This is a genomic window from Chryseobacterium sp. S90, from assembly GCF_047444895.1.
Classification (GTDB): Bacteria; Bacteroidota; Bacteroidia; order Flavobacteriales; family Weeksellaceae; genus Chryseobacterium.
Genome location: NZ_JBLGCX010000005.1, coordinates 115,344 through 173,014, shown reverse-complemented (window position 1 = coordinate 173,014; position 57,671 = coordinate 115,344). Strand labels below are relative to the sequence as shown.

Below are 57,671 nucleotides of genomic sequence, written 5' to 3'. Positions count from 1 at the left end.
AGAATTATTTTTCCATTTTTAAGGATTTCCTGTGAGTCTACCTTTTTGCCGACTGCATTGGGCATAGAAAACTCCGGTATTTTATCGCCGATCTGAATACTGTTCTGTCCTATATTTTTTGTTTTTAAATCTTCAATAGAATGTCCGAATGCATCCAACATTTCTTTTGGAAGCTGTGACGAAAGTTCACAATTCAATTGCTCAATCTCCATTGCCAGTGTGTTCATTGTTTTTTATTATTTTTACAAAGATGTAAAAGCCTTTAATAATAGGCAATACCGCATATTTTTCACCCATAGGGATAAAAAAGTCAATTTTATGGAAACAAAGGAGAGAGCTGAAGAAAATAAAATTTGCCCGTTGGAAGTCGCAGTGAATACCATCAGCGGAAAATGGAAAATCCCTATCGTTTGGCAAATTAATGAAGGGAAAAAACGTCCGAGTGAATTTCTGCGTGGTATCGCTAAAGTTGACCGGAGAGTTTTGAATCAACAATTGTCTGAAATGGTAGATGACGGTATTTTAACGAAAAAGTCATTTAATGAGCTTCCTCCAAGAGTTGAATATACTTTAACACCACTAGGTGATCAGCTGGTAAAAATTCTTTGGCAGCTGAATGATTGGGGTAAATTACTGATTCCTGAAAAAGAAAAAGCCTAAAACAAAAGTTAAATATTGCAGATTTTCAGAACTTTATTTGTTGGTACGTGGAAAAAAAAGATATTTGTGTTAACTAAAAACGCATGAAAAAAATCATCACGGGAATCACAGCGCTTCTTATTCTTACAAACTGTACGAAAGAAAAATTATCAGACCGCTTACTGGCTGAGCCTGATCATAATGAAAATTTAACGGCAAAAAGCTCTGCAAAGATTCATAAAGATAAAAATACCATCCGGGAAAGATTTTCTCCTCCCGAGGGATATGAATGGAATGAAGAAAAACCTGGTTCTTTCGGATATTTTATTGAAAATTTTAAGCTTAAACCTTATGAAAGTCAGATTCTGAAATATGATGGTACTCCTATTTCTACCCAGCATCTTCATGAAGCTGTTTTTGACATTGATACAGGAACTAAAGACCTTCAGCAATGCGCTGATGCTGCCATCCGTATGAGAGCAGAGTATCTTTATAAGGCGAAAAAGTTTGACGAAATCAAATTTCATTTTACGAGCGGGGATCTTCTCAGCTGGAATGACTATAAAAACGGAACAAGAGCTTTTGTCAACGGAAATTCGGTGAGCTTTAGAAAGACTGCTGCTTTTGATGATTCTTATCAGAATTTCAGAAATTATCTGGATCTAATTTTTAATTATGCAGGAACGATTTCATTAAATAAAGAAACAAAACCTGTTGTAAAAAATTCTGACTTGAAAACCGGAGATATTCTGATCACACCGGGAAGTCCGGGACATATTGTTTTTATTTCAGGTGTCTGTCGCAATAAGGAAGGGAAAAGATTGTTTTTATTGAGTGAAGGGTTTACGCCGGCACAGTCTATTCATGTGCTCTCCAATCCGTTTAACCCGTATTTTACACCATGGTATGACCTGAATACCGATGCTCAGGAAACTAAAACCGCACGATATTTTTTTAAACCTACAAACTTCAGAAGCTTTTAATAATTTATATTCAAAACTATTGGAAAGTTACTACGATAATCTGAACTTGTTTTTGTAAATTTGTGTTCGAAATTTTTTTCTTGATGAAAGAGAGTGCTGTAAAAAAAATTGCAGTTCTTACTTCAGGAGGTGACTCTCCGGGTATGAATGCGGCGTTAAGAGCGGTAGTAAGAACCGCCAATTACTATAATATCGAATGCTACGGGGTGAGAGAAGGCTACAACGGTCTTATCAACAATGATTTCCTGAAAATGGGAGCCCGTTCCGTAAAAAATATAATCAACCAGGGTGGAACAATTCTAAAGTCTGCCAGATCCGCTGAATTCAGAACAAAAGAAGGCCGTCAGAAAGCTTATGACAATTGCGTAAAGCTTGGAATAGACGGATTGGTTTGTATTGGTGGAGACGGAACTTTCACCGGTGCGAAAATCTTTAATGAAGAATTCGGAATCAGAGTAATCGGTGTTCCGGGAACAATCGACAATGATATTTTCGGAACTGATAATACCATCGGATACGACACTGCTTTGAATACTGCAATGGATGCCATTGATAAAATCCGTGACACGGCAACTTCCCACAACAGAGTTTTCTTTGTAGAGGTGATGGGGCGTGATGCCGGTTTTATTGCATTAAACAGTGGATTGGCAACTGGAGCTTTGGATATTTTAATTCCTGAGAAAAAAGACAGTATTGATGAGCTTTTCACGAAATTCAGAGATGCTGAAAAAACCGGAAAGGCATCAAGCATTGTGGTGGTTGCAGAGGGTGAAAAACTTGCCAATGTGTATGAACTTGCCGAAAAAACAAAGCAGACATTCCCTGATTATGACATTCGTGTAGCCATTTTGGGACACATGCAGAGAGGAGGTTCTCCAAGCTGTGCAGACAGGGTTTTGGCAAGCAGACTAGGCTACGGTGCCGTAACAGGATTAATGGAAGGACAAACCAATGTAATGGCAGGAATGCGTTCTAACGATCTGACGTATACGCCGATTGAAGAAGCCATTAAAAAACATAACGAAATCAATAAAGATCTTTTACTGATTTCAGAAATTTTAGCAATCTAATTATTTTTATAATCTAATAAAAACAAACTATTATGTCAACAATTAAAGTAGGTATCAACGGTTTTGGTAGAATTGGACGTCTTGTTTTCAGAGCAATGACTGAAAGAGACAACATTGAAGTTGTAGGAATCAATGACCTTATTAATGCAGAATACATGGCTTACATGTTAAAATATGACTCTGTACACGGTATTTTCCCAGGTGAAGTTTCTGTAGAAGGAAACGATCTTGTAGTAAACGGGAAAAGAATCAGAGTAACTGCTGAAAGAGATCCTAACAACCTAAAGTGGAATGAAATTGGTGCTGACTATATCGTAGAATCCACAGGTCTTTTCTTATCTAAAGATACTGCTCAGGCTCACATCAACGCTGGTGCTAAGAAAGTAATCCTTTCTGCTCCTTCTAAAGATGATACTCCAATGTTCGTAATGGGTGTAAACCACAAGGAACTTACTGATGATATCAAAATCTTATCAAACGCTTCTTGTACTACAAACTGTTTAGCTCCTTTAGCTAAAGTGATCCACGATAACTTCGGAATCGTAGAAGGTTTAATGACCACTGTACACGCTACAACAGCTACTCAAAAGACTGTTGACGGTCCTTCAGTAAAAGACTGGAGAGGTGGTAGAGCTGCTCTAAACAACATCATCCCTTCTTCTACAGGTGCTGCTAAAGCAGTAGGAAAAGTAATCCCTTCTTTGAACGGAAAACTTACAGGTATGTCTTTCAGAGTACCAACTGTTGACGTTTCTGTAGTAGACTTAACAGTAAGAATTGATAAAGCTGCTTCTTATGAAGAAATCTGTTCAGTAATCAAAGCTGCTTCTGAAGGTGAATTGAAAGGTATCCTTGGATACACTGAAGATGCAGTAGTATCTCAGGACTTCGTAGGAGATAAGAGAACTTCTATCTTCGACAAAGATGCTGGTATCATGCTTTCTCCAAACTTCGTGAAACTTGTTTCTTGGTATGACAACGAAATGGGTTACTCTAACAAGTTAGTAGATATGCTTGTACACGCGGCTTCTTTATAATAAGTAATGAGCGATAAGCAATATAAAACCTTCCCGATGGGAAGGTTTTTTCACATAATACATTTTAATTTATTTATAACTATGATCATTTTTTATCATTGTTATATAAATTGTAAGTTACTCCAAAAAACCACGCCCCTTTATAAACATTATCATATCTAATTTCAGTATCTGCTACATTTATAAATGCGTACCTATCAGAATCCATGATGGGTGATAAATTTGACGTATTTATCCTTTTCACTTTTATAAAAGAATATCCAAAAGTTGTAATTAGTCTATTTTTTTCTAAAAAGAATAAAGACAATCCACCATAAAAACCTGCACTTGCATTATCTGCTAAACTAATTCCAAAAGAAAAACCTGGTTGAACCAACCATTCTGGTTTATTATGATATACATGTATTAAACCTCCTAAAGCATTTGTAATTTTATCTGTATTACCTTTCGCTATTTCTTTATTTCCAAGAGAATTAGTATAAGAAGTATAGTTATCATTACCTATAAAACTAAGAAAATAACCGGCACTAAAATTGATTTTCCATCCCCCATAAGTAGTAAATGTAATTGGAGAATAAGAATACACAACCTCTCCTTTCTTATTTTTAAGTTGCGGAGTAATGATTGTCACATCTTCAGTTAATTGTTGAGCTGGTAAAATAATATTAAACTGTGACATTAAAATTTTTTTGTACAAAGAAATTCCATTCTTTGATTTTAAAGATATCTTATCAGTACTCGTTGAAATATTTTTATAAATTTCAGATGCTAATAAAAAGTCTTTATCATAAAAATTATCAGCATTTAGTTGTTTGGCTAAGCTAATAAATTTTTTATAATCACTAGTAAGTTTTAGATAGGATGAAGATAAGGACTCTATACTTGATTCTATTTTATTATAATCTTCAAATTTTGGTTCAAAATGAGAAAAATGAGAAAAATACAATTGCCTGGAACTTTCAATTACAGAAACCGAATCTATAAAAATGGAATCTGAAATAATAAAATTAAGTTCATCATCAAGTTGCATCAATGATCTCATTAATTGATATTTCTGAAAAAAAGATTTAAAATCATTATGTATTGTACTTCTTAAATTTTCATATTCATATTCCACTTCACTTTTTTTATTTTTTTTCTCAAGAATAGTATTTTCAACATATAAGGCATTAACATTATCAGTTGGGTTTATTGTATTTGTTGGTTTACTCTGATCTGTAAACCACTGAGGAGGTTTAAAATCTATATTTTCAACTTTAACAGTAGAAAAACCAGTAATTTTAAAAACATTCACATCTTTTAATATAAATTCAACATATGTGTTTTTCTCCAATATGCTTGGTATTTGTTTATCTTTTGATAAATCTATTCTAATTACTTTAGCATTTTTTTGGCTCAAAGCTAATCCAGCCCAAAGTAGAAACAGTAATAAAATTTTTGTTTTCATGGTTATTATTTTTCAGATTAAAGTTTTTTTGAAATGGTCATTAGTTTTATTTAAAGCTACAATACTTACCTACCACATGAAATACCACAAAAGGGTGATTTTTTTAACATAATTTTATTATTTTTAAGAAAACATTAACCAATGGAGAAAAAACATTTGACTCATGCAAAAAAACCGCATCCCCTCACCAAAGTCTGGAATGACTATCCTGAAATTTTACAGAATAATAACAGAGTCCTCCCCGTTCCCGCCATAGAACATCTTATAGGAGAAATCTTTGCGCCGGGAAAATTTTATTATTATGTTATTAATTTTGCAGACAGCACCATTTGCAATCATCATGAAGACATTTTGAAAATACATGGTCTTATTAAATATCCAGTACACCTGAAAGAAATTATAGACCTCATCCATCCCGATGACATTGAGTTTGTCATGGAAGCAGAAAGAATGTCAATAGAAAAAATAAAAGAAATTAACGGCTTTGATTACCAGCAGGAACTGAAAACCAGCTACTGTTTCAGAATGAGAACTTCAAAAGGTAATTATGAACTCTTCCATCATCAGGCCTTACACACTTATAAAGATGAAAACGGCAGGCTTTTGCAGTCTGTTAATATACACACCAATATTGAACACATCACGCACCAAAATTCTTATGTTGTATTGCTATCCGGAATCAATGGTCGGGAAGATTTTCACCAGATGCAGTGGATGGAACATGATAAACCTCATGAATCTACTCCTGTCATTTTCACCAAAAGAGAGGTCGAGATTATCAACTGTATTGCAAAAGGCTATTCCACTGGAGAAATATCCGATCTGCTAAATATTTCAGAAGAAACTGTGCGCACCCACAGAAAAAATATTTTAAGAAAATCCGATTGCAGAAACAGCTCCGAACTCATTAAAAAAACTTTTGAATGGGGATACCTATAAAATCTTTATCCTAAGCCTGACAAATCTCACCAAAGAATTTCAGCATAAAACTTGTACTTTTATGGGTAAAGGAATGAAAATGATACAACCACGATTTAAAGATGCTCCCCATTTCAGAGATTTCTGGGAGAGTGGAAACGGAAAACTGCTTATTGAATTTTCCGGAGCAGAAGTGAATTTTGAAAAATTTGAAAAATTTGCTCCTTTTTTCCATCATGTGGATGAAACCGGTGATGAGGTTGTAAGAGATGTTTATTTTACTAAAAAATTTCATGAAGCATCTAGGGAAATTGAACACTACACCAGAAATGGAGTTTCGGAAACAGATTCAGTTCCTGAAAGTGTAAAAAAGCTTTTCACCCAAACTCAGAAAGTTCCTGAATGGCTTGATTACAATTTACTCAAAAGCGGTGCTGAACTCTGCATGAGGAGCAACCTGGATTCTCTGATCTCGTTGAGGGATTATTGTCTGATCGGTGGTTATGACTACGCTTACCTCAACAAACCCCTTATTGTTACAGAGGCATTAAAAAAGGGTGCGGTAAAACGTCTTTCAGAAACATTAGATTTCTGGGTAAATGCGACACGTTACAATGCACTGGAAGTTCACGCAAAAGGATATGAATTTGCGATAAAAACCCGCCTGATCCATTCTTACGCAAGACTTTCCATAAAAAAACATTATCAAAACTGGGATACTGAAAACTGGGGTGAGCCAATCAATTCATGGGATATGATGGCAACGTATATCGGTTTCAGTCTTGTCTTTCTTCACAGTCTTCAAAAATTGGGAAATACTTTTTCCATTGAGGAAGAACAGGGAATTTTTCACCTTTGGAAATATGTAGGCTATCTTTTGGGAATTCCGGAACAGCTTCTCCCTGACAATAAAAAACAAGCTACTGAATATTTTTATTTATGGACTTCTGTTCAACCTCCGTCCGATAAAGATTCTGTTCTTCTTGCCCATTCTCTGCTGAATGAGTCTCTGGAAAATCCAATTTTAAAATTTGAACTCCAAAGGAAAAATTTAAAATATCTGCATGTCTGCTGTACCTGGTTTCTGCTGGATGATGAAGTCTGCAAAAGGCTGCAGATCCCGGAAGTTCCCAACAAAAATCTGTTTCCAAAATCAAAGATCCTTTTCAACAAAATTTATGACAGAATCGTAAGCCGCGATGCCAGAATAAAAAGAGGAAATAAGGATCAGATGAAAGTATTGGAAGATTATCTGAATATCACCAAGAATTCAAATTTTCATTAAAATACCTCTTTTAAAAATCGCAAAGGCGCAAAAAATTCCTATGCGTTACAAAAACTTTTAAGGCGCAAGAAAATGAAAGATTTTCAGCTAGAGAAATTATAAATCTTAAATAAATTTTTCTCGAAGATCAAGCTATTTACGCAGATTTTTATTAACATCTGCATAATCAGCAAAATTAGCGAGAGATAAAATAATTTTACAGTATTCAATTTTATCTTCGATAAAATCTTTGCGCCTTAAAGCATAGAATCATTAAAAAAGCTTGCGTCTTTGCGGGTCTCCAACAAACCTTACATTAATAAATAAGCATTTTTTAGTTACAAAAAAAATCTTTAAATATTCCTATACAGTTCATCCTCCATTCTTTCGTTATGAATAAAATCAGCAGCAAAATTTTATCATTTTTTAACTCTAAAAACACTTTTCAGGGACAAAAAACATTAGTTTTTGATATTTAAATTATGTATTTTTGAGAAATTATTTTAATAGCGATGAGTAACATTGATGATAAGAAAAAAGCACTTGCTTTAGTGCTTGACAAATTAGATAAAACATACGGAAAGGGAACAGTAATGACTTTAGGTGATGAATCTATAGACAATACAATAGAAGTAATTCCTTCCGGTTCTTTAGGATTAGATATCGCATTAGGTATCGGCGGATATCCAAAAGGAAGAATCATTGAAATATACGGTCCTGAATCTTCAGGTAAAACAACATTAACCCTTCATGCTATTGCTGAAGCTCAAAAAGCAGGTGGTATTGCAGCATTTATTGATGCAGAGCACGCTTTCGACAGAACGTATGCTGCGAAACTAGGAATTGATCTGGAAAACCTTATCATTTCTCAGCCGGATAATGGAGAACAGGCTTTAGAAATTGCAGATAACCTTATCCGTTCAGGAGCTATTGATATCGTTGTGATTGACTCTGTTGCTGCTCTTACGCCAAAAGCGGAGATTGAAGGTGAAATGGGAGATTCTAAAATGGGTCTTCATGCAAGATTAATGTCTCAGGCATTAAGAAAGCTTACAGCTACTATTTCAAGAACAAAATGTACAGTGATTTTCATTAACCAGTTGAGAGAAAAGATCGGGGTAATGTTCGGAAATCCTGAAACCACTACCGGAGGTAACGCTCTTAAGTTCTATGCTTCTGTAAGAATTGATATCAGAAAAGCCAGCGCACCTATCAAACAAGGTGATGAAGCTATCGGTAGCCGTGTGAAAGTGAAGATTGTGAAAAACAAAGTAGCACCTCCTTTCAAACAGGCAGAATTCGATATCATGTATGGTGAAGGAGTTTCTAAAGTAGGTGAGATTCTTGATACCGCAGTAGATATGGGAATTGTGAAGAAAAGCGGATCTTGGTTCAGCTACGAAGAGACTAAACTTGGTCAGGGACGTGATGCTGTAAAAGAAGTTTTAAAAGACAATCCGGATCTTTCTGAGGAATTGGAAAACAAGATCAAGGAAGAAATGAAAAACAAATAATTTTTCAGAAAAAATATAGAAAGGCAGTCTTAGGATTGCCTTTTTTATTTTTTGCAAACTTACCACGCAAAGGTTTCATCTGTGTACTGTAATATTTTTTAAGAGAGCAAAGGGCGGAATCAATTTTCATTGATTCGTACTAAGCAAACGCTTCATTTACCACAAAGTCCTTTAACGACAAAGTCGTAACCTTTTGGACCCTTACCATCAGCTATCGAATCACATAATTCTTTACGTTTAAATAAATAAAGGAAGGATCAGAAAATAAAAAGAGGTCATTCCATGGAACAACCTCTTTAGCTTTTATATTCTTTTAAATTATTCAGCAATTTTACCTTGCAGCTGAAGTGCTCCGGTAACTTTCATCCCTTTTACAGGAGTTTCAAATCGCATATTTTCTTTATTCACAAAAGCATCAATGGTGAAGAAATCTTCATTCTCTTCGTTGGTAATCAATTTCAGTTTCAGAATATATCCTTTAACGCTTCCCTCTTCAAGTAATTCTGTTTCTTTAAAGTCTACAACCTGTGCAATAAAATCAAAACATGCATAATTAGGAAGATCCTGGCTTGGTGCATAGGTTGTGAAGTCTTCACTCATTTTAGTTCCATCAGGTAAATCAGTGTTTGTGTGAACGTCAAGAATGAAAACAATTCCGCTGATATTTACCTTCAGATGAGGCTGAGTCATGTAAGTATTTCTATTTTCTGCATAATCTGTAGCAAAGAACCAAACTCCAAAAGTTTCTCTTGCCGGACCCGCTACAATCGCCTGCAGGTTCAATGCATTTTCCCACTCTCTGATTGACCTTGTTTCAAAATCTAAAGTATAATTAGTCTTTACCTCCGGAATTATGGTACTTAATTCATCTGTAACAATCGTTTTAAATCTTACATCTTCAAATTCTGTTTTGTTTTTATCTTCACCGGATGAATCCGTAACCGTAGACTGCATTAAAACAGTGGTAAGATATTGACCGTAATCTTTAGTCTGGAAATTTTCATGACCAAAAATACCGCTCCAGGTATTCACAAGATTATGAACATTTGATTTTCTTATGATAATTCCTGCTTCATTAGTTGTTTCAGGAGCAGCAATTCCTTCCGTATTCGGGAAATAATCCTTACCATCCACCAACTGATGATTCATGATCTCATTATTTTCTTCGTGAGAAAACTCTGCAAAACCTTTATAAGTGACATTTTGATTTTCAAATATATAAGGAAGCCCTGTTTTTGCCTTATCAGATCCTTCAAAATGATAAGAAAGTGAAATTGCTTTAAATTCTTCCTCTTTTGTTGCCGGATTATGATTAGCATTATTATCAAACTGAGAGTGATACAAAATCATATAAGATTTGATCTTACCCTCCTGAAGTTCGTTTTCAAATTTTTCTTCCATTTGTGCGATCGCCTGTTGTGGAGCAAGTGCATAAGCATCTTCTGTTACCATATAAGCAAAGCCTTCTACCTCACCATTTTCTTTTTCAAAAGCAGAAATAGGTGTATACTCCCCTCTTAGCTGAAGCGCTATAGAATAGACTATATAATCATTATAAATTTTGATTTTTTCATATTCCTTATTTACCGTCTTCGGTTCTTCCAATTGTGATGAAGGGATTTCCGGTATTGTTTCCACCACTTCTTCCGCTACTTCCTGTACTACTAATTTTTCCCCCGGCATTTCCATTTCCTGAACCAAAGTACTTACATTTTCCTGATTGTTATTTTTCTTCTTAAAAAAATCAAAGATTCCCATACTGTTATTTATAATTGGCGGTAAATATAATAAAAGTGCCCAACAGACCCATCATAAAAAAAATGCCATTGTGTCAGTTTATGTTTTGTGATATATTTTCTGAGAAGTATAAAAAAACCCGGCGGAGCCTTTGGCTCCGCCGGGTTCATATTAATTAGGCTTATCATCTGTCAGCTCAAATCCCCAATCTTTTCCTTTTTGGGTGGCCGGAATACCTTTCGTCATCCAGACCGGAGCTTTAGCACCTTTAAGATAATAATCAAAAAACTGCTGTTCACGGATTTGAATATCCTTTCTGTTCTGGCGTTTTACCAGATTGTGATCATCACCATTATAGTTCAGAAGCCATACCGGCTTTCCGAGACGGCGTAATGCAGTAAACATTTCAATTCCCTGATACCATGGCACTGCACCATCTTTATCATTACTCATAATTACTACCGGAGTCTGTACTTTATCAATAGTAAAAAGCGGTGAATTTTTAATATAAAGATCCGGTGCTTCCCATAGATTTTTTCCTAATCTGCTTTGTGATTTCTCATACTGAAACTGTCTGTTCATCCCGGAAGTCCATCGGATTCCTCCATATGCGGAAGTCATGTTGACAACAGGAGCTCCACTCCACGCGGCTGCATACATATTGGTATGAGCAATAAGATAGGCTACCTGATAACCACCCCAGCTTTGTCCCTGAATTCCGATTTTAGTACCATTTACCCAGGAATTTTGCTTTAGCTTTTCAACTCCGGAATTAATGTATTCCATTGCAGATTCTCCAGGGAAGCCGTCTGTGTAAGAAATATCAGGTGTGAAAACCAGATATCCGTTGCTCACAAAATAAGAAATATTCAATCTTGAAGGTGTAGGAGCGGGCGCAACATAGCGGTTCAGATTATCAGAAAGTTTTTCATAGAAATAGACAATCATAGGATATTTTTTATTCGGATCGAAATTTTCCGGTTTGTATAAAACTCCTGTAGAAGTATTCCCTTTTGGTGTTGTCCAGTTTACCAGTTCATCTGTACCCCAGTTATACTGGTTTTGCTGCGGATTCGTATCACTCAGCTTTTGTTGTTTTGAGAAATCAGATGTTGCAAAAATATTGGGAGAATCAGTGTATGATTCCTTTACCATAATATATTCTTCTGCATTTTTTGCTTTTTGAAGACTTCTGTATCCCCATACATTTTCCATCTGGATTTTTACCGGATCAGAATTCGACTGAATAGATGTTTTAAAAATCCCATTCGCTTTGGATGTATTATCAAATGCTGATAAATAAATGGCTGATTTTCTGTTTAAGCTTTTAATATCTTTATCTAAATCATAAGTATCAAATGTTATTTTATGCTTACGCCCAAATCCATTGGTAATATTTCTAGGCTTTTTTGAACCATTCAGGAAAAACTCCCAAAGATCGTAGCGGTCTCTGATAATCACAGATTCATCATTATCTGTCCAGGATGCAATACCATAAGAATTTGGAAAATCCGGCATATCAAATTCCTCGTCCACAAATGAAACAGGTAATCCGCTACTCAATGGAAGAGTTTGTTTGGTTTTCACATTATAGCTCAGCCATTTTCCTTTTTCTCTGTCAAAAATCACAACAAATTTTCCTAGTGGAGATACAGCCGCCGCACCGTTCAGATTCTGAATAATTTCCGTTCTTTCCCCTGTTTTATTATCAATCAGGAAATACGTTTTCTTTGTTGCCCCTTCCCATTGTGAAGAAATACGGTTGTTTAAACTTGTAATACCAAGCGCAAATTCAGCATTCCCCTCATTTACCAGTCTTAAAGTATCCAAATCTTCACCATCTATTTTTCTGAAGACATCCGGTTTTTCCGTCTGCATTACCGCGGCATAAGATTTTTTCAGATCATTTTTCAATTCCTTTAGCTGCACTGTTTGCAGATAATCATCTTTATAATTCCAGACGTCTACAACGGCATGGTCATTCGCGATCATTGCAGTATCTTTCGCGATAGGCTTTGGAGCAATACCGAAATACAACTGCTTCCCATTTTTACTGAATAACGGTAAACGGTTTTCAGAAACCACCCAGTTCTTCTTCATCTGTGCATTTTCATTGGTAATCGTTTCTTTTTTATTTCCTTTAAAATTAAAATAATACAACTGATATAATTTCACCAAATCATTTTGTGCGGAAGAAGTTCCCACATATGCCAGCTGATTTCCTTCTTCGTCAAAAGACAATTGTGAAAAATCACCTTCCATTTCTGAAATCTTATTTACAGTTCCTTTTTGCAGATCTACAACCTGTACGGTCTGAAGTGCATATTTCTTAGGTTTTGATTTATCTGTATCTTTTTTGTCCTCAGATTTCTCATCTGCGGAATCCTTTACTTCTTTTTTATCCTTTTTAGGTTTTTCTTCCGGTTTTTTAGTCACGAAAACAAGCTGCTTTCCATTTTTACTAAACTCATAACGAATTACATTATCATATTCCGTAGTTTTTCCATCCAAAAGATTTCGCACAATCAGCTGCAGAGGCTTTACATTTTTATCTTCATCTTTATTTTCGTCTCCATCTTCTTTATCGGAGGCATCATCCGAAGATTTATCTTTTGCATTCTCCAGAAGATAGGCAACATAAGAACCTGCTTTTTCCGGAATTTTAAATGATTTCACATTCGGGATTTTCTCTGTTTTATCATGTAAAAAATCAACAATCGCAAGGCTGTCTTTTGTTAATTTATTCTTCTTAAGTTTTTTATCTTTTACTGCTTTTATATCTTTATACTGCGGACGGATTTGAAAGACAGCAAACCTGGAATCATTCGTAAAATCTACTTTTGTTCCTCTTGCAAACTTTTTTGACGTTTTATTTTTAATGGAATATAAAGAAAGGTTAGAATTTCCTTCCTGAGCATCTACAGAATAGGCAACCCATTTTCCATCATTGGAGATTTTTCTCGAGCCAATATTCTGCCAACTGTCATAGACAGAATGGTCTAAAGGCTTCTTCTGCCCATATACCCAGAAGGTCATGATGAGCAGCATAAAAACTGTACATTTCAACTTCATTTTTAAAATATTTTAAGAATTAAAAGTAAGGTATTTCTTTGACAAATCTATATAACAAGACCGTTTCAGTTTGAAAAAATGACATTCTGTCACTTTCATCTTCATGGTATTTTTTTTGAGAAGTATGTTGAACAATTAAAATATAAAATATGATGACTAAAGGAAATATTAATGTATCTGTGGAAAATATTTTCCCGCTTATTAAAAAATTTCTTTACAGTGACCACGAAATATTCTTAAGAGAATTGATCTCCAATGCAACGGATGCTACTTTAAAATTAAAACATTTAACAAGCATCGGAGAAGCAAAAGTGGAATACGGAAATCCGAAACTTGAAGTAAAGATTGATAAAGACCAGAAAACTTTACGTATTATCGACCAGGGTATTGGGATGACAGGTGAAGAAGTTGAAAAATACATCAACCAGGTTGCTTTCTCAGGAGCTGAGGAGTTTTTGGAAAAATATAAAGATTCTGCGAAAGATTCAGGGATTATCGGACATTTCGGTCTTGGATTCTACTCTGCATTTATGGTGGCTGAAAAGGTAGAAATTCTTACAAAGTCTTATAAAGATGAACCAGCTGTACGTTGGATCTGCGATGGAAGCCCGGAATTCACTCTTGAAGAAACTACTGACAAAACTGATAGAGGAACTGAAATCATCCTTCATATTGCTGAAGATTCTGTAGAATTTTTAGAAGAAGGAAAAATCCGTGAACTGTTATTAAAGTATAATAAATTCATGCCTGTTCCGATCAAATTCGGGACTAAGACCCATACACTTCCTTTACCGGATGACGCTCCTGAAGATTCAGTAGCAGAAACGGAAGAGGTAGACAATATCATCAATAATCCGGTACCGGCATGGACGATCGCTCCAAGCGAACTGACCAACGAAGATTATATGAAATTCTACCACGAGCTGTATCCAATGCAGTTTGAGGAGCCTTTATTCAATATTCACCTGAACGTTGATTATCCTTTCAACCTTACGGGAGTTCTTTTCTTCCCGAAACTGAGCAACAACCTGAATATTGAGAAAGACAAAATTCAATTATATCAAAACCAGGTATTCGTAACGGACGAAGTAAAAGGAATTGTTCCGGACTTTCTGATGCTACTGAGAGGAGTTATTGATTCTCCGGATATTCCATTGAACGTTTCCCGTTCTTATCTTCAGGCTGATGGCGCTGTAAAGAAGATTTCATCTTACATCACGAAAAAAGTAGCCGACAAAATGGCCTCTTTAATCAACGAAAACCGTGAAGACTACGAGAAAAAATGGAATGACATTAAGATTGTAATCGAGTACGGAATTATTACGGAAGAAAAATTTGCTGAAAAAGCAGACAAATTCACGTTATATCCTACTACAGACGGAAAATATTTCCTTTGGGATGAACTGGTTGAGAAAATCAAACCTATCCAAACGGATAAAGACAATAAACTGGTTGTACTTTATGCTACCAATGCTGATGAACAGCACAGCTATATCCAGTCTGCAAAGGATAAAGGATATGAAGTTTTGTTATTAGATTCTCCTATCACTCCACATGTTATCCAGAAGCTGGAAACTTCAAAAGAAAATATCTCTTTTGCAAGAGTAGATGCAGATCACGTGAACAACCTGATTAAAAAAGATGAGCCGGTAATTTCAAAACTGAATGAAACTGAAAAAGAATCTTTGAAAAAGAATGTTGAAGAAGCTATACAGGATTCTAAGTTTACAGTTCAGCTTGAAGATCTTGACAGCAATGATGCTCCATTCACTATTACCCAACCTGAATTCATGAGAAGAATGAAAGAAATGCAGGCTACAGGCGGTGGTGGTATGTTTGGAATGGGAGGTTTCCCGGAGATGTACAATCTTGTGGTAAACTCCAATAGTGAGCTTTCCAATCAGATTTTAAAAACTGAAAATGCTGAAGAGAAAGAAAGCTTAATCAAATATGCCTTGGATCTTGCAAAACTTTCACAAAACTTACTGAAAGGAAAAGACCTGACAGATTTTATACAGAGAAGCTATAAGCAACTTGAAAAATAAATTACAAGAGACTGTTTCATTTTGAAGCAGTCTTTTTTTGTCTACAGAGGTTGGGAAAACGCAAAGGCGCAAGATTTTTATATACTATGCGCTTTAGGGCGCAAGGATTTTATCTCTGATAAAATTTTTTAATCCTAATAATTCTTGCTGAAAATCTTACATCGAGCGAAGTCGAAATGTTCTTGCGCCTTAAAAATATACCTAACGCATGAAAAAATCTTTGCGTCTTTGCGTTTTCTAACAATCTAAAAATCATCAACAGCTAATATAAATAATCTGAATATTATAAACCTGTTCCTTCTTTTCTCTTAATCTTCATTGCTTTACTCTACATTTTATTCGTTTTCTATTGTATAGCTTATGCTTTTTTGCCATTTTTGTATAAAATGTAGGTCATGCAAAAAGAAAAATTACGCGTCATCAGAAAGCAAAAAGGCTACACTCAACAGCAGGTAGCTGACTTTATCGCAACAGATGTATCTAATTACAGCAGAAAAGAAAGCGGTGATGTGAGGATCGTAAAAGATGAATGGGACAAACTTGCCCGTTTTCTGGATGTACCCATTGAGGACATTTATGAAGAAGAGGAAGCTACAGTAGTAATTAATAATAACCATCCTGTATTTAATGACAGATCCTCGTCTGCAGGAGTTATTAATAGTCTGAATAACTATGATAATATTCCGGGAGATATTATTGAAAACCTACAAAACTATATTGCTTTATTAAAAGAAGAAAATGAAAGACTTAAAGAAGAACTGAAAGGTCTCCCAAGCGGAAAAAAATAATACGGTTTGAAACTTTAAAAATATTGGTGTCACTCATATTCAACTATGAAGTGACATTTTTTTGTGATATGTAATATTGATGTATGAGCTTTTTGACGCAAAGTACTTAATGATTCGAATGTTTTACTTCAGGTGGCAAAGAGTTGCGACTCTGTCGCTGATGAAGCTTTGGGGCAATACGTTCGCTTAAAAAAATCAATGAAATTGATTCCCTTCTTTGCTCCCTTAAAAATAGTACAGCCTATAGATAAAAGCTTTGCGTTAAAAAAATCATCGTTTCCGAAACTTAAAATTTACAATTCAGCCAACGGATCCCAGAATAGTTTTTTGAAGTTTTTAATTCTAAGATTTTCTACAGTGATTCCCTCCGCTTCAAGCTTAGGTTGAAATTCCGGAACAGATAAAACTCCTGAGCTTGATATAACACGGTGAGCCGGAACATCTTTTGGACAACCACCCATCGCTTTCCCTACATGCCTAGAATGATTTGGATAGCCAACTGCTTTTGCTATGGCACCATATGTAGAAACTCTTCCTTTGGGAATAAGTCTTGCTACTTCGTATACCTGTTGTTTGAAAATTTCGTCCATGTCAAATTGTTATTTTTTAGCAAGCTTTCTTTTTTGCATCATTTTTGAACTCTTTCAACCTCAATGATGTTTGATTAAAAGATAAAGATATGAAAAAATCATTTTTCAGGCTGTTGAATGCCATTAATAAAAAGGTACTTCCAAAGTTGAGCAAGAAGGATCCTAATCATCTGACTAAGATTGAAAAGGGAATTTTGGCATATCGTTATTTTGTGCTGGTGAATTCTTTGGATTGATTTTTATTTTCCCACAGATCGCACAGATTTTCACAAATGTATGTTTTTGGAGAATGCAAAGACGCAAGTTCTTTGAATACAATGAACGTTAAGGCCCAAGGATTTTATCTCCGATAAAATTTTATATTGTATAATTTCTTTTACCTCATGCTGATTTTGCAAACCAGACAATCTGTGTAATTCGTGGGATCTGTGGGAATAATGTATATCACTTTAATCTATTAAGAAAAATGAAAATTGTAAGAATAATTAAGTTTCATCTTTGATGAAAAGTAAAGCATGCTGCTAAATAAAATAACTTTAGCTATTTCCCTTAATGCTCTTTACAACTTAAATAATCTTAATGGTTCAAATTGTTTTTAGTTTTCAAAACAAATCTATTTTTCAATCATAAAATAAAAAAAGCGCTCCAAATGAATTGAAGCGCTGTATTGTAATCTCTGATGAGAATTTTATGCTTAAGCGTTTTCTAAGATGTAAGAGAACATCAATGGTGCACAGATAGTTGCATCACTTTCAACGATAAATTTCGGTGTAGTGATATCAAGTTTACCCCAAGTGATTTTTTCATTTGGAACAGCACCTGAATAAGATCCGTAAGATGTTGTAGAGTCAGAAATCTGGCAGAAATAAGACCAGAAAGGAATGTCATGCATTTCCATATCCTGATATAACATTGGTACTACACAGATAGGGAAATCTCCTGCAATACCTCCACCAATCTGGAAGAATCCAACTCCTTTTCCTGCTGAATTTTTAGTATACCAGTCAGCAAGGTAAGTCATATATTCAATTCCTGATTTCATTGTAGTAGCTTTAAGCTCGCCTTTGATACAGTAAGAAGCGAAAATGTTACCCATTGTAGAATCTTCCCATCCTGGTACTACGATTGGCAAATTAGCTTCTGCAGCAGCAATCATCCAAGAGTTTTCTCTAGGAATTTCGTAATACTGCTCTAATACTCCTGAAAGAATCATTTTATACATGAATTCGTGAGGGAAATATCTTTCTCCTTTAGCTTCAGCATCTTTCCAGATCTCAACGATATGTTTTTGTAATCTTCTGAAAGCTTCTTCTTCAGGGATACAAGTATCTGTAACTCTGTTCAGACCTCTTTCTAAAAGATCCCACTCGTCCTGAGCAGTCAAATCTCTATAATGAGGAACTCTTTCATAGTGAGAGTGTGCTACAAGGTTCATTAAATCTTCTTCAAGGTTAGCCCCTGTACAAGAGATAAAATCTACTTTCCCCTGACGAATCATTTCAGCAAGAATCTTCCCTAATTCAGCAGTAGACATTGCTCCAGCCAAAGTAATCATCATTTTTCCGCCATCTTTAAGATGTGCAACATATCCTTTAGAAGCATCCACCAATGCAGCTGCGTTGAAGTGCAGGTAATACTTTTCTATGAATTCAGTTATCGGTTTGCTCATTTTTTTAATTTTTGCAAAGATAAAACTTAAAAACGGAATGCAGCCAAAGCACTTGAAGAAAGTATAACAGAGGAGTCTTTTTTTATCATTTGTTAAATAATACCAAAACTGTTTTGTTGGGAAACGCAAAGGTGCAAAAGTTTTTCATGCATTACTTATATTTTTAAGATGCAAGAACATCTCGACTTCGTTCAATATTAAATTTTCAGCAAGGGAAAACGTTTAATTTTTAGATTAAATTTTCGCGCAGATCACACAGATTACGCAGATTTTTATACTATCTGTGTAATTTGCAAAATCTGTGTGAGATAAAAAAGATACAGTACATAATTTATCGCAGATAAAATCCTTGCGCCTTGCAACATTCATTATATAAAAATTTACGCCATTGCGTTTCCAAAACAGATGAGCCAATGAAATAAAAAGCGCAACTCTATTGAGCTGCGCTTTCATTGTAATTCAACCTAATATTATTCAACAAAAGGTTATCCCTCCCAGGCTTCTACTTTCAGGATCTCAATCTTTCTTTCTCCATCCCTGAAAGGCCAGCTGATAATATCCCCCACTTTATATCCTACTACTGCAAGAGCAATATCGGATAGTATGGAATGTTTATTCTTTTTAAGTTTTGCTTTGGTAGACGGTACAAAAATATATTCGTGCTCAAAATCTAGAGTATGATCTTTTAAAGTTACTTTCCTTTCAACTGTTACGATATCAGCAGGCAAATCTCTTCTCAATACCTGTTTTGCATTTCTAAGTTCTTCCGTAAGTCTTTTTTCTTCTCCGATGCTCACTTTTTTTCTTCTGAGTGTGTCTTTTATAGCATCATAAATTCCGGTGGTTACAATAATATGATTGGACATTTTTCAATTTTTTTAAATTAAAATGCAGTTATTCCCTGACGACCCAATGTAGAATCCAGGCATACAACAGCCTTCCTCTATAGAAAACTGCAAAAAAAGCAATAAATAAAATCCGGAATAATTCCCTGTCTTGGATCCTGACAGGGCTTAATTGATAAAGTCCTTAGAACTTTTCAGAAAAGAATCTGTGTGCAGATAAAGTAATGACAGCAACAATCCTGATTGCCTGCGTTCTGCCGAGAAAGAGATTGTTGCTGCCATTATTATGAGATTATATGTAATCCTTACAAATATAGCATTTAAAAACGAAATGTAGCTGCTGCGCTCAAAGAAACTCTTGTCAGACCTTCTTTCTGGTCATCATCAAGATCAACGGTCTGTCCATTCACTTTTATTTTGCTTAAGGTTCCTGCGGTAATACCTAACTTAGGACCTATCATAAAGTTTTTTGAAACTGCATATTGATAGGCTGCCCCCAGTTCCAGACCAAGGTTGGAGCCTGTACCTTTTACAGCTGCTGTTTTTGTAGTATAGGTAATTACTCCAAGAGATACATCAGCAACAAGTTTATGGTTTGTTGGTTTGGTATAATTGGAGAACATAACGGAAGGTCCAAAGAATGTAATATTATCTTTAGTGCTTATAGAAGCTGTGACCGCCTGTCCATTCATATTGTATCCGCTCAATACTCCGCTGCTGGAAGCATTATAGTTGGAAAATTTAGCACCAATCCCAATGTTTTTCAAATTATAATAAGCAGCAATTTCAAAATGAATTCCGTTTTTCAATCCTTTAACGTAATTTTTTTCTGCCATGGAAAGCCCAGGTGCTGTTTTAGCTACTCTCCATGCATATCCTACAGCAGGTATGATGGTTATTTTTTCCTGTGCAAAAGAAAATAAAGAACTCGAAATAGTTCCCAATAGAATTAGTTTTTTTATCATGGTTTTAAAGTTTCCGGCAAAATTAAAATTTTCTTCGGGAGAAACAAGCTAAAATTTAAACCGTCTGTTCTCTTTTTTATCAGAAAGTTTTTTCTTGCCATCAAGTCTTTTTTGTTTTTGAGCTCTTGAGGGTTTTGTAGCGGTTCTTTTCTTCGGAACAATAAGGGCTTTGTTTACAATGTCTATTATTTTTTCAGTGGCTTTATTTTTATTCATCAGCTGGGTTCTGCTTTCTGAAACTGTAAGGAATAAAAAGCCTTCTGCATTGATTCTGTTTTTCAGTTTATCCTGAATCAATACTTTTTGATCCTCATTAAAAAACTCTGATGCATCTACTTTCCAAAGTACGGTAACTGCAGTTTCTACTTTGTTGACATTCTGCCCTCCTGCTCCACTGCTTCGGGAAGTTTTGAAACTGAGTTCTTTTGAAAAGTCTTTCATTTTTTTTACTAAATATTTATATTTTATACAATTCCATTCTATTTACTTTTCCATTGGGTGTGCGCGGAATTTCACTGATGAAAATAATTTCTTTGGGTTTATGGAAATTTTTCTCAAATGGTATTTCTGAAATTTTCTTTATGATCTCATCTGATTGATTTCCTTCTATAATCAGTATCAATTTCTGACCCAAACTTTCATCCGGCAAACCTATAAATACGGCTTCATTTGGTATTTCCTTTTTCACCAAGGCTTCAAGAGCTTCAGGGAAAATTTTCGCTCCTCCAGAGTTGATAACATTATCAATTCTCCCCAGGAATTTAAACTCTTTTCCGTTTCTAACATCAACTAAATCATTAGTTTGTAATTCTTCAGCATTTACATTAGGTGCATAGATTTTCAGACATCCTCTTTCATCCAGTGAAATGGATACATTTTCAAAAACGGTGAAATAATCTTCCTGTTCCGGCATCAATTGTTTTAAGCCAATATGAGAAAGCGTTTCTGACATTCCATAAGTTTCAAAAATACGGTTTGAAGAATTAAGGTTCATCTGCAGAATTTTATTTTTCAGACTTTCTGAAACTGCTGCACCCCCAATAATCAGATTTTTGATCAGATGAAGTTTCTCCAGTGAATTTTCTACCTGAAGCGGAGTCATAGCGCAAAAATCTATTTCTTCTTCCAGGTTTTCTACAGGTTTCAGAGAAGGCTCAGCAACTTTTAACTTTAATACTCTTTCTATAGAACGTACAATCATCATTTTTCCGGAGATATATTCTACAGGCAGGCATAGTAATGCAGTATCTCCTTTTTTTAATCCCAAAAACTTGCAGGTCATCACTGCAGAATTGACCATTTTCTTTTTCTCAATTTCAAAAATTTTTGGAACTCCTGTAGAGCCCGATGTTTGCACATTTACCCCTGTTTTTTCTGAAAACCATTCTCCCAGAAAAATTTTCACTTTCTTTTCAAATTCCGTATTGAACGATAATTGATTAATATTGAGATTATTGAAGTCTATCAGCATATTTTCCGTAAATAAAATCTACAGTAAATTTAAAAAAAAAATCAAAAAGTTCTTGTATGTAAAGAAAAAAGCTGTAAATTTGCACCACCAAAATAAAACAGACCTATAGTGTAACGGTAACACTCCGGTTTTTGGTACCGTCATTCGGGGTTCGAATCCCTGTGGGTCTACAAACCATCCTTTTTGAGGATGGTTTTTGTTTTTATTATTATTCAAATATTTTTCATTAAAAATTTCATCATCCTGGTTTGATTTTTTAGCAAAAAAGATTCTTCTTCTATTCCAATGAGCCTGGGATTTCAAAAAATCAAATCCTATTTTTTCTTATAAACAGCAGAAAATTGAAAGAAGATATTTGTAAATAAGAAAAAAATATATAAATTTGCAACACCAAAATAAAGCAGACCTATAGTGTAACGGTAGCACTCCGGTTTTTGGTACCGTCAGTCGGGGTTCGAATCCCTGTGGGTCTACAAACCACTCTTTTTTTAAGAGTGGTTTTTTTATTTTCGATTCAATTGATCTATTCTAATTTGGGGCAGATATATCTACCGGCTCACAGCTTTTACTTCTTTGGTATCTTGTATAATTATTAAAAAGACTGCCTCTGTGATGAAGCAGCCTGTTTATAATACTTTTTTATTCTATAAAAATTAAAAAAACCTTGTAAGAATTATTCTATAATCCAGAGCTGCGTCTCCATTATTGGTAATATTGATCACATCTGCTGAAGGCATTGTCAGTGTATAACTAAAGGCTGAACCTGTTCCTCCTGCGCAATTTGGCACACCAGACCAAACCACTGAAGTAGTGGTTCTGTTTACTTCTGTAAATACAGGCCCTTTAGAGGTTGTATCAGTATTAAGAAGCCCATCTATTCCCTTAATAGAAAAAGCATTGTTAAAAGCATTGCTGGTAACATAATATTCTGCCACGGCAGTACGTGCACAGGCATTTCCAACAGAAACTACAGCCTTATAAACCCCAGCATTTGGAATCCCCGCAATCAAAGTACCAGTAGCTCCAGCTGTTACATTCACCGTATTATTAATAACCGTTCCATATACATTACTAACAGCCTTATTCAAAACACCGTTTCCATCTGAATATATTGGGGTAACAATCGTTGCACCTGCAGCGATATCCATGGTCCTTACTCTGGTGCTTCCCGCAATGTCTAAAGTATTGGTAGGAGTATTTGTAGCAACTCCTATATTACCTAAGGTTAAATCTATTGCCAAATCATTTCCACCAGGAACGCGAGAAATAATAAATACACCATTATTTCCATTGAAATTAGGGTTTATTCCCATTACGGCCTGCTTTATTCCTGTAGTTCCTGTAGTTCTTAGAATTGATAATATAGAATTATTGGCTATGGGATTTTCTATCAGCAATCCGGTATTGGTAGCTTCACCTCCTCCGATACCTGTGGCTGTTCCCCGATTTAAGACATGGAGATTAGATAGCGGAGTAAGATTCCCAATACCAACCATTCCTGTGGAGGTTACTATAAAATCATTGGATTGCTGTACATCAGTGGGAGTACCTGTGGCAGGATTGTCTTTTGCCCCATCAACATGCAATGAACCTTGAGGGTTTGAAGTTTGTATCCCAACCTGAGCATGGGTAAAACTGGCAATGATTAACATTGATAACAGTAAAATGTTTTTCTTCATTTTATTAGTTTTTTGAAATTTAGTAATATGATGTATTTTTTGATCTTAAAATTTTATTTCAAACCATAATTCCTAAATCATTCTTGAATGTAATCCTTATAAATCTCTTTACATTGTACCATACTTCATGACACTTTAAAAACTTTATAAGAGATTATTTATCAATTGATTAAAATTAAGCAGAAAACAAACATCAAACAATATTTTTAGATAAAATATTAATAACCATATATTGTTTTAATTAAAAATACTATTCAATAAATAGTATTTTACACACTAAAAACATTCACATGTGGCTTAAATTTTAAATTATATTCATTAATAAAATCCCGGATTTTTGTGACCAAGACACAGTTTTTTCTCGTAAGGAGTTTAAGATATCATATAGGTTGATTGAATTCGAGCCAGGAAATAGTAAAAATGCTTTTAGCTATAATTTTGATGTTCAAAATAGGGTTACACTCAATTATTGAATTATCGTGAAATGGACAAGTTATTTTTTAGTCTAAAAATATTTTTTTCCACCTGGCCAGTGTATTTCTGCTGAGACCAAAATATTTAGCTGTCTGTATATTATTCAGTTTCTGTTTCTTTTGATAGTCTAAAATTTTAAAAATTGTGGACTGATCATAAGACCGGTGATTTCTTCCATTCAAGTTTTCTGAAATGTTTTCTCCAAATATGATCTTATTGAGATGTATTACCTCCAGTCTGGAAAGTTCTTTTTTATTTAATAAAGGTAAGCATTGTTCTTTTTTATCAGGAAATTTTAAGGCCAGCAAATCATTGAATATCTTTTTATAATCTGGTTTTGAACATTTCATATTATAATATTTTTCATTATCCTTATAGATCTTTGCTAATATTTTTCAAGCCATTTATACAAAGTTGATTTTGGAATATTATATTCTTCCATTACTTGTTTTTTTGTTCTTTTACCGGTACGGACAAGCTCAAGGATAAAATCAATTATTTCCTGGGTATACAGATTTTTTCTAAACTGAGGGAGAGCACTTTTTTTATCCTCTTTTTGTTTTATACTCTGTATGTTGCTTTTTTGGGGTGCAAATAGTATCAGATACTGGGAATAAACCCGAAAAAAATCATATTGTAACAGCTTGCTCCATCTTAATAATACATTAGTTGGAAGATCTTTCTGCAGATACATTACCTCTATTTCCGTTTCTGAGGACCGCATAAACTTACATATCCTTGTCATTTCAAATTCATTTTGTTCTACGTGCGAATGAATCATGCTTCCAATGTGAATATTTTTTAAATCTAATGCCATGTCTTATCTGATAAAATTTGATTTGTTTTATTATACTTTATTTAAATAAGCAGGGATTTGGAAAATCCAACAATCCCTGCCTGTCAACAACCATAAAAATAAAATATCCTCTTTTCTCTTACTATTTAATAGCTGTTGCAAAAATGGATGTCTCAGACCATGCTGCATCTCCAAATCGTGAAATGACGGTTGCGTTATTAGGATTCCCACCGGTAACTGTGGCTCCGGCAATATATCTATAGGTTTTCTCTTTGGTATCAGTATTTTCAATGATAATTGTTCCCTGAAATACATCAAACTGTTGAGGATGTCCTGCAGAAGCAGGTCCCTGTACTCTGAAACTCATTAATGAAGGGCCTTTTAAATCACCGGTTCGTGTAAGTGCAGCTCCTACAGCCACATTCCCTTCTCCGAAAGAACTTCTCACAAACATCCAGTCGTCATTATCCAGATTACCTACAGTTTGTGCCAGCTGGGTAATGGTAACCGCCCATTTTCCAGGAGGCAGAGTTATATATTGCCCTGTATACCTATAGTTTCCATCATTAGCAAAAGGAATACTGATTCCAGATCCTGCTACGGCTCCTCCTACTGCAGTTTGAGATGCTGGAATTTTCCATTCAGCAGTACCATTGGTATCAGTTGCAGTTAATACAGATCCTACAGCAACCGAACCACTTGTGGCATTCTCAAATCTCCTTGTTCCTACAATATGAAAATTAGTTTGTGGACTAGTGGTTCCAATACCTACTCTTCCATTTTTATTTAAAGTCATCAATGCATTTCCTGTATTGGGAACTCCTGCAAAAAACTGCAAAACATTTTGTGCTGCTCCAAATCCATAAAAATCATCACCTGCAGTACTGTTCCAGATGGCTAATTTTTTCCCCTGAGTTGTGCCCAAATCTAAAAGATTATTTGGTAATGCTGTACCAAGGCCAATTCTATTATTTCTTGCATCCACATTAAAAGTGGTCCCGTCTATAGTAAAATGGCTGGTTCCGGTGGTTGCAGTACTTGTAAACGCCAGATTATTACCTGCTTGTGCAACGGTTCGGTTTGCCGACAATGTTCCATTATTATTATAGATACTTGTATCAGTAATACCATCTCTCCATGTAGCAACACCATTAGCATCTGATGTTAAAACTTTATTGGCTCCCTGAGTTCCATCTACAATTTTAACAGCTCCGTTAGTTGCAGAACGTATATCCAGTTTATTGGTTGGTGCTATTGTTCCTATTCCTATATTCCCGGAAGTATTAACCACAATATCATTTACCTGCTGTGCAGCTGTGGGAGCAGAATTAATATTATTATCTCTTGCACCATCTATGTGAAACATAGCCTGAGGAGTAGCTGTTCCAAAGCTTACATTCTGATTATCAGAAATAAAAATTCCAGGTTTTGCCGGATTATAAGCATACTTTCCTGTTTGTGCAGCACCCATTGCCAAACCATCAGAGCCATAGGTATTTCCTCCTTCTGTATTTTGCCTTATATAATATCCAAAGTTTTCCGCATTTTCACTAAACAATAATGAACCTCCTGAGCCATCAGCATTTGCATTAGAATGAATTCTCAAAATAGGATTAGCAACGCTTCCAGGTTGTGAGGCCGGGCCTCCTACTCTCAATTCATCTCCAATGACCTGCAGGTTTGACTTTGGAGCATCAGTTCCTATTCCTGTTTTTCCTTCATCAGTAACGGTAAGCATTTCTTTGTTATTAGAGTTATTAATTCTCATAGCTTTTGTGGCAGAAGTACTTCCTTTACTCTGAATGTCCAAAGTAGCTCGTGGATCAGGAGTATTAATGCCCACCTGAGAATAAGCAAAATGTGTAACCATTATCACAGATAATGTTAGTATTTTTTTCATTTGTTTGTCCCTTTAAAATGTTTGATTTTTCTTTTGTGTATTTAGAATCGTACTTAAAAAAAATGACCGGTCTGAAATTTTTCTTATGCTAAATTTGATAATGCAAACTTACAACCGGCAAATAAAAAAAATTCTACACCAAAGACACTTCAAACCACAACACATTAACAAACAAACAGTTAAAATACAACCGAAGTAGCTTTGAAGTAAATATAAAAAGTGAATTATTACTATTTTCAGAGTAAAGTTGAGGGATGGAGAGGAGAATCATAAATACTTTACAAGCAAAACTTAATGGTTCTGTTATTTAAAAGCAGGGATCATAAATATCCCTGCTAATAAACACAAACACTTAGAATGAAAAAAAATTTTCGTAGTAAATGTATCAATACTATCTACCCAAAGTATTACTTCAAACATACTTCACATTATAATGAATTAAAAAACAGCATTTTGTAAAATAAACTGAGTATTTTTGACGTATATTTTCACTCTATTCTAATGTAAAAATTATCTGTAATTATTAATTTTTTTAATCATATTCATAAAAAAGTTATTTTTGCTTTAATAATTTTAAAAAATATGTTCCCTAATTTTAGAATTAAAGCACTATATCTGATTTTCTTTTCTTTCTCTCCATTTTTTGATGCTCAAGACTATTCTTTTCAGCCTGAACCAATAAAAACAACATGGGAATATAAAAGTAAAGGTGATTTCGAAGGAGCTTTAAAGTTTAATACCAAAGCTCTTACCCAATATGAAGAGAATGGTGATACCAAAGGAACTATTATGGTATACACGAATATTGGTGGCATATTATGTAATTTCAGCAGGTATAAAGAAAGTCTGGAGTATCTCGACAAAGCTAAAAAGGAACTTAAAAATTTCAGTTCTCCTTTTCTGATAGGGAATTTATATAATGAGTATGGCAAAAACTATACTCAGCTGGGATTATTAGAACAATCTAATGCTGCATTCAACAAAGCAGAATATTATATTAAAAAGCTCACTGACGAACGTCAGAAAAAAGCAATTCTATTTTATAATTATTCATGGAAGCGTACGAATTTTGTAAGGATGAAAAACCAGGATTCTTTACAGCATATAGAGAGAAAAATGCTGGCCGTTAATCCCGGCACACTTACTTATACAAGGATAGCTGATGGTTTTATAGCAAAAAAAGTTCACTTAGATTCTGCAGAATACTATATAAATAAGGCTATGCTTAAATTCAGTACTGCAAGAAGAACTGAAAAAGGAATTGCATTATTTAGTTACGGAGATCTCTATAACGTAAAAGGAGATCAAAAGAGAGCTCTAGAATATTATTTAAAAACGATTGATTTCTTCCAAAAAACAAAAAACAAAACTGCATTACTTACCGTTTATGATACCATTTCCAGTGTCTACAAATCTCTTAATGAAATTGAAAAATCAAATGATTATTTAAGACAATACACAGCTCTTAACGACAGTCTCAACAAGAATCAAAGGGAAGCTGTAAATCTTGCTGTGAATACATTAGTAGAATTAAACAAAGAAGAAAAGGAAAGAGAAAGAAAAATATTTTATCTTATAGCTTTGGCTATTATAGTCATATTTTTAATATTATTTTATTTTATACGAAAAATCTATATTAAAAAGGAACTCAAAAAAGATAAAATTATTGAGAAAAAGATCCAGGAAACGGATGTCCTTAAATTAAAAGTAAATGATTCCTTTGAAGAAATCATCCAATTAATGGAAAGCAGAAGCCCATTATTTCTGATCCGTTTCAAAGAAGTATATTCTGAATTCTACGAAAAGCTGACTGCACATACTCCGGAACTTACAGAGCATGATATAAAATTCAGTGCTTACATCAGATTAAATCTTACCAATAAAGAAATCTGCCAATATGAAAACATCAGTTTACGGGGAATAGAGACCAAGAGATACAGGCTCAAGAAAAAGCTGAAACTTTCCTCAAGTACTGACCTTCAGAAATGGATTCTGGAACTGTAAAATAGGTCATTATTTTTTCAGATCATCAATCTCTTCCTGTATAGATTTGATTCTATCTCTTAGTTCCTGGCTAACTTTTCCAGGAATTTTTTTAATTTTCCTTAAATCCAGAGCCAGCATAATGGAAGCTATTCCCATAAAAATAAAAGAAACCCCTGTAAGCGTAACTAATGAAATTCCTGTAAACACCGGATTAAAAATCAACAACAGAGAAAATATAATTCCTCCGACACTGGCCAGCGCTACATTTCCCCAGCTCATTATTCTCATACTTCTTAGATCGAATGCAAAACCTAATAGCTGAAAGGAACGAAATAGTAACGTGAATCCGATCACAAACGGCAGCACAGTCATTGAAATCTGAGGATTTGCGATGAGATAAACTCCTATTGCAGTAGTTAATAATCCACTTACAAGAAACCAACCCCAACCCTGCAGGGATTTACTGTTCTGTAAAGAAAAGAATATTTCCGTAATTCCAGAGAATAAGAATGAAACACTAAAAAAAATAGAAAGTGTAACATACGTTGCAAGGGGCACACTGAATACATAAAAACCACAGATTAGGAATATAATTCCGAAGATTAATGGAATGTACCAGTGTTTTACAGTATTGGTAAGGGTTTGAAATAAATTGGCCATAGGTGTCTTCTTTTGGTCCTGCCTACTTTTTGTAACGGTTTTCGGCTTATCCGCAGGTATTTCAAACAGATTAAAATTTCACCTGGATTTGAAATATAACCTCTTACCAATATACGAAAATAACCTTAGAAAATAAATCACTTCATTCTTTAAATTTATCTTGCCGAAGCTCCCGCAGGCTGCTGTTGGGTAACACAATGCACCATTCCTCCATTTTCATATAGATTTCTTACATCTATTCCTATAACTTTTCGATCCGGATACTGCTCCTGAATAATCTTATTGGCAGTTTTATCATTAGGGTCTCCATAATTAGGAACAAGTACTACTGTATTGGCAACGTAATAATTGACATAAGAGCCTTTTTCTTCCAGCTGTTTCCCATAGGCTGTTTTCACTTTGTTCATGGTTGCAGGCAAGTAAACTTTTTTGTATTCTTTTCCATTTACATTAGTTGCTGTATAAAGTGTATTGACATCTTTTTCCGAAAGCCCGAGCTCCAGAAGATCATCTTCTTTCATAGTAATCATGGTATTATGATTAATGAATTTCATGAAACCATCAATATGCATATCGGTAACATCCAGTCCTGTTATGCCATCCAGCCAGATCACTTTTGAAATACCATAATAGGTTTCAAACATTTCTTCAGCTTCTTGCTGAGTGATATCTTTGTTTCTGGTAGCTCCTTTTTTCTGACTGATTACTGAGCTTTTACAAGCCATTAAAACCCCGTTTCCATCAGTTTCCACAGAACCGCCTTCATTTACCATTTCTTCATTCAGATTGATTACTTTTATTCCCAGGTCTGCACCTATCTTTTGTGGAATTTCATCACAGTTTTCAAAATCAAATTTCTCACCCCAACCGTTAAATCCCCAATCTTCAATGAGAATATTTCCTTTGTCATCTTTTACGAAAATTGGCCCGTTATCTCTGATCCATACATCATCAGTGGGATACACTTTGAAATCAACATTCTTCATAGGAACTTTATTTTCTTCCAAAAGACTGGTAATTCTGTTTTTTTCTTCCGCATTATAAGCAATAATGTGAACTTTCTCGCCTGACTGAAGAGCTTTCGTCATATCTATCCAGGTCTTCTCTACCCTTTTACGGTACGTCATTCCGTGCTGATAATGATGGGGCCATTGCAGCCATGTTCCTTCATGTTTTGAAGATTCTTCGGGAAAATGATAGTCTGTCTGTGCCATAATTACTATAAAGCTCAATACTAAAGTGAGTGTGAATAATTTTTTCATATCATTAAATTTCTTTGACTTTACACAAAAAGGAAGATGAGAAGAAATACATTTTTCATTCTATTCGTTTTTTTGAAGTTTTACATTGTAAATTCATTGTTGTGATGATTTACAGGTGCAAAATTACATCCTTCAAAAAGACAAATCTTGTCCTAAATTGACATTCTTTCCAAACAGCTAAAAACATCCAGCTAGTTAAAATGATAGAAATAGAGATATATTTTGAAAATATGCCCCACTACCAATTTACAGAAATAAAAACAAAAAAGGTGAAAATCATTTAATTTTCACCTTTCCAAAACATGTTTAAATCTGTTTTATATTTTACTTCGGTTTGTACAATTTATACATAACAAACAAAAAGCCGATCCATACCGGAATCAGAATAACCTGAATTTCCATTCCTGTGATACTCATCAATCCTAAAATCAGAACCAGAAAGGCAATACAGATATAATTGGATATAGGATAAAATATAGAAGGGAATTTTGAATGAATTCCTGATGCATTTATTGACTTTTTAAACTTCAAGTGGGTGTAGCATATCATCAGCCAGTTAATGATTAAAGTAGATACTACTAAAGCCATTAAGTACTCAAAAGCTTTTTCAGGCACAAGTTTATTAATAATAATACATATCCCGGCAAAGCATGATGAAATAAGAATGGCATTGATAGGAACAGAATTTTTATTCAATTTTTTCAGGAATTTCGGGGCATTCCCTTGCTGAGCCAATCCGAAAAGCATTCTGCTGTTACTGTAAACACTACTGTTATATACTGATAAAGCCGCCGTTAAAACAATCAGGTTCAGAACATTTGCAATCAATGTATTGAACTGAATCACTTTACCAAAAAGGCTGAATTCAAGACCGTTCAGATTCTGAAACACCATTACAAACGGGCTGGATCCTTCTGTAATATCTCTCCAGGGACTTAATGAGAATAAGATCACCAAAGCTCCTACATAAAAAATAAGGATTCTATAGATCACCTGATTGGTAGCCTGTGGAATAGTTTTTTCCGGATTTTTAGCTTCAGCAGCTGTGATTCCGATAAGTTCCAATCCTCCGAAAGAGAACATAATCATGGCCATTGCAGCAAATAATCCAGAATATCCGTTTTCTGTTTTATTAAATAATCCTTTTGGGAAAAATCCACCATCATTCCATAAATTGGTAATCGTTGCTTTTTCTCCTCCTGTACCACTTATCAAAAGATATACTCCGAATATAATCATGGCTATAATAGCGACTACTTTGATGATAGAAAACCAGAACTCTGTTTCTCCGTATACCTTTACAGAAGCAAGATTAAGTGCATTAATTACAATAAAAAAGAACAAGCTGGAAACCCAAAGCGGTATATCCGGCCACCAAAAGTGAATATAATGTCCGATTGCCGTGAGTTCGGCCATACTTACCAGGATATAGAGAATCCAGTAGTTCCATCCGGAAGCAAATCCAGGGAAATTTCCCCAATATTTGTAGGCAAAGTGGCTAAAACTTCCTGATACGGGTTCCTGAACAACCATTTCACCAAGCTGACGCATAATAAAAAAGGCAATGATTCCGGCTAGAGCATAGCCTAAAATTACTGATGGTCCTGCCAATACTGCAGCCGGCCCGATTCCCAGAAATAAGCCGGTTCCTATGGCACCTCCAAGGGCTATTAATTGAATATGTCGGTTTGTTAATCCTCTAACTAAAGTCTCCTTTTCTCCTGTTTTATTTTCGTTGCTCATTGAATGAATTATTCGGTCGCTAAATATATAAAAACTTTTCAGAGAAATTCACATTCCATGGGGTAAATTGACAATTCACCCTTCTTCAAACCGGAAAGCCCCTTTCTATTTATACCTTTGCTGGTAAAATGTAAAATATAATTACAAAAAGCGACCTTAATCTATCGATCAAGACCGCTTTTCCACAGTATCAATATTATTTTAATTCGCTATTTTGTATCCGAACATCGTACTTGTCACAACTTCGTACTTGTTACCAGAAGACACTCCCGCTACAGAAGCCATACTTACCGTTTCTCCTGCATTAAGATAAGCCATACATGAGATACTCGAACCAAAAACCCTCGTTACGGTAGGTTGATAAGACTGAACTAATATACTTCCCACATTACCCGGAGCATAATTTTTTATCAGGTAAAGTACTGTCCAGGTAAAATTCGGATTTCCTGCCACATTTCCATTGTCAAACTGTGTAGACCCCTGAATCACATAATATCCAGCATTGGGTGCTGTAAAAGCTCCTGTAGAGGTATTGAGTACATTTCCTTTATTAAGAACTGTACCCTGAGGATAAGTAATCGCTGTTCTTATCCATGGATCAGAGGGAGTGGCAGTAGCATCGCACATTTGCCGGGTCGTAGTAGACACAGCTGAAAACGGATAAGTAGATTCTGCAGAAGGAATACTGTTGGAACTAGAAAGCAGTACCAGTTCCCATGTTGTACCGGTAGTGGTTCCTTTATTGACCAAAAATGCATAATATCCGGGAGGGACCGTAATGGCAGAAACACCCAGCCCGGTTCCGTTCTGATCATCAATCAGTTCTAATCCATTAGCTGAAACAGTAAGTATTTTTGCTCCGGTATTTTTGAAGTGATAAGTACGTCCGGAAAAATTACCCGCACCACTGATGGCTGCCGGCAAAGCTAATGTTCCATCGGCAGTTCCGTTATAAGCAACATAGTAATCATTAGCTCCTACCGCACCACTTGTGCCAACTATTTTGTAGGTGGCAGCAAATGAACCATTGACAGTAAGGGTACTGCCGGGATTTGCAGTATTAATCCCCACATTACCTACCTGGGATTTTACCAGAACACCATTTAAACCAGCCAGTAAGGCCATGAAAAGCATCTTTTTTTTCATAAACAAATACGTATTTTTAGAATCTAAGGGGCCTGAATAATATCCATTACCTTCAGTTATTTAATGGAATTTTTCGCAATACGAACCTACTGCAAAAAACAAGTAAATAAAGAACAGATTCTGTACGCATTTTTCCACAAAACTGTAGCGGCTTTATGACAAGAACAGGTGAGAAATTAATGTATTTCGTTATAAATATCAAGCAATTCAACCAGATTGGTAATCTTCAGTTTCTGATATACCCGTCTTTTGTAGGTACCCACAGTAGATTCTTCAATATTAAGGGCATTCGCTATTTCAAGATTTCCGTTTCCTTTTGCAAGAAGATTAAAAATCTGCATCTCTCGTTCAGATAAATTTTCGACGGCATTTCTCTTTCTATTTCCTTTCAGCAGTTCATTCGTGATCTCAGGAGTATAATAATATCCATCTTTAAAAAGAGCTTCAATAGCTTTAACAAAATGATCCGGGTCGCTTTGCTTGTTCAAAAAGCCGTTCGCACCTTCTTCAATATACTGCAGGGCAATATTTTCTTTGTAGGAGGTAAATATTAAGATAAGAGTATCTTCAGAGATCTTTTTGATCTCTTTGACCATAGATTTTAGAATGCTTCCCGGAAGTTCGATATCAAGAATAACAAGGTCATATTTTTCAGATTCAATTTTGTTTTTTGCTTCTCCGTAGGTTTCTGCAAAATCGATTTCAAAATGATTAAAATTTTTCTCCAGGATCATAGCTGTCCCGATTCTTACCACATGATGGTCATCTGCAATGAGTATTTTTTTTGTCATATTTTAATAAGGATTTTAATAATGGTTCCTTTAGGTGTATTTCTATGAAAAGTCATTTCGGAATTAATTTTCATCATCAGTTGAACAACCATGTGAAGACCTAACCCATAATTTTTAAAAACCATGTGTTCGCTGTCTTTTGTCTTAAAAAGTTCGGAATAGTAAACCCGTTGTTCATCAGACATCCCGCTGCCCGTATCTGTGATGCTGATTTCTATATGTGATTCTGTGGAGCCCGATATGATTGTAATTTCCCCATTTGAAGTATTTTTCACTGCATTATCGATGATATTATGAAAAACCGCAAGGAGAATATTTTTATTAAGCCTGCTCTTCAGTTGATGATCACAAAAATTATATATAAATGTATTTTTCCTTGCTGCTATTTCTTCAAATAACAACCTTTTAGTTTCAATCAGATCATAGATTGAACATTCTTCATCTGTTGTATTTCCCTGCTTGTATAGTTCTGTGTATTCTTTGAGACTTAATGTAAATTTATACAGCTGCTCCGAGGTTTTGTAAATGCTGTCAAAATATTTTTTCTGGGTCTTCAGATCTACTGACTGATTAAGCTCCTGTGAAAGAAGTGCAATAAATTTAACCGGTGTTGTAATATCATGGCTTATACTTTCTACCAGTTTTTTTTGATAATCGGATTCATTTTTCAGTTTATTATTGGTTTCCAGCAATTCTTTATCTTTATGCAACAGTGTATTTTTCAGCGCTTTATTTTTCAATCTTAAAAAATTGGTTCTCATCTGTACAATTCCTAAAACGATGAAAACAGCAATACCTGCAATCAGGATTTTAAAAAGAACAGTTTGATAAAAATAGGCTTCCACTTCTACAGGAATTGTTTTATAAACGAATTTTCCGGTTTCTGAAGATAAAAACCGAACCCAAAGAGTATAATTTCCAGGGTCTATATTGGCCAGCCTAAATGTTTTATCATTTTTAATAGTAATCCATGAGCCATCCTCATTATCTGAAAGCTTTGCCTGCAGATAGATATTTTCCAGATCGGAATAGTAAGGAATATCAATATAGAGTTCTGCATTTTTATAACCACATTCAAGAAAAAGTTTGTTGTTCAGTTGAATCATTTTCCCTTTTATTCTTGCTCTTTCCAGATAGATACTTTCAGACTTCGGATAATAGGTTTTTACATTTTCCGGATTAAAAAATACAAACCCCTCCATGGACGGAAATACAAATTGCCCATCTTTCAGCTTATGAGCACAGGGATTGGCACTTCCGTTGAATTCATTATTTAAAAGACCTTGTTTTTTGGTATAACGATAATAAGTGATCACTCCCTTCATCGTTTTCATGTACTGCAGAAGAGTATTTTTATTGACTTTAAACAGTCCGTTATCAGAAGAGATCCATAAATTGGAATGTTGATCTTCCAACAGATAATGAGCATTAGCCAGAAAATTATTTTTATCGGAAGGAACTCTTACAGCTTTCTGAGCTTTTATTAAATAAATACCTCTGTTGTAAGTAGTAAACCAGGTATTCCCGTCTTTTGTCCTGATAATTTGCTTTACAGGAAGACCTTTTCCAATCTGCTTTACCATCCTTTTCAAAGGAAGAGAATACACGTAAATTCCTCCACTGCTTCCCAGATAAAGAAGGTCTTTATCATATCTGAACACCGCATCTATATTATCTTCACATGGAATAATTCTTTCAATTTTTTTAAAATTATCATGACTAAACAGATACAGATAAAACTGATTTTTATCTACGATGGATGCAATATAAAGATCTCCATTTTTATAAAGCCCATCAATCTCTTTGTCTTTAAAAGCAATGGAATCATATTTTGTAAATCTGGTATTCTTATACCGTACATGAATAGAATTATTTTCCCGGTATATCAGATTTCCCGCATTATCTTCAAAGATATATCTCTTATCATAAGATTGAGGGGCAAAAAATAATCTTTCTGAAGTATTACGGGAATACTTTATTCCCTCCTGCGTCAAGACAGAATTATCCCCGTAAGAAGTTGCTGCATAGCAGACCTCATCCTGATAAGACAAATTTTTCCTGGAAACTGAAAAATCTGATAAGCTCAATATCTTTAGTCCATTAATAGAACTTCCGATATATAGTTTTCTTGCAGTATCATCATAATACATAGCTCCTGAGATATCTTTATCAATATCCTTGTATTCTAATAAAAAAGTGAGTTTTAGTTTACCTCCAGAGTATTCACTTCTGTATATTTTACCATGGTGAATCATAAAAACCTGTCCGGAAATCTGCTGCCAGTACATTCTGGTTTCAGGGTCTGTATAGATAGAAGGAGCTTCTATTTCTGACAATATACCTCTGTACAATTGGAGTATTTTCTTTCTGACCGGATCACTGATGAGTACATATTCACCATGAACAAATATTCTTTTTAACCGGTCATAAGAAAACCCATCAGCAACTAAAGTTCTTTTCTTGCTTTTTTTATCAACGTAAACAATATTATTATTTTCAAAGTAATATTTTCCTTCATCCAACTGAACATAATAGGAATTTATATAATAAGAAATATATCTGGCAGTGATATTATTCCTTACAATTCTTTTATAGATCTTACTTTTCAAAGCACCTCCGTACTCAAATGTGTTATTAGCCGCTATCACATCCGGTCGGCGGCGGGAAATCAGAAGAACTTTTTTTTCAGAAATATTGAAAACGGAAATACTGTCTTTTTTTATATTGCCATAGAAATCTCCAAAACTTAAATTTTTAAGTTTAAAATTATTATACTGTACAAAGTTACTCCCGTCATATCTCAGAACCCTGCCTTCCATAGACAGCCAGATGAATCCATATTTATCTTTTACAATATCTTTGATACTGTTTTGAGGGAGACCGTTATCCATGTTATACCATTGAGTGGTATAGTTTTGACCGTTGATGCATAAAGAAAGTAAGAGTGAAATAAAGTAAAGTAGCTTCATTCAGTGGCCAGCGTTAGATTTATGACAAATATATTATAGAAAATTAAATTTAATGTAAAGATTTATCCACAATTATGTGAATTTTTTTCTACATAATTATTTATTAATAATTTATTGATTATAATAAATTTGAAAATCCAAATATTTGTTCCCTCATCAATGCCATGATCATCAGGCACACTAGAAACACAGCTCTTTTTTGAGCAAAAAATATGATCTTCTTCGATAGCTGAAGGAGATCATTATTTTATGATTGTTAAAAATTAAATGTAATATAAAAGGGTACTGTCTACAAAAACTCTTTCGGAATTGAAATATTATTCTTTTTCATATACTCCAAAAGATCCTGGTATTTATCTTCATATGTATCTATTCCACATTTATGCGAAATGCTACAGATATCGGATGGCTTGATGTCTAAAATAGTTGATATTTTAGTCAGTATCTCCAGATTAATTTTCACCTTGGAGTTTTCAATATCGGAATAAGCTTTTTGGGAGATTCCCATTTCAAAAGCCATGTATTCCTGTGTAAGGTCTTTACTCCTACGGATTTTCCTGATATTTTGTCCACATACTTTCATCGTTTTTGTTTTAGTAGTTTTCGGTATATTTTAGAAGATTATCTAATAGCCTCTAACAAAGTTAATAAATACCTTTGGCAAAACATTATACACGTTACATGATATTTATTTTCAACATAGAAAAGAGTCAAAAATAAGCCTTTTTTCAGAGAAAATATCACTTCGGTAAACACTATTGGAATTTATGGAGACGCAAAAATTTAATTATGACAATAATATTGTCAGAGCATTCCTCTATGCCACCATCGCATTTGGACTTGTAGGATTTCTGCTGGGGCTTACAGCTGCATTGATGCTTTTTTATCCTGAATTACCTGAATTTTTATTCGGTACGGATGATACAACTATTAAAAGCTTAGCTTCAGGCAATATTCAGGGACTGATTAATACTCAGGGAGCAATGGGCTTCGGAAGAATCAGAATGCTTCATACCAGTGCGGTAATTTTTGCTTTCGTATGTAATTCCTTTTTCTGTGGTGCTTACTACAGTATGCAAAGACTTCTTAAAACCAGAATGTATAGTGATACGCTATCATGGATCCATTTCTGGTCATGGCAGATTATGATTATCAGTGTAGTGATTACATTCCTTATGGGAATCAATACATCTAAAGAATACGCTGAACATGAATGGCCGATTGACATTTTAATTGCATTCTCATGGATCGTTTTCGGAATCAATATGTTCGGAACTATTGCCAGGAGAAGAGTGAGACATTTATATGTAGCCATCTGGTTCTATCTTGCAACCTGGATTGCTGTGGCAATGCTTCACATCTTCAATAATCTGGAAGTTCCGTTATCTTTCACAAGCTGGAAATCTTATTCTGTATATGCAGGTGTAAAAGATGCATTAGTACAATGGTGGTATGGGCATAATGCAGTAGCATTTGTTTTAACGACCCCTGTATTAGGCCTGATGTATTACTTTATGCCAAAAGCAGCACAACGACCGGTATTCTCATACAAGTTATCCATCATTCACTTCTGGTCGCTGATCTTTGTATACCTTTGGGCCGGGCCTCACCACCTGCAATATACAGCTTTACCTGCCTGGGCTCAGGCGGTAGGAACAGGATTCTCTATTATGCTTATTGCACCGTCATGGGGAGGAATGCTGAATGGTCTTCTAACCTTAAGAGGGGCATGGGATAAAGTAAGAGAAAATCCGATTCTGAAATTCTTTGTAGTTGCTATTACCTGTTATGGTATGGCTACTTTCGAAGGACCTTTATTGGCAACAAAATCATTAAATAAAATTGGTCACTATACCGACTGGGTTATTGGTCACGTACACTTAGGAGCTCTTGGATGGAATGGTTTCATGGCATTCGGAGTGGTATATTATCTGGTTCCGATCATGTGGAGAACATCTCTTTGGTCTAAAAAACTGGCCAACTGGCACTTCTGGCTGGGAACATTAGGAATTATCTTCTATGCCGTTCCTATGTATATTTCAGGATTCACACAGGGATTGATGTGGAAACAATTCAACCCGGACGGAACTTTATTGTGGAAAAACTGGCTGGATACAGTAACTGCGATCATTCCTTACTTTAAAATGAGATTCTTAGGAGGTATTCTTTATCTGTCAGGAGCAATTTTAATGGTTATTAACGTTATCAAAACGGTTAAAGCCGGTTCATTTCAGAAAGAAGTTCCTGCAGAAGCTCCTGCATTAGCCAATATCGGAAGCACAAGAAAAGAAGGCGAAGGCGTACACCTTTGGTTGGAAAGAACTCCTACTCTCCTTTCTATATTAGCTTTTATCACAATCGCTATTGGTGGATTGGTGGAAATTGTTCCGACACTTTCACTGAAGCAAAGTGTTCCCACGATCACAGCAGTAAAGCCATATACTCCACTGGAACTGGAAGGAAGAGATCTTTATATTCGTGAAGGCTGTAATTCATGCCACTCTCAGATGATCAGACCTTTCCGTGATGAAGTGGTAAGATTTGAAGGAAAAAACGGACAGTATTCCAAAGCCGGAGAATTTATTTATGACAGACCCTTCTTATGGGGATCTAAAAGAACTGGACCGGATCTTCACAGAGAAGGAGGAAGAAACCCAGATTCTTGGCACTTTAAACATATGTACAACCCAAGAATTACGTCTGCAGGTTCTATCATGCCACGTTTCCCATGGCTGATTACCAATAAACTGGACCGCAATCAGATGGTGGATAAAATGAAACTGATGAAAAATGCTTTCGATGTTCCTTACACAAAAGCTCAGATAGATTCTGCCAACCAATGGGCAGACAACCAGTCAAAAGCGATTGTACAGAGAATATATTCTGAAGCAACGGATGTAAAAGATCAGATGGTAAAAGAAAAAACAGCAAAAGGATCTGCGTATGTACCTCTTGAACAGAGAGAAATTGTAGCCATGATCGCGTACCTGCAAAGATTAGGTACCGACATTAAAACAACACAGGTACAAACTGCCAGCGTAGAGTAACATTTAAAATTGAATTGCAATGAAAACGAGAACCCCAATTTCAATATATATCGCAGCAACGATAGGTTTAACGATCATGGCCTTTGAAATGTTCGCCAGTGATTCAGGATATTTTTCTTCTCCTTTTTTCTGGGCGTTGATATTAATCGCCATTCTCCTCCTGCTGATCATGAATTCAATTGGAGATCTGGTGGAAAATGAAAATTTCAACCGATTATCAGAGGAAGATAAAAAACAATATCTGGCAGAAAAAAATGTTCCTTATTATCAGAAATTATGGAATTCGGCCTTCAAAAAACAATCCGTTACGGAAGAAAAAGATATTCTTATCGACCATGGTTTTGACGGAATTACAGAGCTTGACAACTCACTTCCGAAATGGTGGATCGGTTTATTCTGGTTCGGATGTATCTTCTGCGTAGTTTATCTGGTAGCCTTTTCTTTCACAGATTACGCCCATCCGGAAGCAGAATATACCAAAGAAGCAAAAACCATGTTGGCATCTATTGAAGAGTATGAAAAAACAGCTCCTCAGATCAATCTGGAATCTGCAAAATACAGTGCTGATAATATCGCAGAAGGCCAGGAACTTTTCAAAACAAATTGTGTTACCTGCCATGGAGACGGAGGAAAAGGAGGAATAGGCCCGAACCTTACTGATACGCACTGGATCAACATAAAAGAAAAAAGTTTATTTAAAAATGTATTCTGGATGCTTGAAAACGGTTCTCCAAATAATCCTACCATGAGACCTTTCATCAAGGAAGGAACCATCACAGGAAGAGATGCCGAAAAGATTGCCGCTTACATTTACCATATCAACCAGGAAACCGCTCCTATTACAGCCGCACAAGGTGGTGCCGCTCCACAGGGAGAAGAGGTAAAATGGGAAAACGGAAACAACTAAAAAATTATTATCTATCATATAAACCATGCCAAGCCCCCTTTTCTACACTAACATTTGAATTTCATTTTTGCTAACTAACCTTTTCAACATTAAAAATGATATAAAGGGGGCTTTTTAAAAATAAATATCCATGCCTTGGTTCGTCTTACTCAACTATTCACTTGACAACTACAAACTAAAAATTCCATAATAAGACAGTCAAGGCAGGATTTTTGCATTTGCAAAGGATACCACAACAAAGACTAAATAAAATAGTATTATTATCTTTGTTAGAAACCACCTCGCATTTGAAACTGAAAATCAACACCACAAAAATTTTAAGGCGTATTGCAATAACCTTTATTTCAATATTGGTTTTTCTTACCCTGTTGATATTAAGCTTAAGGCTTCCTGCCGTTCAAAATTTCATTAAAGACAAGCTTATTGTTTACCTTGAGAAAAAAATCAAAACTAAGGTAAGCCTTGAAAAAGTTTACATCGGATTTCCCAACAGTCTTGTCATGGAAAATCTTTATCTCAAAGGACAGGATGTAGACACCCTTCTGGCAGTGAAGAAACTGGATGTTGGTTTACATATGCTCAAGCTCCTCAATTCTACAGCAGACATTACTTCAGTCAGCATGGAAGGTGCCCGTGCCAATGTTGTACGGAAACCGGATGGCAAATTCAATTTCAATTATATCATTGATGCTTTCGCAACCAGCGACAAAGAAGAAAGTTCTTCAAAGCCATTCATTATTTCTCTTGATAAAATCAATTTAAAAGATATTGGGGTAACCTTCAATGACCAACAATCCAGGAATGATATTAAACTATATTTTAAGTCTTTCGATACCAGAGTAAAAACTTTTGATCTTAATAAAAACAATTACGCCGTTAATGATATCAATCTTGACGGATTAAAATTAAAGCTAAAACAGGGACTTGTAGAAGAAGTTGCCCAAAAGGTTGAGAAAAAAGTAGACTCTCTTAATGAAAAGAAACCAATGAATATTGGATTGAGAGGTATTAAGCTTACTCATTTCGATGTTGACTACGGTGATGAAAATACTAAAACATTTGCAAAAGTAATCTTCACAGAACTGAGCACAAAGGTCAATAAACTGGATCTGGAAAATAATGCTTTCAACGTAGCGAATGTATTTCTTTCCGGAGCAGACATTAATGCCAATCTTTATCTTCCTGCTCAGAATGCCAATCCGAAAAAGACCAAAGAACCTGAAGTTTCCAAAGTTTCCGATCAGGATAAAGCAATGAAACTTCTTTTAGGAAAGCTTGTTTTAAATGATGTAAAGGTAAATTATAACAATACCGCTATTGCCCCAACTAAACAGGGAATGGACTTCAACCACCTGAATTTTTCAAAAATGAATGTGGAGGTGAGAAGTTTCAAAATGGAGAATAACACCTTTGCAGGAACAGTAAATTCTGCAGAAATCAAAGAAGGAAGAGGATTGGATATTCAGAAATTCAATACGGATTTCGTGTATGCAGAAAAGGAGGCTTATCTCAAAGACCTTTATCTTCAAACTCCAAAAACAATATTGCGCGATGAGGTTATTTTAAACTACAACTCCATCGATCAACTAAGTTCAAACTTAGGTGCTGTGAAGATTTCGGCCAATATCAAAGATTCAAAAATAGGATTCTCTGACATTTTGAATCTGGTTCCAACGTTAAGAAATACAGTTCCATTTAATAAATATCCAAATGCTATTCTCAATGTAAATGCGAATGTAAAAGGAAGCGTGAATGATCTTTTAATTCAGGATCTTAAAGTTTCCGGGCTGGATCAGTTAAGGGTAATGGCATCCGGAAAAATTAAAAATGCGATGAATCCTGATCAGTTGTATTACGATCTGAGAATCGGAGAATTTTCTTCCAGTGCCAAAACGATATTCAATCTTGTCCCGAAAAATACAATTCCTTCCAATATTTCTCTTCCTTCCCATTTCAGTATCAAGGGAAATGCAAAAGGAACAACTAAAGTAGTAAATACAGATCTTAACCTCTACTCTACACTCGGAAATGCAGCCATCATCGCACAAGTAGATATGCGGAAGAAAAATCATGAGTTATATGATATAAAAGCAAATCTTCAGGGTATACAGGTAGGAAAAATTATTCAGAATAAAGATATTGGTCCTGTCACGGCACAGATTGCAGCAAAAGGCGAAAGTTTTGATTTTAAAAATGCCAATGCTGATTTAAAAGGACATGTTGCCTCAGCGGTCTACAAAGGATACCGTTATCAAAATATGAATCTTACCGGAAAGATCAACAAAGGGGCTTATCATGTTATTTTAGATTCAAAAGATCCGAATGCCAGTTTACAGTTGACCGCTTCCGGAGTATATGATGAAAAAAATCCTACTGTAAAAGTAAATGGAGAAGTCATCAAGCTGGATGTCAACAAGCTTGGTTTCTATGAAAAACCGATGATCATTGCCGGAAAAATTGATGGTGATTTTACAAGTCTGGATCCGAATAATCTGAACGGATATTTAAACCTTAAAGATTTTGCATTTTCAGACACCAAAGAAGTATATCCTGTACAGGAAGTCAATCTGAAGGCTTCTTCCACTCAGGATTCTACCCAGATTATTTTCAATTCTCAGGTGGCAGATGTGGAGCTGAAAGGTAAATATAAACTTACCCAGGTTTTTGGAGCATTAACGCAAACGGTCAATCAGTATTATCAATTCCAGAAGCCGGATAAAAGTCAGAAAATTGATCCGGGACAGCATTTTAATTTTACTGCAAAGATTAAAAATGATGATCTGATCAGAAAATTTGTTCCGGATCTGAAAGATTTTGAAACCATTAATCTGGCAGGAAATTATGATGCAGATTCTCAGAAAATTGAAATTGACGGACAGATTCCGCGATTATTATATGGCGAAAACTCTATTGAAAAAGGAGCTTTAAAAGTAACGAATGAAAATCAGGCATTACAGTACAGCCTGAATGTTGCGGCACTGAAAAGCTCAAGTTTTTCTTTAAATAAAATCAATATTGACGGTGATGTTGCTGACAATACCATCCGCTACAACGTTACCACAAAGGATGAAAAAGACGCTACGCAATTCCTGATTGCCGGAAGTGCAAAATCCTTAAATGATATTACTGAAGTTTCTCTGAACCCGAATGGCTTAAAACTAAACTATACGGATTGGAACGTGGCTGAAAACAACAAAATCCAGATCAGCAATAAAGGAATTCTGGCTGATAATTTTATCCTATCCAATGGAAATAGTGAAATTGCTGTTCAGTCTGAAACCAACAGTCCAAGCAGTCCTTTGAATATTTCGTTGAAAGATTTCAAGATTGAAACCATTACAGAACTTATTAAAAAAGACACGGTTCTGGCAAGAGGAACTATTAATGGAACAGCACAACTTCGAGATGTTACTAAAAATATGACCTTCACTTCGGACCTTAATATTTCTGATTTAATCGTCTATGGAAGTCCTGTCGGAAATCTTGCAGTAAAAGTAAACAATGCTTCACCGAAGGTTTTAAATGCTGATATTGCGCTTTCCGGAAATAATAATGATGTAAAAATTCTGGGAGATTATAACACCTCATCCAGTACTTTCGATCTGAATATGGCGATCAATCAGATTCAGATGAAGAGTATTCAAGGGTTTTCTATGAATGCAATTACCAATACGGAAGGTTATCTTTCAGGAAATTTAAAGATTACAGGAACTACTGATAAGCCTAATATTTTAGGAAAAGTAAAATTCAATGATGCCGGATTGGAAATTGCCAAAACCGGAAGTGATTTCAGACATCTGAGTGATGAAATAGATTTTACGAGCCAGGGAATAGAATTTGATAAATTTAAAATTAAAGATAAAGACGGAAATGCTCTTGTAGTAGATGGACAGGTTCTGACGCAGACGTACAGAGATTTCGCCTTTAACCTGAATGTGAATGCTAAAGACTTTAAAGTAGTCAATTCAGAAAAGTCTAATGATGCCATGATGTATGGTGTTCTTGCTATTGATGCAGGTCTTCATATCCGCGGAAACCTTGATCTTCCTAAAGTAGACGGAAGATTAAGCGTGGCAGACAATACAGATTTCACTTTTGTTCTTCCTCAATCCAGCCCTACTTTACAGGAAAGAGATGGTATTGTAGAATTTGTGGATCAGGATCAGGTGGTTTTGAACAAAACAATCAAAGCAGATTCTCTTAATGCACAAAGCCGTATTAAAGGGATGGATGTGAGTGTTAATATTGAAGTCAGCAAAGAAGCAAAACTGTCTCTGATTATTGATAAAGCCAATGGTGATTTTGTACAGCTTCAGGGTGAAGCAGAATTAACAGGAGGAATAGACCCGTCAGGAAAAACCACATTGGTAGGAGTGTATGAAGTGGAAAAAGGTAGTTATGATCTTTCGGTGAGTTTCCTGAAACGTAAATTTGACATCCAGAAAGGCAGTACCATCACATGGACCGGTGAGCCTACAACGGCTCAAATGGATATTACCGCCGTTTATAAAACAGAAGCTCCTCCTATTGACCTTGTGGAACAGCAGATCAGTGGAGAAAGTGCTTCAACATTGAATCAGTTTAAGCAGAGAGTTCCTTTCAATGCTTTATTAAAAATGAAAGGGGAATTATTGAAACCTCAGCTTACTTTTGATATTACTACAGATGAAAAAAATAATTCTGTTTCTACTAATGTAAAAGATGTTGTAGATCAGAAGCTTGCCCAGATCAGAACTCAGGAGTCTGAGCTGAATAAGCAGGTGTTTGCATTACTTCTTCTGAACCGTTTTATCGGAGAAAATCCTTTTGAAAGCGGAGCGGGAATGTCTGCAGAGACCATGGCAAGACAGAGTGTGAGTAAGATTCTTTCTCAACAGTTAAATAATCTTGCGGCAGGTCTGATCAAAGGGGTAGATCTTAATTTTGGTCTTGATTCTTCAGAAGATTATTCCAGCGGAGAAAAAAATACCCGAACTGACCTGAATGTGGATATCAGTAAAAAATTATTGAACGACCGACTGAAAGTAACGGTAGGAAGTAATTTCGGACTGGAAGGTCAGGCCCGTCAGAATGAAAATATGACGAATATTGCGGGTAACGTTTCCGTAGATTACAGTCTTTCTAAAGATGGAAGATATATGCTGCGAGCTTATCGTAAGGATGAATATCAGGTAGCTCTTCAGGGGCAGATCATAGAAACCGGAGTTGGATTTATCATTACATTGGATTATGACAAGTTCCGGGAGATTTTCCAGAAATCTAAAGAGAAGAAGCCGAAAAAAAATCAAAATAACCAAGTGGTAGAATTTAAATAATGAGTAATAAGTTCCATATATATTGTAAGTATCTGTTGGTTTCCGGAATGGCATCCACTTTGGTCTCGTGCAGTAATACAAGGTTTTTGAAAGAAGGTCAGATGCTTTACACGGGAGCCAAAGTAAAGATTGAAAATGATACAATTTCTAAAAAAGAAAAGAAAGACCTTCAGTCAGCATTAGAAGCCAATCTTACTCCAAAGCCCAATTCTACTTTTTTAGGATTGCGTCCCAAGTTGTATTTTTATAATATTGCCAAAGAACCGAAAAAAGATAAAGGTTTTAATTACTGGCTTAAATATAAAGTGGGTGAAAAACCTGTATTATTAGGCGATGTAGATCGTGAATTCAATAAAGACATTATTGTAAATTATTCTGAAAATAAAGGATATTTCAATGCTAAAGCCACTTATGATACCGTTTCAAAGAATAAAAAAGCCCAGGTTATTTATACGGTAAGACCGGGTTCAAGATATTTGATTGACGGAGTAAAATTCCAGAAAGATTCTACGCTGGTTAATCGGGAAATTCAAAACTTTACTGATAGAACCCTTCTTAAAAACGGAAGGCCATTTGACCTTGATGTCATCAAAGCAGAAAGAGAAAGAATTGACAACAGGTTAAAAGAAAGAGGTTTTTATTATTTCCATCCTGATAACATTATTGTACAGGCCGACAGTACGGTGAGCAAAAATCATAAGGTTGAGCTTAATGTAAAACTGAAAGACAATACCCCTGATTTAGCAACTCAACAGTTTAGTATTGATAATGTTATTGTATTTCCCAATTACAACATTCAGGATGTAAAAGATGGAAAATACAGCATTCCGATGGATAAAGATTCTCTTTCTAAATATCGTTTCGACGACATTTACGTCATTGATCCTCAACATAAGTTTAAACCGAAAATTTTTGACAGAGCACTATATTTCAAAAAAGGAGATCTTTATAACCGTTCCAATCATAATCTGACCCTGAACCGACTCATCAGTCTGGGCGTATTCAAATTTGTAAAGAATGAGTTCATCGTATCTGACTCTTTAAGCCATAAATTTGATGCCTATTATCTATTAACCCCAAGACAAGTTCAATCGCTCCGTCTGGAAGCTTTGGGAAGAACCAACTCTGCCAACTATGCAGGTAGTGAGCTGAACCTCAACTGGACGCATAGAAATTTCTTCAGAGGTGCAGAACAATTTAAAGCATCCATCTACGGAGCTTTTGATTTCCAGATGGGAGGTGCGCAAAACGCCAATAATATTTTCCGTGCAGGAACAAATGTGCAGCTTTCGATCCCGAGAATTGTGGCACCATTCCGTTTTCATTCTTCCAGTGAATTTGTTCCCAGAACCAATATTAGTTTGGGATATGAATTCCAGAACAGAACACAATTTTATACTCTTAATAATTTCACCGGATCATTCGGATATGTGTGGAAAGAAAATGCGAGGAAAGAACATGATCTGAAAGTCATTGATATTACATTGGTATCGCCAGCAAATGTTACAGATGAATATTATGCTAAATCTATCAATAATCCTGCTATGCGACGAATTGTCGATAAGCAGCTAATTTTCGGCCCTACCTATTCTTACACATATACCAATACCATGCTGCCAAGAACCAATACCTTTTATTATAAAGGAACGCTTGATCTTGCAGGAAATATCACAGGATTGGTTACCGGAGCTGATGTAAAAAAAGATAAGGAAAAGAAAATATTCGGTATTCCTTTCAGCCAGTACGTAAAAATTGAAAACGATGTTAGGTTCTATCATAAGTTTACTGAAAAATCTTCTCTGGCTACGAGATTTATCGGAGGAATCGCTTATCCCTATGGAAACTCAGAATTTATTCCTTTCTCCAAGCAATTTTTCTCAGGAGGAAGCAACAGTATCAGAGCATTCCGTGCAAGAACATTAGGACCTGGAAGTTTTGATCCGAGAACCCTTGATGAAGGTACTTATTTTGATCAATCCGGGGATGTTAAGCTGGAATTGAATGCAGAATACCGCGCCAATCTTTATAAATTTTTAAATGCAGCTGTTTTTGTAGATGCCGGAAATATCTGGCTGCTTCATGACGATGAAAACAGACCGGGAGCAAAGTTTTCAAAAAACTTTTTAAATGAAATTGCGGTGGGAGCCGGAGTAGGTCTGAGACTGGATTTTTCTATCCTGATCTTAAGACTTGATCTTGCCATGCCACTGAGAGTTCCTTATTATGAAAAAGGGGACAGATGGGCCTTCGATAAAATTAATTTCGGAGACTCTAACTGGAGAAAAGATAATCTTGTTTTAAATATTGCCATCGGATATCCTTTTTAATATGATCAAAAATGCTAAATTTTTCTGGGAGGTTCTGAAAGACACATTTACAGAATGGAATAATTCTACTGCATCAAAAGACTCAGCAAGTCTTGCTTATTATGCTATCTTTTCAATCCCGGGATTATTGATTATTATTATATGGGTACTCGGAAATTTCTTTGGCGAAGAAGCAATCCGTGGACAAATTAGTACGCAAATCAGTGGTATTATGGGTCCGGATGTTGCTAAAAGTATTGAAGGTATGCTGGCGGGCGCTCTGATTGACAAAAAGAATATTTTCATGAAAGCCGTAGGAGTTGGATCCCTGGTTTTTGGTTCTACAACGCTTTTTTTTCAACTTCAGCATTCATTAAATTCACTTTGGGAAGTGGAAGCTGCTCCCAAAAAGGCATTGATTAAATTTCTCCTGGACAGAGCCAATTCTTTGGGGATGATTCTTATTATGGGATTTCTTTTGATGATCACCATGGTTTTATCTTCTTTGATCAGTCTTTTCAATCAGATTATTACCAGATATTTTGGTTTTGAAACCTATATGCTGGTAGAGTTTGTGAATTTTGCTGTAGGATTTGGACTGGTCATGCTTTTATTTGCTTTAATGTTTAAAGTGCTGCCCGATGTTTTGATCAGCTGGAAACCGGTATGGAAAGGCGCATTTCTGACAACTGTTTTATTTACCCTCGGAAAGTTTTTATTAAGTCTTTATTTTAATCAGGTGAAGCCTACTTCAGCCTTTGGTGCTGCCGGAACCGTCATCCTGATTATGATGTGGATCAACTATTCCTGTATGCTGATATTTTTTGGCGCTGTATTTACCAAGGTTTATACATATAACAGAGGATATAAAGCTATTCTTTCCAAACATGCAAGGTGGACTCCTGCGAAGTTGTATGCGGATAGTTTGAAGCAGATGAATGGTGAAAGTAATGATAAAACGTAAATTTGGGTTGCGGGGTTCGGGTTGCGAGATTTTGAGATTCGGGATACTTCTGATTCGAGATTATTGATATATGAAAAAGCCTCCTGAATTTTTCAGGAGGCTTTCTATTTTTACATTCTGTTTACAGTTCCGATTCCCAGTAGTCCCAACGATTTTTTGATCGTCTTTGCGGTGATATCTGAAATATTCAAACGGAATTGTTTTACATTTTCATCTTCCTGATTCAGAATTGGATTGTTCTGATAGAAAGAGTTGTAGGCCTTAACCAAATCATAAACATAGTTTGCCACCAAAGCCGGACTTAATGTTTCCGCTGATTTGGCAACTATAGTCTTAAAGTTTGCCAGCTGCATAATCAATTCTTTTTCGGATTGATTTAATTCAATATCAGCTGTTTCTGGTTGTAAAGTACCCGCTTTAGATAATAATGATTGAATACGAGCGTAAGTATATTGAATAAACGGCCCTGTATTTCCATTAAAATCAATACTTTCTGCCGGATTGAAAAGCATTTTTTTCTTAGGATCTACTTTAAGCATAAAGTATTTCAATGCACCCAAGCCTACTGTTTCATAAGATATTTCTTTATCTTCTTCAGAAAGTGTCTCTAACTTTCCTAATTCCTGAGCCTTAGATTTAGCTGTTTCATACATTTCCTGCATCAGGTCATCGGCATCTACTACGGTTCCTTCACGGGATTTCATTTTACCTTCAGGCAGTTCTACCATCCCATAAGAAAGGTGGAACAACTGATCAGCCCATTCATATCCTAGTTTTTTAAGAATTTTAAATAAAACCTGGAAGTGATAATCCTGCTCATTTCCTACTGTATAGATCAGCTTTTGAATATTGTTGTCTTTAAAACGCTCTACGGCTGTTCCCAAATCCTGAGTCATGTAAACAGAAGTACCGTCAGAACGTAACAATAGTTTCTGATCAAGACCTTCATCGGTAAGATCACACCAAACAGAACCGTCTTCTTTCTGATACAACACACCTTTATCTAAACCTGCCTGAATAAGATCTTTTCCTAAAATATAGGTATTACTTTCGTATTGAACCTGATCAAAGTCAACACCCAGTCTTTTATACGTTTCATTGAATCCTTTGTAAACCCATGAATTCATCTCTTCCCAAAGCGCTCTTACAGTTGCTTCTCCATTCTCCCAATCCAAAAGCATTTTCTGTGCTTCTTTCATCACCGGAGCATCCTTTTTAGCCTGTTCCTCTCCTACTCCTTGTTCTACAAGCTCTGCAATTTCTTTTTTATAGTTTTTGTCAAATTCTACATAATAGTTTCCAACAAATTTATCGCCTTTGGTATTCGTTGTTTCAGGAGTTTCTCCATTCCCGAATTTCTCCCAAGCCAGCATTGATTTACAGATATGAATACCTCTGTCGTTAATGATCTGAGTTTTGATCACATCATATCCGGCTTCTTTTAAAATCTGAGCAACTGAGAATCCTAATAAATTATTTCTGATATGCCCTAAGTGTAAGGGTTTATTGGTATTCGGTGAAGAATATTCTACCATTACCGTAGCATTTTTCTTTTCTATAGTAGAGAAATTCTTTCTTACAGATCTGAAGTTATCTACAAACAATTGGTTTTTAACCTTAACATTAAGGAACCCTTTTACTACATTAAAGCTTTCAAAAATCTCCGTCTGCTCTGTCAAAGCTTCACCTAATTCAACCCCGATACTTTCAGGATTTTTTTTCAACTGTTTCACCAACGGAAAAGTAACAATGGTAAAATCACCCTCAAATTCCGTTTTATTTTCCTGAACTTCCAGCTTGATGTCTTTTAACTGATATACATTTAAAATAACTTCTGAAAGTTTTTCTTCTATAATATATTTAATATTCATTTCAAAATTTTGAAGTACAAATATACGGAAATAAAAAAACCGCCCGAAGGCGGTTTTATAAGTAAATAAGATTATTTATTCTTTTCTGAAAACCAGAACCGCCTCGTCATTTCCAGGCGTAGTATCCAAGTTCTTGCTATTGTCATTAATTCTTAATTCTGTATTGGAATAGGAATCAATTTCTTTTTTCAATGTTTTAGAAACTCCTGATTCCGTATAGGTAAGAGTCAAGGTCTGATACATTTTATCAAAGGTCCATTTTCCTCCGAAAGAATCAAAAAGATTACAGTTTCCGGAAGAAGAAGACAGATCATATCTTTCATAAGATCCCGATAAATCCGGATTTATAAATATAACTCCTTTCTTTTCACAGTCACTCAACATGACATCTTTGCCTCTAAATTCATACTTATATGGTTTCCAAGTCCCATTAATACTTACGTTTTCATTTTCAACTGCACGGTCGTCATCACTGGAACACGATGCAACACTCATTAAAAGAACAATTCCTATAAAAAATCTCATATAAATGTTTTTATATTCCTCAAACCTACTCGTAGGTTTGAGGAATTATTATTTAATTTAAAATTTATCCCAAAATATTTTTGTAGATACTTTGTCACCTCCAATCTTTGAAGCTGCAGCGTTCACATTCTTAGCGTTAAGAAGATATTCCTGATCAGAATATTTCATTCTTACCGGTACAGATTCTACTACAGATCCTCCAGGATTTACAAATGCAGGGAAGTCTAGTCTTCTTGCAAAATTCCATGCCTGGAATCCTTTATTAAACATTGCTATCCAAGCCTGCTCTCCGACAGATTTTTTCCAGTTAACAACATTATATGGATTGGCTGCAATGAAAGTATTTGCAGTACCTTCAGTAATCCCATACTCAGTCATTGATGCTTTAATCGCAGATGCATATAGATTAGCAGCAGTATCACCAACACTAAAGCCCCTTGCAGCAGCTTCAGTCCTTAGAAACTGAATTTCAGAATAATCTAATAAAAAGCCTTGTGCATTTTCTCCAGAAATAGCATTTGTAAAGTGAGAATAGCTACTAAAAACATTCTGATCACCATAAACTCCTCCAACATAAGCACCAGCAACCTGTGTAAACCATGTTGCTCTTCTTGGATCTGAGGTAGTATTCATAAAATCAACTAGAACATCTGACGGAATAAAGTCATTTCTACCAGATTGAATGACATCCTGATACACAGGGTTTGACAATAATCCTGAAGGGAAAGTCTGCAGTCCGAAATTATCTGCTTTTTCAGTAAATAATCCAGCAGTGTAAGCTGCTTCTGCATACGTTTTAGCTAATACAGGGTCGCTATCTGCTAAAGTTACAGCCATTCTGAATTTCAATGAATTACCCATTTTCTTCCATTTAGTCATGTCTCCTTTGTAGATCAAATCTTTATCATATCCACTACCAGAAGTATTAATCATAGCAACAGCAGCATCAATTCTTTTAATAAGATCCAGATACACTGTTTTTGCATCATCATATGGAATTTCCGCACTTCCTGGATTTTCAGCGGTAGCTTTCAATGCTCCGAAATAAGGAATATCACCATATGTATCAACTAAATTGGCCCATGCATATACATTTACCAATTCAATCATAGCAATATTGTTATTTTTAGTAACAGGATCTACCCCTTCGCTCTCAAGAAATCTTCTGGCATCTCTTAATGCAGATAATACTCCTGGAGAGTTGATGGTTGCTGAGGCAGATGCCATCATACGGTTATAGTGATTCCTTGGAATTGGCCTTGTCACCATATCATAGTTCGTCTCATCAGTATAAGTAGTTTCTGACCACTGCTGCGTAAAAAACCTGGTAATGTTACGGTTTACATTGGCTGACAATAGCTGGTCAAGAAGTGCATGTTCAGCACTGGCAAAAAGTACTCCTGACGGAACTTCAGTTGGGTGTTTAGGGTCTTCATTTAGTGACGTGATGTCTCTTTCACAAGATGTAAAAGTTAACGATAGTGAAGCTAAACCTATAATTAAAAATAATTTTTTCATTTTCTAGAATTTTAAAGTTATATCAATCCCAATATCACGGGTAGTAGGTAGTACTCCAATAGAATTACCTTTAGCTCCTAAACCATTCCCAGTACCCGCTTCCGGATCTGCATAAGGTAAGTTTTTGTGGATAATCCAAAGGTTTCTACCTACAATTGAAATTTTTGCATCACGGATGGCCGTATTAGCCAGAACAGATTTAGGAAGATTATACCCTATACTTGCTTCTCTAAGTTTTACATAAGATGCATCATAAACGAATCTTTTATTCGGCATTCTTCTATATCCGTCTACGTTACCAAAAGATCCCGGATTAATAGCAGGTGTCGTATTTACATTTCCATTCGGGTTAACACCTGGATGTACGAATCCCCCTTCTCTATAATCAGCTGTTTCTGCATAAAGACCAGTTGCCAATCCGTAATACATATCGGTAGAGAATACATCTCCTCCTTTTTTCACATCAATAAGGAAACTTACTGAGAAATCTTTATAACGGAAGCTATTTCTGATACCACCTACCCAGTCTGGTGTTATATTCCCTATAACCTGATTATTATTTCTTAAATAACGACCTGTAGCTGGATCAATTACTCTATCGCCATTCGCATTATATACATAATCTGATCCTACCAAAGCTCCAAAAGATTCTCCAACACGTGCATTAAGAGAAACCCCACCCTGATAACTTGCCATTAGGTAATTCTGAGAATCACCATTTAATGCAATAACTTTATTCTCATTTTTAGACCAGTTCACGTTTACATCCCATGTAAAATTATTTGTTTTAAATGGTGTGCCATTTAACTGTACTTCTATACCTTTGTTATCAATCTGCCCTGCATTTACAAGGAACGTTCTATATCCTGTTGCGGAAGAAACTGGTAAATTGATAATCTGATCAAATGTTCTGGTTTTATAAATTGCAATATCAAAACCTAATCTGTTTTTGAAGAATTGTGCCTCCATACCAAATTCTGTTTCCTTAGATCTTTGAGGTTTCAGGTTTGGATTCGCAAGGAAATAAGGTTGATCAAACAGGCCTTCACCTCTAGCTTTAAAAGTATTTATCAATCTATAATTGTTGGTAGAAGAACCTACTTCAGCGTAGTTTGCTCTCAATTTCCAGAAACTTAACCATGGTTGTTTTACAAATTCGGATAGAATAACAGCACCTGTAACCGAAGGATATCCATAGCTATTATTTCCTTTTGGTAAGTTAGACGATTGGTCTACACGGTAAGTACCATCCACAAATAAGAAGTTCTTATACCCAAAAGATGCTGTTGCATATAAGCTGGAAGTAACCCATTTTGCATAATTCTCATCAGGTGGAAGTATCGTTCTTACAGAGTTGGATATAGCAAAAAGCCCAGGTTTAGATAAACCTCCTTCTGTACTCATAAAAATATTATCCACAAGGTTTCTTCTAACGTTCCCCCCTGCAATACCGCTAACACTTAGGTCTGAAGTAATATCAACTTTGTAATTAGCAAATAAATCAAAGTTAATCTCAGTGTTTTTCACATTGGTTCTTGCGTATCCCGAACTTACATTAAGCCCGGATGCACCAAATGCCTGAGGAAGGGATCCATTCATTAATCTTTCTTCTACAACCATCTGTAAATCATCATAAGATAGTTTCCCTGTAATTCCAAAATTTTTGGAAACATCATATTTTAACTGTGCATAACTGAATATTCTGGTCCTGTCATCAGACTGATAATTCTGATATCTCTGGAAATATGGATTGTTCCAATATTGAGGAGTTCCATCAGCCGCTGTAGATCTGTTCCAGGAAAAGTTACTATTTCCATTGTTAGCATAAGCATCTCTTAATGCCAGTACATCTACGTTGGTCTGCCACCACTGCCTGAAACCAGAAACAATATTATCTGAATAGCCAGTTTCATTACGTCCTCTAGTATCTTGTAAAGTTAAAGTTGTGAAAACAGAGGCATGTAATTTATCTGTAAAATCGTGATTAAATTTCGCAGAAATTGTATTTTTTTTAAGTTCAGAGTTAGGCATCAAACCATTAGAAAGCATATTGGAATATGACAAGGAAAGATTCGAAGTTTTGTTTCCTTTTTCAATGGTAATTGTATTAATGTATGTGACTGGTGTTTCAAAGAATTTAATAGGTCCGTTTTTTGCAGCAACCCAAGGTGTAGCTTTTCCATAGTTTGGAGAAGAAGGATCAAATGAATCCCATTGGTAAACCAATTGGTTGGGGTTAAATGCAGGTCCGTAAGATGCATCATCTACGAAGTTAGCATAATTGTAACCTCCAGGTCCCGGATCTTCATTCCATGCCTGGCCACCGTATCCTGCTCCATACTTTGTCTGATATGTAGGGAAAGTAGATTTATCAATAAATCCGGCTGTAATTCCTGAGTTGAGAGTAACCCCCCAGCTTCCGTCATTGTTTCCTCGTCCGCTTTTAGTTACAATTAAGATAACACCATCACTTCCTCTTTCACCATATAAAGCTGATGCGGCAGCACCCTTCAATACGTTTACAGATTCTATGTCTTCCTGGTTAATATCTGAAAGAAAGTTACCGTAATCGAATACTGATCCGGTTACCGTATTATTGTTAACTGGTGAACCATCAATTACAATAAGTGGAGAGCCTCCTGATAAAGATTTATATCCTCTGATCAAAAGGTTTGCAGATCCACCAAAATTGTTGTTTGTATTTACCTGTAGTCCGGCCACCTTACCTGAAAGAAGAGATGCTACGTTTCCGGTATTGGTAGTTCCACCGGTTAATTCTGCAGCTTTAACTTCTTCAGAAGCATAACCAAGAGATTTTTTTTCTCTTTTAATCCCGAGTGCGGTTACAACCACCCCCTCAATTTCTTTTGTTTTAATAGTATCATTCTTTTGCTGGGCGTTCGCAACAGCTATGGAAGAAGACATTACTAAAACAAGAAGACTTGCTGTTAGTTTCTTCATATCAAATTAATTTTTGTGACTTTACAAATTTGTAAAACTTTCTTAATACCACAAAGCAAAATTTGAAAAAATTACAATTTATTCAATATTTTTGAACAAAAATATATAAATAAGTATTAAAATAAGTTAAAAACAAAATATTTAACAAATACAAATTACTTATTTGTTATCTTTTTTTAAGAAATAATAACAATTACTTAAATTGATATTATCTATATTTTATTTATCACAATAACAGCAAAACAAATTGAATATCAATAAATTGAATATTAAAAAAGTATAAAAACTAGGCATAGATAAGGGAGAGTACTATGCTTAACATATTTTAATATTAAAAAAAACTTTCACCTATCAAACAAAAAAAACCGCCCGAAGGCGGTAAAATATATTAAAATTGTATTGTAAGAATTAGTTCTGATTCCAGAATGGAGTCGTTTGATTCTTAGTAAAGCATTGTGCATTTGAAATCTGAGGAACGTTCGCAGAGTTAGCTACATATTCAGATGACGGATACATCAATCTGTAAGGTTTATTAGGCTTCGCTGAAGTTGTTGCCATAGGCGTAACCGGGAAACCAGTTCTGTTATAATCAATAAAAGATTCTGTAGGGTTAATTCCTGCAGTCGCTAACCACTTCTGAGTCATGATCGCTTCAATCTTATTATCATTGGTACCAGTCCATCCTAAACCTACTTTAGTTTGAATTGCAGCAATGTAAGTAGTAGAAGTACCAGATGTTGCATATAAGTAATCAAAAGATGCCTTGATACCATTTTCGAACTTAGTCTGACCATTAG

At 35.3% G+C, this 57,671-nt stretch carries 42 protein-coding genes and 2 tRNA genes (2 of these 44 cut by a window edge); 18 read left to right on the top strand and 26 right to left on the bottom strand.

The window, feature by feature from the left end; translation table 11 throughout:
- A protein-coding gene (locus tag ACLMCG_RS14650) for a peroxiredoxin-like family protein (RefSeq protein WP_413960097.1) crosses the window boundary here: on the bottom strand, positions 1-227 show its 5' end (the start). Its footprint begins 412 nt before the window's first position; 227 of the gene's 639 nt are visible here — the first part of the coding sequence; its start codon is at positions 225-227; the stop codon falls past the left edge of the window.
- A gap of 91 nt (positions 228-318) precedes the next feature.
- Between ACLMCG_RS14650 and ACLMCG_RS14645 the strand changes: the two genes are divergently transcribed.
- From ACLMCG_RS14645 to gap, 4 genes are all read left to right on the top strand, one after another.
- Positions 319-660, top strand: coding sequence for a winged helix-turn-helix transcriptional regulator (locus tag ACLMCG_RS14645; protein ID WP_413960098.1), 342 nt, complete (start codon positions 319-321; stop codon positions 658-660).
- 83 nt (positions 661-743) lie between these two features.
- Positions 744-1,622 (top strand): DUF4846 domain-containing protein, encoded by an 879-nt coding sequence (locus ACLMCG_RS14640; protein WP_413960099.1) that lies wholly within the window; start codon positions 744-746, stop codon positions 1,620-1,622.
- Positions 1,623-1,705: 83 nt separating this feature from the next.
- A complete protein-coding gene (gene pfkA / locus ACLMCG_RS14635; protein ID WP_047419982.1) occupies positions 1,706-2,692 on the top strand; it encodes a 6-phosphofructokinase in 987 nt (328 codons plus the stop codon).
- A 32-nt stretch (positions 2,693-2,724) separates the two neighbouring features.
- A complete protein-coding gene (gene gap / locus ACLMCG_RS14630; RefSeq protein WP_047379077.1) occupies positions 2,725-3,729 on the top strand; it encodes a type I glyceraldehyde-3-phosphate dehydrogenase in 1,005 nt (334 codons plus the stop codon).
- 85 nt (positions 3,730-3,814) lie between these two features.
- On the opposite strand, the gene ACLMCG_RS14625 is transcribed toward gap, so the two are convergent.
- The gene (locus ACLMCG_RS14625; protein WP_413960100.1) at positions 3,815-5,176 is read right to left on the bottom strand and encodes a hypothetical protein; all 1,362 of its coding nucleotides are present in this window, start codon (positions 5,174-5,176) and stop codon (positions 3,815-3,817) included.
- 141 nt (positions 5,177-5,317) lie between these two features.
- Between ACLMCG_RS14625 and ACLMCG_RS14620 the strand changes: the two genes are divergently transcribed.
- The 3 genes from ACLMCG_RS14620 to recA all read left to right on the top strand — a co-directional run bounded on the left by ACLMCG_RS14620 (position 5,318) and on the right by recA (position 8,872).
- Positions 5,318-6,115 carry a response regulator transcription factor gene (locus ACLMCG_RS14620; protein WP_223599841.1) on the top strand — a complete coding sequence of 266 codons (798 nt, stop codon included), beginning with the start codon at positions 5,318-5,320 and terminating at the stop codon, positions 6,113-6,115.
- A gap of 73 nt (positions 6,116-6,188) precedes the next feature.
- A complete protein-coding gene (locus ACLMCG_RS14615) occupies positions 6,189-7,379 on the top strand; it encodes an oxygenase MpaB family protein (protein ID WP_413960101.1) in 1,191 nt (396 codons plus the stop codon).
- Positions 7,380-7,870: 491 nt separating this feature from the next.
- A complete protein-coding gene (gene recA, locus ACLMCG_RS14610) occupies positions 7,871-8,872 on the top strand; it encodes a recombinase RecA (protein ID WP_223599839.1) in 1,002 nt (333 codons plus the stop codon).
- A 318-nt stretch (positions 8,873-9,190) separates the two neighbouring features.
- Here the strand turns inward: recA and ACLMCG_RS14605 are convergent, their stop codons facing one another.
- Complete coding sequence (locus ACLMCG_RS14605; RefSeq protein WP_413960102.1) at positions 9,191-10,630, bottom strand: hypothetical protein; 1,440 nt, start codon at positions 10,628-10,630, stop codon at positions 9,191-9,193.
- A 150-nt stretch (positions 10,631-10,780) separates the two neighbouring features.
- Positions 10,781-13,681, bottom strand: coding sequence for an alpha/beta hydrolase family protein (locus ACLMCG_RS14600; protein WP_413960103.1), 2,901 nt, complete (start codon positions 13,679-13,681; stop codon positions 10,781-10,783).
- A 152-nt stretch (positions 13,682-13,833) separates the two neighbouring features.
- Between ACLMCG_RS14600 and htpG the strand changes: the two genes are divergently transcribed.
- Positions 13,834-15,726 carry a molecular chaperone HtpG gene (gene htpG, locus ACLMCG_RS14595; RefSeq protein ID WP_413960198.1) on the top strand — a complete coding sequence of 631 codons (1,893 nt, stop codon included), beginning with the start codon at positions 13,834-13,836 and terminating at the stop codon, positions 15,724-15,726.
- Positions 15,727-16,121: 395 nt separating this feature from the next.
- Positions 16,122-16,514, top strand: coding sequence for a helix-turn-helix transcriptional regulator (locus tag ACLMCG_RS14590; RefSeq protein WP_223599836.1), 393 nt, complete (start codon positions 16,122-16,124; stop codon positions 16,512-16,514).
- A gap of 293 nt (positions 16,515-16,807) precedes the next feature.
- Here the strand turns inward: ACLMCG_RS14590 and ACLMCG_RS14585 are convergent, their stop codons facing one another.
- A complete protein-coding gene (locus ACLMCG_RS14585; RefSeq protein ID WP_309872808.1) occupies positions 16,808-17,104 on the bottom strand; it encodes a methylated-DNA--[protein]-cysteine S-methyltransferase in 297 nt (98 codons plus the stop codon).
- Positions 17,105-17,193: 89 nt separating this feature from the next.
- On the opposite strand from ACLMCG_RS14585, the gene ACLMCG_RS14580 reads away from it, so the two are divergent.
- Positions 17,194-17,340, top strand: coding sequence for a hypothetical protein (locus tag ACLMCG_RS14580; protein ID WP_223599835.1), 147 nt, complete (start codon positions 17,194-17,196; stop codon positions 17,338-17,340).
- Positions 17,341-17,798: 458 nt separating this feature from the next.
- Here the strand turns inward: ACLMCG_RS14580 and ACLMCG_RS14575 are convergent, their stop codons facing one another.
- The 5 genes from ACLMCG_RS14575 to ACLMCG_RS14555 form a co-directional block, all read right to left on the bottom strand.
- Complete coding sequence (locus ACLMCG_RS14575; protein WP_045500886.1) at positions 17,799-18,773, bottom strand: deoxyhypusine synthase family protein; 975 nt, start codon at positions 18,771-18,773, stop codon at positions 17,799-17,801.
- Positions 18,774-19,258: 485 nt separating this feature from the next.
- The gene (locus tag ACLMCG_RS14570; protein WP_047379596.1) at positions 19,259-19,639 is read right to left on the bottom strand and encodes a GreA/GreB family elongation factor; all 381 of its coding nucleotides are present in this window, start codon (positions 19,637-19,639) and stop codon (positions 19,259-19,261) included.
- Positions 19,640-19,938: 299 nt separating this feature from the next.
- On the bottom strand, positions 19,939-20,583 hold the full coding sequence (locus tag ACLMCG_RS14565; protein WP_047420005.1) for a hypothetical protein: 645 nt from the start codon (positions 20,581-20,583) through the stop codon (positions 19,939-19,941).
- A gap of 48 nt (positions 20,584-20,631) precedes the next feature.
- Entirely contained in the window at positions 20,632-21,024 is a 393-nt protein-coding gene (gene arfB / locus ACLMCG_RS14560; RefSeq protein WP_223599832.1) for an alternative ribosome rescue aminoacyl-tRNA hydrolase ArfB, read from the bottom strand.
- A 16-nt stretch (positions 21,025-21,040) separates the two neighbouring features.
- Positions 21,041-22,054, bottom strand: coding sequence for an AMP-binding protein (locus ACLMCG_RS14555; RefSeq protein ID WP_413960104.1), 1,014 nt, complete (start codon positions 22,052-22,054; stop codon positions 21,041-21,043).
- A 99-nt stretch (positions 22,055-22,153) separates the two neighbouring features.
- On the opposite strand from ACLMCG_RS14555, the gene ACLMCG_RS14550 reads away from it, so the two are divergent.
- Both ACLMCG_RS14550 and ACLMCG_RS14545 read left to right on the top strand, forming a co-directional pair.
- Positions 22,154-22,224 (top strand) — tRNA-Gln (locus ACLMCG_RS14550).
- Between the two features lie 232 nt (positions 22,225-22,456).
- A tRNA-Gln gene (locus ACLMCG_RS14545) sits at positions 22,457-22,527 on the top strand.
- Between the two features lie 180 nt (positions 22,528-22,707).
- Here ACLMCG_RS14545 and ACLMCG_RS14540 read toward each other — a convergent pair.
- From ACLMCG_RS14540 to ACLMCG_RS14525, 4 genes are all read right to left on the bottom strand, one after another.
- On the bottom strand, positions 22,708-23,733 hold the full coding sequence (locus tag ACLMCG_RS14540; protein ID WP_413960105.1) for a hypothetical protein: 1,026 nt from the start codon (positions 23,731-23,733) through the stop codon (positions 22,708-22,710).
- A 500-nt stretch (positions 23,734-24,233) separates the two neighbouring features.
- On the bottom strand, positions 24,234-24,557 hold the full coding sequence (locus ACLMCG_RS14535) for a helix-turn-helix domain-containing protein (RefSeq protein WP_413960106.1): 324 nt from the start codon (positions 24,555-24,557) through the stop codon (positions 24,234-24,236).
- Between the two features lie 35 nt (positions 24,558-24,592).
- Entirely contained in the window at positions 24,593-25,024 is a 432-nt protein-coding gene (locus tag ACLMCG_RS14530) for a helix-turn-helix domain-containing protein (protein ID WP_413960107.1), read from the bottom strand.
- 121 nt (positions 25,025-25,145) lie between these two features.
- Positions 25,146-26,903 (bottom strand): hypothetical protein, encoded by a 1,758-nt coding sequence (locus ACLMCG_RS14525; RefSeq protein ID WP_413960108.1) that lies wholly within the window; start codon positions 26,901-26,903, stop codon positions 25,146-25,148.
- A 582-nt stretch (positions 26,904-27,485) separates the two neighbouring features.
- On the opposite strand from ACLMCG_RS14525, the gene ACLMCG_RS14520 reads away from it, so the two are divergent.
- A complete protein-coding gene (locus ACLMCG_RS14520; protein ID WP_413960109.1) occupies positions 27,486-28,907 on the top strand; it encodes a hypothetical protein in 1,422 nt (473 codons plus the stop codon).
- A gap of 9 nt (positions 28,908-28,916) precedes the next feature.
- On the opposite strand, the gene ACLMCG_RS14515 is transcribed toward ACLMCG_RS14520, so the two are convergent.
- The 7 genes from ACLMCG_RS14515 to ACLMCG_RS14485 form a co-directional block, all read right to left on the bottom strand.
- Positions 28,917-29,549: an HdeD family acid-resistance protein gene (locus tag ACLMCG_RS14515; protein WP_047420013.1), complete on the bottom strand. Its 633-nt coding sequence runs from the start codon at positions 29,547-29,549 to the stop codon at positions 28,917-28,919.
- A gap of 155 nt (positions 29,550-29,704) precedes the next feature.
- Complete coding sequence (locus ACLMCG_RS14510) at positions 29,705-30,811, bottom strand: agmatine deiminase family protein (protein ID WP_413960110.1); 1,107 nt, start codon at positions 30,809-30,811, stop codon at positions 29,705-29,707.
- A 324-nt stretch (positions 30,812-31,135) separates the two neighbouring features.
- Entirely contained in the window at positions 31,136-32,554 is a 1,419-nt protein-coding gene (locus tag ACLMCG_RS14505) for an amino acid permease (RefSeq protein WP_413960111.1), read from the bottom strand.
- Between the two features lie 201 nt (positions 32,555-32,755).
- Positions 32,756-33,700: a hypothetical protein gene (locus ACLMCG_RS14500; RefSeq protein ID WP_413960112.1), complete on the bottom strand. Its 945-nt coding sequence runs from the start codon at positions 33,698-33,700 to the stop codon at positions 32,756-32,758.
- Between the two features lie 176 nt (positions 33,701-33,876).
- Positions 33,877-34,491, bottom strand: coding sequence for a response regulator (locus ACLMCG_RS14495; RefSeq protein ID WP_413960113.1), 615 nt, complete (start codon positions 34,489-34,491; stop codon positions 33,877-33,879).
- Positions 34,488-37,460 carry a sensor histidine kinase gene (locus tag ACLMCG_RS14490; protein ID WP_413960114.1) on the bottom strand — a complete coding sequence of 991 codons (2,973 nt, stop codon included), beginning with the start codon at positions 37,458-37,460 and terminating at the stop codon, positions 34,488-34,490. Before ACLMCG_RS14490 ends, ACLMCG_RS14495 begins: the two co-directional genes overlap by 4 nt.
- Before the next feature lie 289 nt (positions 37,461-37,749).
- On the bottom strand, positions 37,750-38,043 hold the full coding sequence (locus ACLMCG_RS14485) for a helix-turn-helix domain-containing protein (protein WP_223599808.1): 294 nt from the start codon (positions 38,041-38,043) through the stop codon (positions 37,750-37,752).
- A 184-nt stretch (positions 38,044-38,227) separates the two neighbouring features.
- Between ACLMCG_RS14485 and ccoN the strand changes: the two genes are divergently transcribed.
- From ccoN to ACLMCG_RS14460, 5 genes are all read left to right on the top strand, one after another.
- A complete protein-coding gene (gene ccoN / locus ACLMCG_RS14480; RefSeq protein WP_413960115.1) occupies positions 38,228-40,507 on the top strand; it encodes a cytochrome-c oxidase, cbb3-type subunit I in 2,280 nt (759 codons plus the stop codon).
- A gap of 19 nt (positions 40,508-40,526) precedes the next feature.
- On the top strand, positions 40,527-41,414 hold the full coding sequence (locus ACLMCG_RS14475; protein ID WP_413960116.1) for a cbb3-type cytochrome c oxidase N-terminal domain-containing protein: 888 nt from the start codon (positions 40,527-40,529) through the stop codon (positions 41,412-41,414).
- A 287-nt stretch (positions 41,415-41,701) separates the two neighbouring features.
- Positions 41,702-46,729: a translocation/assembly module TamB domain-containing protein gene (locus ACLMCG_RS14470; protein WP_413960117.1), complete on the top strand. Its 5,028-nt coding sequence runs from the start codon at positions 41,702-41,704 to the stop codon at positions 46,727-46,729.
- Positions 46,729-49,056 carry a BamA/TamA family outer membrane protein gene (locus ACLMCG_RS14465; protein ID WP_413960118.1) on the top strand — a complete coding sequence of 776 codons (2,328 nt, stop codon included), beginning with the start codon at positions 46,729-46,731 and terminating at the stop codon, positions 49,054-49,056. The genes ACLMCG_RS14470 and ACLMCG_RS14465 overlap by 1 nt, the downstream gene beginning before the upstream one ends.
- A 1-nt stretch (position 49,057) precedes the next feature.
- Positions 49,058-49,999: a YihY/virulence factor BrkB family protein gene (locus tag ACLMCG_RS14460; RefSeq protein WP_413960119.1), complete on the top strand. Its 942-nt coding sequence runs from the start codon at positions 49,058-49,060 to the stop codon at positions 49,997-49,999.
- A 110-nt stretch (positions 50,000-50,109) separates the two neighbouring features.
- On the opposite strand, the gene argS is transcribed toward ACLMCG_RS14460, so the two are convergent.
- The 5 genes from argS to ACLMCG_RS14435 form a co-directional block, all read right to left on the bottom strand.
- Positions 50,110-51,870 carry an arginine--tRNA ligase gene (gene argS / locus ACLMCG_RS14455; protein ID WP_413960120.1) on the bottom strand — a complete coding sequence of 587 codons (1,761 nt, stop codon included), beginning with the start codon at positions 51,868-51,870 and terminating at the stop codon, positions 50,110-50,112.
- A gap of 75 nt (positions 51,871-51,945) precedes the next feature.
- Positions 51,946-52,395 carry a lipocalin family protein gene (locus ACLMCG_RS14450; protein WP_413960121.1) on the bottom strand — a complete coding sequence of 150 codons (450 nt, stop codon included), beginning with the start codon at positions 52,393-52,395 and terminating at the stop codon, positions 51,946-51,948.
- 57 nt (positions 52,396-52,452) lie between these two features.
- Positions 52,453-53,913: a SusD/RagB family nutrient-binding outer membrane lipoprotein gene (locus tag ACLMCG_RS14445; protein WP_413960122.1), complete on the bottom strand. Its 1,461-nt coding sequence runs from the start codon at positions 53,911-53,913 to the stop codon at positions 52,453-52,455.
- A gap of 3 nt (positions 53,914-53,916) precedes the next feature.
- Entirely contained in the window at positions 53,917-56,874 is a 2,958-nt protein-coding gene (locus ACLMCG_RS14440; protein WP_413960123.1) for a SusC/RagA family TonB-linked outer membrane protein, read from the bottom strand.
- Positions 56,875-57,282: 408 nt separating this feature from the next.
- Positions 57,283-57,671 carry the 3' portion of a SusD/RagB family nutrient-binding outer membrane lipoprotein gene (locus ACLMCG_RS14435; protein WP_413960124.1) on the bottom strand. 1,225 nt of this gene lie beyond the right edge of the window, so 389 of the gene's 1,614 nt are visible here — the last part of the coding sequence; its start codon lies beyond the right edge, outside the window; it ends in the stop codon at positions 57,283-57,285.

What these genes read in the sequence shown, in the direction of transcription:
- ACLMCG_RS14645 (WP_413960098.1), top strand. Translation starts at nt 319, where the DNA reads ATGGAAACAAAGGAGAGAGCTGAAGAAAATAAAATTTGCCCGTTGGAA.
- ACLMCG_RS14640 (WP_413960099.1), top strand. Translation starts at nt 744, where the DNA reads ATGAAAAAAATCATCACGGGAATCACAGCGCTTCTTATTCTTACAAAC.
- pfkA (WP_047419982.1), top strand. Translation starts at nt 1,706, where the DNA reads ATGAAAGAGAGTGCTGTAAAAAAAATTGCAGTTCTTACTTCAGGAGGT.
- gap (WP_047379077.1), top strand. Translation starts at nt 2,725, where the DNA reads ATGTCAACAATTAAAGTAGGTATCAACGGTTTTGGTAGAATTGGACGT.
- ACLMCG_RS14625 (WP_413960100.1), bottom strand. Translation starts at nt 5,176, where the DNA reads ATGAAAACAAAAATTTTATTACTGTTTCTACTTTGGGCTGGATTAGCT.
- ACLMCG_RS14620 (WP_223599841.1), top strand. Translation starts at nt 5,318, where the DNA reads ATGGAGAAAAAACATTTGACTCATGCAAAAAAACCGCATCCCCTCACC.
- ACLMCG_RS14615 (WP_413960101.1), top strand. Translation starts at nt 6,189, where the DNA reads ATGAAAATGATACAACCACGATTTAAAGATGCTCCCCATTTCAGAGAT.
- recA (WP_223599839.1), top strand. Translation starts at nt 7,871, where the DNA reads ATGAGTAACATTGATGATAAGAAAAAAGCACTTGCTTTAGTGCTTGAC.
- ACLMCG_RS14605 (WP_413960102.1), bottom strand. Translation starts at nt 10,630, where the DNA reads ATGGGAATCTTTGATTTTTTTAAGAAGAAAAATAACAATCAGGAAAAT.
- ACLMCG_RS14600 (WP_413960103.1), bottom strand. Translation starts at nt 13,681, where the DNA reads ATGAAGTTGAAATGTACAGTTTTTATGCTGCTCATCATGACCTTCTGG.
- htpG (WP_413960198.1), top strand. Translation starts at nt 13,834, where the DNA reads ATGACTAAAGGAAATATTAATGTATCTGTGGAAAATATTTTCCCGCTT.
- ACLMCG_RS14590 (WP_223599836.1), top strand. Translation starts at nt 16,122, where the DNA reads ATGCAAAAAGAAAAATTACGCGTCATCAGAAAGCAAAAAGGCTACACT.
- ACLMCG_RS14585 (WP_309872808.1), bottom strand. Translation starts at nt 17,104, where the DNA reads ATGGACGAAATTTTCAAACAACAGGTATACGAAGTAGCAAGACTTATT.
- ACLMCG_RS14580 (WP_223599835.1), top strand. Translation starts at nt 17,194, where the DNA reads ATGAAAAAATCATTTTTCAGGCTGTTGAATGCCATTAATAAAAAGGTA.
- ACLMCG_RS14575 (WP_045500886.1), bottom strand. Translation starts at nt 18,773, where the DNA reads ATGAGCAAACCGATAACTGAATTCATAGAAAAGTATTACCTGCACTTC.
- ACLMCG_RS14570 (WP_047379596.1), bottom strand. Translation starts at nt 19,639, where the DNA reads ATGTCCAATCATATTATTGTAACCACCGGAATTTATGATGCTATAAAA.
- ACLMCG_RS14565 (WP_047420005.1), bottom strand. Translation starts at nt 20,583, where the DNA reads ATGATAAAAAAACTAATTCTATTGGGAACTATTTCGAGTTCTTTATTT.
- arfB (WP_223599832.1), bottom strand. Translation starts at nt 21,024, where the DNA reads ATGAAAGACTTTTCAAAAGAACTCAGTTTCAAAACTTCCCGAAGCAGT.
- ACLMCG_RS14555 (WP_413960104.1), bottom strand. Translation starts at nt 22,054, where the DNA reads ATGCTGATAGACTTCAATAATCTCAATATTAATCAATTATCGTTCAAT.
- ACLMCG_RS14540 (WP_413960105.1), bottom strand. Translation starts at nt 23,733, where the DNA reads ATGAAGAAAAACATTTTACTGTTATCAATGTTAATCATTGCCAGTTTT.
- ACLMCG_RS14535 (WP_413960106.1), bottom strand. Translation starts at nt 24,557, where the DNA reads ATGAAATGTTCAAAACCAGATTATAAAAAGATATTCAATGATTTGCTG.
- ACLMCG_RS14530 (WP_413960107.1), bottom strand. Translation starts at nt 25,024, where the DNA reads ATGGCATTAGATTTAAAAAATATTCACATTGGAAGCATGATTCATTCG.
- ACLMCG_RS14525 (WP_413960108.1), bottom strand. Translation starts at nt 26,903, where the DNA reads ATGAAAAAAATACTAACATTATCTGTGATAATGGTTACACATTTTGCT.
- ACLMCG_RS14520 (WP_413960109.1), top strand. Translation starts at nt 27,486, where the DNA reads ATGTTCCCTAATTTTAGAATTAAAGCACTATATCTGATTTTCTTTTCT.
- ACLMCG_RS14515 (WP_047420013.1), bottom strand. Translation starts at nt 29,549, where the DNA reads ATGGCCAATTTATTTCAAACCCTTACCAATACTGTAAAACACTGGTAC.
- ACLMCG_RS14510 (WP_413960110.1), bottom strand. Translation starts at nt 30,811, where the DNA reads ATGAAAAAATTATTCACACTCACTTTAGTATTGAGCTTTATAGTAATT.
- ACLMCG_RS14505 (WP_413960111.1), bottom strand. Translation starts at nt 32,554, where the DNA reads ATGAGCAACGAAAATAAAACAGGAGAAAAGGAGACTTTAGTTAGAGGA.
- ACLMCG_RS14500 (WP_413960112.1), bottom strand. Translation starts at nt 33,700, where the DNA reads ATGAAAAAAAAGATGCTTTTCATGGCCTTACTGGCTGGTTTAAATGGT.
- ACLMCG_RS14495 (WP_413960113.1), bottom strand. Translation starts at nt 34,491, where the DNA reads ATGACAAAAAAAATACTCATTGCAGATGACCATCATGTGGTAAGAATC.
- ACLMCG_RS14490 (WP_413960114.1), bottom strand. Translation starts at nt 37,460, where the DNA reads ATGAAGCTACTTTACTTTATTTCACTCTTACTTTCTTTATGCATCAAC.
- ACLMCG_RS14485 (WP_223599808.1), bottom strand. Translation starts at nt 38,043, where the DNA reads ATGAAAGTATGTGGACAAAATATCAGGAAAATCCGTAGGAGTAAAGAC.
- ccoN (WP_413960115.1), top strand. Translation starts at nt 38,228, where the DNA reads ATGGAGACGCAAAAATTTAATTATGACAATAATATTGTCAGAGCATTC.
- ACLMCG_RS14475 (WP_413960116.1), top strand. Translation starts at nt 40,527, where the DNA reads ATGAAAACGAGAACCCCAATTTCAATATATATCGCAGCAACGATAGGT.
- ACLMCG_RS14465 (WP_413960118.1), top strand. Translation starts at nt 46,729, where the DNA reads ATGAGTAATAAGTTCCATATATATTGTAAGTATCTGTTGGTTTCCGGA.
- ACLMCG_RS14460 (WP_413960119.1), top strand. Translation starts at nt 49,058, where the DNA reads ATGATCAAAAATGCTAAATTTTTCTGGGAGGTTCTGAAAGACACATTT.
- argS (WP_413960120.1), bottom strand. Translation starts at nt 51,870, where the DNA reads ATGAATATTAAATATATTATAGAAGAAAAACTTTCAGAAGTTATTTTA.
- ACLMCG_RS14450 (WP_413960121.1), bottom strand. Translation starts at nt 52,395, where the DNA reads ATGAGATTTTTTATAGGAATTGTTCTTTTAATGAGTGTTGCATCGTGT.
- ACLMCG_RS14445 (WP_413960122.1), bottom strand. Translation starts at nt 53,913, where the DNA reads ATGAAAAAATTATTTTTAATTATAGGTTTAGCTTCACTATCGTTAACT.
- ACLMCG_RS14440 (WP_413960123.1), bottom strand. Translation starts at nt 56,874, where the DNA reads ATGAAGAAACTAACAGCAAGTCTTCTTGTTTTAGTAATGTCTTCTTCC.